At 59.0% G+C, this 55,929-nt stretch carries 54 protein-coding genes and 1 pseudogene (1 of these 55 running past the window's edge); 31 read left to right on the top strand and 24 right to left on the bottom strand.

From position 1 onward, the window contains the following. Nucleotides 1–496: the 5' portion of an NAD(+)/NADH kinase gene (locus GSQ94_RS03575; RefSeq protein ID WP_158941942.1), read on the bottom strand. It extends 362 nt beyond the left edge of the window; 496 of the gene's 858 nt are visible here — the first part of the coding sequence; the start codon lies at nucleotides 494–496; the stop codon falls past the left edge of the window. A gap of 184 nt (nucleotides 497–680) precedes the next feature. Between GSQ94_RS03575 and GSQ94_RS03570 the strand changes: the two genes are divergently transcribed. Beyond that, nucleotides 681–2,918, top strand: coding sequence for an AsmA family protein (locus tag GSQ94_RS03570; protein WP_158941941.1), 2,238 nt, complete (start codon nucleotides 681–683; stop codon nucleotides 2,916–2,918). Between the two features lie 39 nt (nucleotides 2,919–2,957). Here the strand turns inward: GSQ94_RS03570 and GSQ94_RS03565 are convergent, their stop codons facing one another. Next, nucleotides 2,958–3,752 carry a TlyA family RNA methyltransferase gene (locus GSQ94_RS03565; protein ID WP_158941940.1) on the bottom strand — a complete coding sequence of 265 codons (795 nt, stop codon included), beginning with the start codon at nucleotides 3,750–3,752 and terminating at the stop codon, nucleotides 2,958–2,960. Between the two features lie 234 nt (nucleotides 3,753–3,986). Here GSQ94_RS03565 and GSQ94_RS03560 point away from each other — a divergent pair, with 234 nt between their 5' ends. Both GSQ94_RS03560 and GSQ94_RS03555 read left to right on the top strand, forming a co-directional pair. Then, complete coding sequence (locus GSQ94_RS03560) at nucleotides 3,987–4,553, top strand: RNA polymerase sigma factor (RefSeq protein ID WP_158941939.1); 567 nt, start codon at nucleotides 3,987–3,989, stop codon at nucleotides 4,551–4,553. Further along, entirely contained in the window at nucleotides 4,550–5,452 is a 903-nt protein-coding gene (locus GSQ94_RS03555) for an anti-sigma factor (protein WP_158941938.1), read from the top strand. The genes GSQ94_RS03560 and GSQ94_RS03555 overlap by 4 nt, the downstream gene beginning before the upstream one ends. 89 nt (nucleotides 5,453–5,541) lie before the next feature. Here the strand turns inward: GSQ94_RS03555 and GSQ94_RS03550 are convergent, their stop codons facing one another. Then, a complete protein-coding gene (locus GSQ94_RS03550; protein WP_158941937.1) occupies nucleotides 5,542–6,918 on the bottom strand; it encodes a YncE family protein in 1,377 nt (458 codons plus the stop codon). A gap of 180 nt (nucleotides 6,919–7,098) precedes the next feature. Between GSQ94_RS03550 and GSQ94_RS03545 the strand changes: the two genes are divergently transcribed. Then, complete coding sequence (locus GSQ94_RS03545) at nucleotides 7,099–7,983, top strand: DUF92 domain-containing protein (RefSeq protein ID WP_158941936.1); 885 nt, start codon at nucleotides 7,099–7,101, stop codon at nucleotides 7,981–7,983. 4 nt (nucleotides 7,984–7,987) lie between these two features. Here GSQ94_RS03545 and GSQ94_RS03540 read toward each other — a convergent pair whose 3' ends face one another. Together GSQ94_RS03540 and GSQ94_RS03535 are read right to left on the bottom strand one after the other, a co-directional pair. Continuing rightward, on the bottom strand, nucleotides 7,988–8,659 hold the full coding sequence (locus GSQ94_RS03540) for a YdcF family protein (RefSeq protein WP_158941935.1): 672 nt from the start codon (nucleotides 8,657–8,659) through the stop codon (nucleotides 7,988–7,990). A gap of 133 nt (nucleotides 8,660–8,792) precedes the next feature. Beyond that, nucleotides 8,793–9,437: an L-threonylcarbamoyladenylate synthase gene (locus GSQ94_RS03535; RefSeq protein WP_158941934.1), complete on the bottom strand. Its 645-nt coding sequence runs from the start codon at nucleotides 9,435–9,437 to the stop codon at nucleotides 8,793–8,795. A gap of 144 nt (nucleotides 9,438–9,581) precedes the next feature. Here GSQ94_RS03535 and GSQ94_RS03530 point away from each other — a divergent pair, with 144 nt between their 5' ends. Both GSQ94_RS03530 and GSQ94_RS03525 read left to right on the top strand, forming a co-directional pair. Next, nucleotides 9,582–10,391 (top strand): RNA methyltransferase, encoded by an 810-nt coding sequence (locus GSQ94_RS03530; RefSeq protein ID WP_254063613.1) that lies wholly within the window; start codon nucleotides 9,582–9,584, stop codon nucleotides 10,389–10,391. Next, the gene (locus GSQ94_RS03525; RefSeq protein ID WP_158941933.1) at nucleotides 10,388–11,725 is read left to right on the top strand and encodes a replication-associated recombination protein A; all 1,338 of its coding nucleotides are present in this window, start codon (nucleotides 10,388–10,390) and stop codon (nucleotides 11,723–11,725) included. Before GSQ94_RS03530 ends, GSQ94_RS03525 begins: the two co-directional genes overlap by 4 nt. A 1-nt stretch (nucleotide 11,726) precedes the next feature. On the opposite strand, the gene GSQ94_RS03520 is transcribed toward GSQ94_RS03525, so the two are convergent. From GSQ94_RS03520 to lnt, 7 genes are all read right to left on the bottom strand, one after another. Next, nucleotides 11,727–12,092, bottom strand: a complete 366-nt coding sequence (locus tag GSQ94_RS03520) for an SgcJ/EcaC family oxidoreductase (protein WP_256369959.1) — start codon at nucleotides 12,090–12,092, stop codon at nucleotides 11,727–11,729. A 32-nt stretch (nucleotides 12,093–12,124) separates the two neighbouring features. Beyond that, entirely contained in the window at nucleotides 12,125–14,230 is a 2,106-nt protein-coding gene (locus GSQ94_RS03515; RefSeq protein WP_158941932.1) for a protein-disulfide reductase DsbD, read from the bottom strand. Nucleotides 14,231–14,266: 36 nt separating this feature from the next. After that, on the bottom strand, nucleotides 14,267–14,689 hold the full coding sequence (locus tag GSQ94_RS03510) for a CoA-binding protein (protein ID WP_158941931.1): 423 nt from the start codon (nucleotides 14,687–14,689) through the stop codon (nucleotides 14,267–14,269). 22 nt (nucleotides 14,690–14,711) lie between these two features. Beyond that, nucleotides 14,712–15,230 carry a DinB family protein gene (locus tag GSQ94_RS03505; protein ID WP_158941930.1) on the bottom strand — a complete coding sequence of 173 codons (519 nt, stop codon included), beginning with the start codon at nucleotides 15,228–15,230 and terminating at the stop codon, nucleotides 14,712–14,714. Nucleotides 15,231–15,285: 55 nt separating this feature from the next. After that, entirely contained in the window at nucleotides 15,286–16,029 is a 744-nt protein-coding gene (locus GSQ94_RS03500) for a class I SAM-dependent methyltransferase (protein ID WP_158941929.1), read from the bottom strand. 468 nt (nucleotides 16,030–16,497) lie between these two features. Next, nucleotides 16,498–17,629 (bottom strand): peptide chain release factor 2 gene (gene prfB, locus GSQ94_RS03495; RefSeq protein ID WP_216843006.1). Its coding sequence is split into 2 segments (ribosomal slippage): nucleotides 16,498–17,559 and nucleotides 17,561–17,629, totalling 1,131 coding nucleotides; the frame shifts between segments, so codons are not numbered across the junction. A 226-nt stretch (nucleotides 17,630–17,855) separates the two neighbouring features. Continuing rightward, nucleotides 17,856–19,520: an apolipoprotein N-acyltransferase gene (gene lnt / locus GSQ94_RS03490; RefSeq protein ID WP_254063611.1), complete on the bottom strand. Its 1,665-nt coding sequence runs from the start codon at nucleotides 19,518–19,520 to the stop codon at nucleotides 17,856–17,858. Nucleotides 19,521–19,585: 65 nt separating this feature from the next. Between lnt and GSQ94_RS03485 the strand changes: the two genes are divergently transcribed. The 3 genes from GSQ94_RS03485 to GSQ94_RS03475 all read left to right on the top strand — a co-directional run bounded on the left by GSQ94_RS03485 (nucleotide 19,586) and on the right by GSQ94_RS03475 (nucleotide 22,653). Beyond that, entirely contained in the window at nucleotides 19,586–19,723 is a 138-nt protein-coding gene (locus GSQ94_RS03485; protein ID WP_158941928.1) for a hypothetical protein, read from the top strand. A 141-nt stretch (nucleotides 19,724–19,864) separates the two neighbouring features. After that, the gene (locus GSQ94_RS03480; RefSeq protein ID WP_158941927.1) at nucleotides 19,865–22,264 is read left to right on the top strand and encodes an APC family permease; all 2,400 of its coding nucleotides are present in this window, start codon (nucleotides 19,865–19,867) and stop codon (nucleotides 22,262–22,264) included. 131 nt (nucleotides 22,265–22,395) lie between these two features. Then, nucleotides 22,396–22,653, top strand: a complete 258-nt coding sequence (locus tag GSQ94_RS03475) for a hypothetical protein (RefSeq protein WP_158941926.1) — start codon at nucleotides 22,396–22,398, stop codon at nucleotides 22,651–22,653. 93 nt (nucleotides 22,654–22,746) lie between these two features. On the opposite strand, the gene GSQ94_RS03470 is transcribed toward GSQ94_RS03475, so the two are convergent. Both GSQ94_RS03470 and GSQ94_RS03465 read right to left on the bottom strand, forming a co-directional pair. Continuing rightward, nucleotides 22,747–23,289, bottom strand: coding sequence for a class I SAM-dependent methyltransferase (locus tag GSQ94_RS03470; protein ID WP_158941992.1), 543 nt, complete (start codon nucleotides 23,287–23,289; stop codon nucleotides 22,747–22,749). 117 nt (nucleotides 23,290–23,406) lie between these two features. After that, nucleotides 23,407–23,826, bottom strand: a complete 420-nt coding sequence (locus tag GSQ94_RS03465; protein WP_158941925.1) for a polymer-forming cytoskeletal protein — start codon at nucleotides 23,824–23,826, stop codon at nucleotides 23,407–23,409. A gap of 344 nt (nucleotides 23,827–24,170) precedes the next feature. On the opposite strand from GSQ94_RS03465, the gene GSQ94_RS03460 reads away from it, so the two are divergent. Continuing rightward, nucleotides 24,171–24,947 carry a hypothetical protein gene (locus GSQ94_RS03460; RefSeq protein ID WP_158941924.1) on the top strand — a complete coding sequence of 259 codons (777 nt, stop codon included), beginning with the start codon at nucleotides 24,171–24,173 and terminating at the stop codon, nucleotides 24,945–24,947. A gap of 8 nt (nucleotides 24,948–24,955) precedes the next feature. On the opposite strand, the gene menC is transcribed toward GSQ94_RS03460, so the two are convergent. The 3 genes from menC to mazG all read right to left on the bottom strand — a co-directional run bounded on the left by menC (nucleotide 24,956) and on the right by mazG (nucleotide 27,831). Further along, nucleotides 24,956–26,086, bottom strand: coding sequence for an o-succinylbenzoate synthase (menC, locus tag GSQ94_RS03455; RefSeq protein ID WP_158941923.1), 1,131 nt, complete (start codon nucleotides 26,084–26,086; stop codon nucleotides 24,956–24,958). Nucleotides 26,087–26,175: 89 nt separating this feature from the next. Then, nucleotides 26,176–26,943 carry a GNAT family N-acetyltransferase gene (locus GSQ94_RS03450; protein WP_158941922.1) on the bottom strand — a complete coding sequence of 256 codons (768 nt, stop codon included), beginning with the start codon at nucleotides 26,941–26,943 and terminating at the stop codon, nucleotides 26,176–26,178. Between the two features lie 36 nt (nucleotides 26,944–26,979). After that, nucleotides 26,980–27,831, bottom strand: coding sequence for a nucleoside triphosphate pyrophosphohydrolase (gene mazG / locus GSQ94_RS03445; protein WP_158941921.1), 852 nt, complete (start codon nucleotides 27,829–27,831; stop codon nucleotides 26,980–26,982). Nucleotides 27,832–27,885: 54 nt separating this feature from the next. Here mazG and GSQ94_RS03440 point away from each other — a divergent pair, with 54 nt between their 5' ends. Then, the gene (locus GSQ94_RS03440; RefSeq protein WP_371417434.1) at nucleotides 27,886–28,125 is read left to right on the top strand and encodes a DUF3311 domain-containing protein; all 240 of its coding nucleotides are present in this window, start codon (nucleotides 27,886–27,888) and stop codon (nucleotides 28,123–28,125) included. Between the two features lie 83 nt (nucleotides 28,126–28,208). On the opposite strand, the gene GSQ94_RS03435 is transcribed toward GSQ94_RS03440, so the two are convergent. Beyond that, nucleotides 28,209–28,967 (bottom strand): OmpA family protein, encoded by a 759-nt coding sequence (locus tag GSQ94_RS03435; RefSeq protein ID WP_158941920.1) that lies wholly within the window; start codon nucleotides 28,965–28,967, stop codon nucleotides 28,209–28,211. Nucleotides 28,968–29,228: 261 nt separating this feature from the next. Between GSQ94_RS03435 and uvrC the strand changes: the two genes are divergently transcribed. Further along, entirely contained in the window at nucleotides 29,229–31,211 is a 1,983-nt protein-coding gene (gene uvrC, locus GSQ94_RS03430) for an excinuclease ABC subunit UvrC (RefSeq protein WP_158941919.1), read from the top strand. Nucleotides 31,212–31,236: 25 nt separating this feature from the next. On the opposite strand, the gene GSQ94_RS03425 is transcribed toward uvrC, so the two are convergent. Continuing rightward, on the bottom strand, nucleotides 31,237–32,148 hold the full coding sequence (locus GSQ94_RS03425) for a neutral zinc metallopeptidase (RefSeq protein WP_158941918.1): 912 nt from the start codon (nucleotides 32,146–32,148) through the stop codon (nucleotides 31,237–31,239). Between the two features lie 181 nt (nucleotides 32,149–32,329). Between GSQ94_RS03425 and GSQ94_RS03420 the strand changes: the two genes are divergently transcribed. After that, the gene (locus GSQ94_RS03420; RefSeq protein ID WP_158941917.1) at nucleotides 32,330–33,685 is read left to right on the top strand and encodes an APC family permease; all 1,356 of its coding nucleotides are present in this window, start codon (nucleotides 32,330–32,332) and stop codon (nucleotides 33,683–33,685) included. Here GSQ94_RS03420 and glgA read toward each other — a convergent pair. Next, entirely contained in the window at nucleotides 33,682–35,130 is a 1,449-nt protein-coding gene (glgA, locus tag GSQ94_RS03415; RefSeq protein WP_158941916.1) for a glycogen synthase GlgA, read from the bottom strand. The genes GSQ94_RS03420 and glgA overlap by 4 nt on opposite strands. 75 nt (nucleotides 35,131–35,205) lie before the next feature. Here glgA and rsmA point away from each other — a divergent pair, with 75 nt between their 5' ends. Further along, the gene (gene rsmA, locus GSQ94_RS03410) at nucleotides 35,206–36,015 is read left to right on the top strand and encodes a 16S rRNA (adenine(1518)-N(6)/adenine(1519)-N(6))-dimethyltransferase RsmA (protein ID WP_158941915.1); all 810 of its coding nucleotides are present in this window, start codon (nucleotides 35,206–35,208) and stop codon (nucleotides 36,013–36,015) included. A 45-nt stretch (nucleotides 36,016–36,060) separates the two neighbouring features. Here the strand turns inward: rsmA and GSQ94_RS03405 are convergent, their stop codons facing one another. The 3 genes from GSQ94_RS03405 to GSQ94_RS03395 form a co-directional block, all read right to left on the bottom strand. Then, nucleotides 36,061–36,768, bottom strand: coding sequence for a hypothetical protein (locus tag GSQ94_RS03405; RefSeq protein WP_158941914.1), 708 nt, complete (start codon nucleotides 36,766–36,768; stop codon nucleotides 36,061–36,063). Next, entirely contained in the window at nucleotides 36,765–37,274 is a 510-nt protein-coding gene (gene ruvC, locus GSQ94_RS03400) for a crossover junction endodeoxyribonuclease RuvC (protein ID WP_158941913.1), read from the bottom strand. The genes GSQ94_RS03405 and ruvC overlap by 4 nt, the downstream gene beginning before the upstream one ends. A gap of 69 nt (nucleotides 37,275–37,343) precedes the next feature. Beyond that, the gene (locus GSQ94_RS03395) at nucleotides 37,344–38,114 is read right to left on the bottom strand and encodes a thiazole synthase (RefSeq protein WP_158941912.1); all 771 of its coding nucleotides are present in this window, start codon (nucleotides 38,112–38,114) and stop codon (nucleotides 37,344–37,346) included. 392 nt (nucleotides 38,115–38,506) lie between these two features. Between GSQ94_RS03395 and GSQ94_RS03390 the strand changes: the two genes are divergently transcribed. Beyond that, complete coding sequence (locus tag GSQ94_RS03390) at nucleotides 38,507–38,725, top strand: DUF3185 domain-containing protein (RefSeq protein WP_158941911.1); 219 nt, start codon at nucleotides 38,507–38,509, stop codon at nucleotides 38,723–38,725. Nucleotides 38,726–38,747: 22 nt separating this feature from the next. On the opposite strand, the gene GSQ94_RS03385 is transcribed toward GSQ94_RS03390, so the two are convergent. Then, nucleotides 38,748–39,023: a metal/formaldehyde-sensitive transcriptional repressor gene (locus GSQ94_RS03385; protein ID WP_158941910.1), complete on the bottom strand. Its 276-nt coding sequence runs from the start codon at nucleotides 39,021–39,023 to the stop codon at nucleotides 38,748–38,750. Between the two features lie 149 nt (nucleotides 39,024–39,172). On the opposite strand from GSQ94_RS03385, the gene GSQ94_RS03380 reads away from it, so the two are divergent. The 16 genes and pseudogenes from GSQ94_RS03380 to GSQ94_RS03310 all read left to right on the top strand — a co-directional run bounded on the left by GSQ94_RS03380 (nucleotide 39,173) and on the right by GSQ94_RS03310 (nucleotide 55,823). Then, the gene (locus GSQ94_RS03380; RefSeq protein WP_174240877.1) at nucleotides 39,173–40,630 is read left to right on the top strand and encodes a carbohydrate porin; all 1,458 of its coding nucleotides are present in this window, start codon (nucleotides 39,173–39,175) and stop codon (nucleotides 40,628–40,630) included. Between the two features lie 47 nt (nucleotides 40,631–40,677). After that, nucleotides 40,678–41,001 (top strand): annotated as a pseudogene (locus GSQ94_RS21260) (A24 family peptidase); the annotation flags it as partial. An 84-nt stretch (nucleotides 41,002–41,085) separates the two neighbouring features. Then, nucleotides 41,086–41,676, top strand: coding sequence for an A24 family peptidase (locus GSQ94_RS21255; protein WP_254063629.1), 591 nt, complete (start codon nucleotides 41,086–41,088; stop codon nucleotides 41,674–41,676). Between the two features lie 63 nt (nucleotides 41,677–41,739). Beyond that, nucleotides 41,740–42,147 carry an NADH-quinone oxidoreductase subunit A gene (locus GSQ94_RS03370; RefSeq protein WP_158941989.1) on the top strand — a complete coding sequence of 136 codons (408 nt, stop codon included), beginning with the start codon at nucleotides 41,740–41,742 and terminating at the stop codon, nucleotides 42,145–42,147. Beyond that, complete coding sequence (locus GSQ94_RS03365; RefSeq protein WP_158941908.1) at nucleotides 42,147–42,638, top strand: NADH-quinone oxidoreductase subunit C; 492 nt, start codon at nucleotides 42,147–42,149, stop codon at nucleotides 42,636–42,638. The genes GSQ94_RS03370 and GSQ94_RS03365 overlap by 1 nt, the downstream gene beginning before the upstream one ends. Further along, nucleotides 42,638–43,906, top strand: coding sequence for an NADH dehydrogenase (quinone) subunit D (nuoD, locus tag GSQ94_RS03360; protein WP_158941907.1), 1,269 nt, complete (start codon nucleotides 42,638–42,640; stop codon nucleotides 43,904–43,906). The genes GSQ94_RS03365 and nuoD overlap by 1 nt, the downstream gene beginning before the upstream one ends. Before the next feature lie 6 nt (nucleotides 43,907–43,912). Beyond that, a complete protein-coding gene (locus GSQ94_RS03355) occupies nucleotides 43,913–44,215 on the top strand; it encodes a transcriptional regulator (RefSeq protein WP_158941906.1) in 303 nt (100 codons plus the stop codon). 69 nt (nucleotides 44,216–44,284) lie between these two features. Continuing rightward, on the top strand, nucleotides 44,285–44,794 hold the full coding sequence (gene nuoE / locus GSQ94_RS03350; RefSeq protein ID WP_158941905.1) for an NAD(P)H-dependent oxidoreductase subunit E: 510 nt from the start codon (nucleotides 44,285–44,287) through the stop codon (nucleotides 44,792–44,794). Beyond that, nucleotides 44,795–46,111 (top strand): NADH-quinone oxidoreductase subunit NuoF, encoded by a 1,317-nt coding sequence (nuoF, locus tag GSQ94_RS03345; protein WP_158941904.1) that lies wholly within the window; start codon nucleotides 44,795–44,797, stop codon nucleotides 46,109–46,111. It begins immediately after the preceding gene. After that, complete coding sequence (locus GSQ94_RS03340) at nucleotides 46,111–48,531, top strand: molybdopterin-dependent oxidoreductase (RefSeq protein ID WP_158941903.1); 2,421 nt, start codon at nucleotides 46,111–46,113, stop codon at nucleotides 48,529–48,531. The genes nuoF and GSQ94_RS03340 overlap by 1 nt, the downstream gene beginning before the upstream one ends. Before the next feature lie 48 nt (nucleotides 48,532–48,579). Next, entirely contained in the window at nucleotides 48,580–49,641 is a 1,062-nt protein-coding gene (gene nuoH, locus GSQ94_RS03335; protein ID WP_158941902.1) for an NADH-quinone oxidoreductase subunit NuoH, read from the top strand. A gap of 117 nt (nucleotides 49,642–49,758) precedes the next feature. Next, nucleotides 49,759–50,265: an NADH-quinone oxidoreductase subunit J gene (locus GSQ94_RS03330; RefSeq protein ID WP_158941901.1), complete on the top strand. Its 507-nt coding sequence runs from the start codon at nucleotides 49,759–49,761 to the stop codon at nucleotides 50,263–50,265. 2 nt (nucleotides 50,266–50,267) lie between these two features. Continuing rightward, on the top strand, nucleotides 50,268–50,579 hold the full coding sequence (gene nuoK, locus GSQ94_RS03325; protein ID WP_158941900.1) for an NADH-quinone oxidoreductase subunit NuoK: 312 nt from the start codon (nucleotides 50,268–50,270) through the stop codon (nucleotides 50,577–50,579). Between the two features lie 5 nt (nucleotides 50,580–50,584). Next, a complete protein-coding gene (gene nuoL, locus GSQ94_RS03320; RefSeq protein WP_158941899.1) occupies nucleotides 50,585–52,621 on the top strand; it encodes an NADH-quinone oxidoreductase subunit L in 2,037 nt (678 codons plus the stop codon). Nucleotides 52,622–52,730: 109 nt separating this feature from the next. Then, a complete protein-coding gene (locus GSQ94_RS03315; protein WP_158941898.1) occupies nucleotides 52,731–54,302 on the top strand; it encodes a NuoM family protein in 1,572 nt (523 codons plus the stop codon). Further along, nucleotides 54,303–55,823 (top strand): NADH-quinone oxidoreductase subunit N, encoded by a 1,521-nt coding sequence (locus tag GSQ94_RS03310; protein ID WP_158941897.1) that lies wholly within the window; start codon nucleotides 54,303–54,305, stop codon nucleotides 55,821–55,823. The last annotated feature ends 106 nt before the right edge of the window (nucleotides 55,824–55,929 follow it).

Here is a 55,929-nt window from a genome sequence, read left to right as displayed (position 1 = left end):
CAGGCTGCTGATCGATTTCAACCGAAAAATCACCCATCCGCGCGATGGTCCCTTTCGCGACCACCACGTCATTAAGCGCGTCCCAGGCCTGGACGAGCTTGCCGTCGCGGATGATCTCGGCCCGCATCATGCTGCGCACCTCGATCTCAGCGCAGTTGTCGCACCATGCCTCCAGCGTGGGGTAAAGCTCAGAGAGAGGGATCTCGGTGAGGAAGCCAAGAGAGCCTAGATTGACGCTGAGGATTGGCGTCGTCGTGCGGGCAAAGGCGCGGGCTGCTGCGAGAAGGGTCCCGTCACCCCCGAGGACAATGACGAGGTTAGGCTTGTGTTTCGGGAGATCGATGCGCGGTATAGGGTCTGCACCCGAGACGTATGCAGCACTATCAGGGTCCAGGAGATAGTGATAGTGGCGGGCTTCGAGCCACGTGATGAGATCGCGGAGAATGCCGGCAAGTTCCGGCTTCTGGGGCTTGGAGATGATGGCAGCCTGGAGCATGGATCTTTAGTGTAACGGGTGGGATGACGTAGGGAGAACCAGGCCTTCCGTACACCTTCCTCGTCGGAACGGCAGCCTTCGCGTATATCGAACAGACTTCGGCTGGATTGATGAAATTCACTTGGTGCAACGTGTATTTCAAGACCCGCATCTTATGGTGACGCTTGATCTTTGAGGTGACATCATGGCAAAACCGGCCCGGTTGGTCCTGATTGCGTTAGGCGCTATTGTAGCGCTGATCGTGCTTGCGGCTGTGTGCGTGCCGCTGTTCCTCAACACTGACAGCTTCAAAGCAAAGATTGAGTCCACCCTCACAAAGTCGCTTGGAAGAACGGTGACGATTGGGAAAGTGGATCTCTCCGTGCTCACCGGCAGCCTGGTGGCGGAGAATACCGTGGTCGCCGATGATCCGCGGTTCAGCACGCAGCCGTTCATTCAGGCGGACACGGTGAAGATCGGAGTGGAGTTGTTTCCTTTGATCCTTAGTAAACAGGTGATCATTCGCGGGTTTTCGATGCAGTCGCCAAAGATACAACTGCTGCGGGCCGCGAATGGGACGTGGAACTACTCGACGATAGGAACAGGCAACCAGCAGGCCGCGCAGAGCGACGAGACGAAGCAGGCGTTTCCGAATCTAACGGTGGGTGAGGTAAAAGTCGAAAACGGAAGCATCACGGTGGGAGCTGGTCCGGGAACCTCTGGTGCCGTGAGCGCAACGAAACGTGTGTATGAGAATGTGAACTTGAAGGTGAAAGATTTTGCATTCACGAAGGCGTTTCCGTTTGAGGCTTCAGCTGGTCTGCCGGCAGGAGGAACGGTGGAGTTGAATGGTTCGGCGGGGCCGTTCAATCAGCAGGATGCTTCTGCGACACCCTTCTCGGGTCATCTTGAGATAAAGCATCTTGATCCGCTCGCAGCAGGGTTTGTGGATGCGTCCGATGGCGTTACCGGCACGATCGACAGCCTGGTGCTGGATGCAGCGTGGAGTGGGACGCAGATGCATGTAACCAAGCTGCTGGTGGACACTCCCAAGCTGACGTTAGTGCAGAGTAACGGGCCGAAACAGCCGAAGCCGAAGGATCCAAATGCAGAGGGGACGTCGATGCTTGATAGCCTCTCTGTAGACGACGCTCAGATAAAGAATGGAACGATTACGCTAGCTACGTCAGGGAAGCAAGGGAGCGCGGTGTACAGCCAGGTGAATGCGCAAGTGACGAATCTCACCCCCAAGAGCACTTCACCGTTCAGCTTGAGCGGACAATTGCCGAATGGCGGAAGTGTGAGCGCGAATGGAACGGCGGGGCCGTTCAACCAGGCAAATAACGCGAGCACTCCGTTGAATGCTGTGGTGAATCTGAAGCATGTGGAGATTGGCACGGCTGGCGTAGTGCCTCCCGATGCGGGGATTAGCGGCGTTGCGGACGTGCAGGCGAAGATCCAGTCGAATGGACAGACGTTAAACGCGCAGGGCGCGGCGACTGTTGCAGGAATCAAACTGGCGAAGGATGGCGTGCCTTCTGCCAAACCCGTGCAGTTGCAGTTCACGCTGGCGCAGAATGAGCAGGCGATGAGCGGCGAGGTTCAGCAGGCTGTGATTACGATCGGCAGCGCTGCGATTAATCTCTCGGGGACGTATCAGTCGAGTGGTCCTTCAACGGCGCTGAATATGAAGGTCGCTGCAAATAGTGTTTCGATTAACGAGTTAGAAGCATTTTTGCCTGCGTTGGGAGTGCATCTACCGCAGGGCTCGCGGCTGCAGGGCGGAACGTTGACGACAGCACTGGCTGTGACTGGAACCACAGCTACCCCTGTGATCAGTGGGCCGGTGAAGATTAATAACACGCAGTTGGCGGGGTTTGATCTTGGTTCGAAGCTGCAGGCGCTTTCGACGTTTACGGGAGGAAAAATTACCTCTGCTACTGGATCGGGGACGACGATTCGATCTTTGAGCATGAATGTGCGGGAGGAGGGCGGCAACATTCGAACGGATAATGTCGCGCTGGATGTAGCTGGAGTAGGGACAGCCACGGGGGCAGGAAGTGTAAGTGCCGGAGGAGCGCTGAACTACAACGTCGTGCTGAAGCTGACGGGACTGTCGGTTGGTGGAGGAACTCAGCAGGCTAGCTCTGGAGGCGGCACATCGGGACTTGTGGGAGCCCTATCGGGATTTATTCCGGGCGGTGGTGCTGGAGGCGGCGCGCTGGGAGGTCTTGCAGGTGGAGTTCTGAAAGCTGGCATTCCTGTAGCTATTGGCGGTACTACGAGCAACCCTACTTTTAGCCCGAATGTGGCGGGGCTTGCGGCTGGCGTAGGAGCCAATGCGGCGAAGGGCCTTCTAGGCGGTCAAGGCCAAACGAAAGGCGCGAAGACTCCGCCGAATCCACTTGGTAATGCGCTGGGCGGACTGTTTGGGAAACACTGACCTTTGTTCAAGCCGAGGCATTGTCGTGTGGCAGTAACTCTAGAGGAAGCGTGCGTGCAGAAGATACTCATGGTTGCCTTCCATACCGAGAATAGGGGAATCGATAAGGTCGATGCTGGTGCCCTGCTGGTCAACGACACAGTCGCGCACGCGCTCGATGGCGGCTTGACGGGCGTCGGGATCGCGGACGATGCCGCCTTTACCGACGTTGACGCGACCTGCTTCAAACTGTGGCTTCACAAGGATGACCGCGGTTCCCTGCCAACTTTGAGAAGGTGTGCTGAGCGCTGCAAGTACAGCGGGAAGAACGAGAGTCGCGGAGATGAACGAGACGTCCATCGCAAGGAAGGCTGGGGTGGTTTGGCCTGGGATAAGGAGTTCGCCTTGAGTGAGGAGTCTAGCGTTGGTTCGCTCGCGGAGGGTGACGCGAGTGTCGTCGCGAAGCTTATGGGCGATCTGGCCATATCCTGTATCGACAGCAAGGACGGTGGAGGCGCCGGATTGGAGCATGCAGTCGGTGAAGCCTCCGGTAGAGGCGCCGATGTCGACACAAGCGAGGCGGCTGAGGTCGATGGCCCAGTGAGAGAGGGCGCGTTCAAGCTTGAGTCCGCCACGACTGACGTATTTCAGATCCGCTCCCAGAAGGCGGATGACCGCATTGGATTGGATAAGGGTACCTGCTTTATCAATACGCTGCTCGTCAACGAGGACGCGACCAGCGAGGATTAAGGCTTGTGCGCGTTCTCGGGAGGCAGCATGACCTTGCTCTACGAGAAGCTTGTCAATACGGTACTTTGGTGACTTTCCGCGCTGAAGTTGTACGGGATTACTCATTCGTTCGGATCTTTCCTATGTATTCTTGTGCACAACTTATGCAGAATTAATCCGCGTGAATGAAATTGCATCTACCTAAGCAGAGGAGTATGAAATCTATGCGGCGACGATTTTTCGGGTAAAGTTACTCTTGCTGGTTCAGAAAAGTAACTCTCTTTAGGTTACATGGGGTTGCCTGAGGCACCCTAAATTGTTAATGTTTTCGGGAATCTGCGATAGTAGTAGGTGCGTTGTATGTACAGAGAAACGGGACTCGTGAATTCACCACCACCCTCAGGGCAGGACGACATCGTCCTACTTGGACTTGTGCAGAGGGGGGACGAGTACGCCATGGCGGCGCTATTTGATCGCTATTCAAAGGTTGTGTACTCGGTGGCCCTACGGGTCCTTCGAGACCCCTCCTCGGCTGAGGACGTCCTCCAGGAAATATTCATGCAGATCTGGCGTAACCCTGATGGTTTTGTAGCGACTCGCGGTAGCCTGGGCGGATGGCTCGCTGTAGTCTCCAGAAATCGATCCATTGACGCGCTTCGCAGGAAGCGGCCGATGGAGTCGGTCGATGACATGGCATTGGCCTCAAACTACAACCTTGCCAATGAAGCCGAACGCAACAGTTTGATGGAGAAGGCACGCGCCGTCATCCACCTGCTGCCGGTAGAACAGCGGAAGACGCTGGAGATGGCGTTTTTCGATGGGTTGACACACTCCGAGATCGCGGAGATGACAGGCGACCCGCTAGGTACTGTCAAGACAAGAATCCGCAGCGCTCTGACTTCGCTGAGAAAGGCGTTCCCAGCATGAGCGAACCGCGGCGTATCACATCCGAAGATCTGGCGTTGTTTGCCATGCAGCTTCTTCCACAGAAAGAGATGGCAGAGATTGCTGCCTATGTGGAGCAGTCACCGGACGCTCTCCGTGAGTTGGCGGAGATTCAAGGAGATCTTGCAATCTATGCCCACACGGTGGAGTTGCAATCGCCCTCAGTACAGTCTCGCGAACGCCTGATGAAGCAGGTAGGACGCGAAAAGAAAGCGATTCCGATCGATCGTACGGCAGACGCAGTCGTTTCCAGTCGAGCCGATTCGACCTCAACCCCTGCTGGGGATGGATTAGGACGCGGCTCGGGTAGCATCTACTCGACCGAAGAAGAGTTGCCGAAGCGGGGAGCTGCGAGCAAGGTATTGCCATGGATCGGCTGGGCGGTTGCTGCCGGTTTGGCTGTCACTACCGGCGACCTCTATAGAGAGCGCGAGATGTTGCGTGGAGCGGTCACCGACCAGGTTAGCAAGATTGACCACCTGACGGCAGATGCAGCAGCAGCGCACCAGATTGTGGATGCAATAACTGATAGTTCAGCGACTCGCGTGACCCTGAACGTGAAGGGAGCGCCACCTGCCGTTCCGCAAGGTAGAGCGACCTACGTAGCGAGCAAAGGGACGTTGATCTTCCTGGCAACCAACTTAGAACCGCTGCAGCCATCCAAAACCTATGAGCTTTGGTTGATTCCGGCAGCTACCGGACAGAATCCGATCCCGGCTGGTACGTTCCGTCCGGACAGCCGCGGAAACGCGAGCGTGATCCTGCCACCGTTGCCAAAAGGTGTCGAAGCAAAGGCGTTTGGTGTGACAGTAGAGGATGAAGGCGGCGCAACGACACCTACCCTGCCGATCATCCTGGTAGGAGCTTCAGCAGGAGAGTAAACCGGGCCCTATATGCAAATAAAGAAGCCATCCTTTCAGGATGGCTTTCTTATTTGAATTTGGAACAATCGCCGATCACGCTATTTTACTTAGGGTTGAGTTACGCGGACTGACACGCCTGCACCCTGTAACGGAGCGGTAGTGTCTACGGCATCTGTATCGGTTCGGATAATGGTCATGAAATTGGTATCCCCTGAGGTGACGTATACCTTGCCGGTGGGAGTGCCGCTGGTGACTGCGATGTAGTTCGGGTGGCCGTTTGCGAACGGTGTTGCTGCATCGACGTTGATGCTGAGAGGAAGGGGAATAGTTGCGATGACGGTGTTGCTGTCCAGGTTGATTACCGAGACCGTGCAAGTAGTGGTACTGGCTGTGACGGCTACACCCGGAGCTGCGCAAGGCAGGCTTATGTCGCCCTTATTAACCACGTATGCACGGCTGTTAGTGGTGTCTTGAAGCACGCCAACCATGATGGGGTTTACTCCAACTGGAATATTGGCTATGACATTGCCGAAGCCGAGAGCGTCGACTGGGTTATTGAGATCGCAGTTTGGATTTCCGACCTGGGTTGTAGCCGAGCAGAGGGGAATGCTGATAACGCTGAGAGACCCTGGAGTCACGCCATCGCCTGAGTTGACGACAACCATCTCATTGCGAAGTGGCGCGAAGTCCGCCCACAGCGGCGACGTCCCGACCTTGATGGGATTCGTGGATCCCGCGGGAACCGTATCCAGCGTATTGGTCTGGGCGTTAATCACCGAGACGGTACCATCTCCTTGATTCAGGATGAAGGCACGTTTGCCGTCGGCAGTCATGACGCCGTAGACAGGGTTGACGCCAACCGGAATGGCCGTGGGATCGAGCGTGTTGCTGGTCGTTTCGATGGTATTGACCCGGCCGGGAGAACCAACTGGGTTGCTTTGACTGATCGCGTAGACGCGAGGGGCGTTGGGGACGCCGACGGTATAAATGGGTTTGAACGTCGGATCGATTCCAAACTGCTGCTGAAGGACCAGCGGAGAACCGGTGAACTGCGAGACAACATTCAAGCCGGGATCTGTGACGTAGGTGTTGATTCCTTCGGGAAAGATCGCGACGGGATTAGCATTTGGGAGAAGTGTGGTCTGGAGAATCTGGCTGGTAAGCAAGCCGGTAAAGATGCTGAAGGTGGTAAGGGTGTGATCGCTGTTGAGCGTGAAGCCAGTACTGGCGGCGGTGGTGGTACTGCCGTTCAGGATGAGGTAGTAAGGATTCACGCCCACGTTAGCCGTAATCAGAACCGTATCTCCGCCGAAGTCCACAAAGGTCAGCAAGCCTGGGGTTGCATTTGCAGCCGTGCCGGTGCTTGAGATCGCTACAGCAAACTTCTGCGGCTGCGCAGCCGGACCAACAGGATTGATAGCGCTGATGACAGGGCGGTAGTTGTTACCGCAACCGCTGATCGCTGCGACAACGACCGCTACCATTGCGAGGCTAAGTGTTGACCGGAGGGTCTGAACTGCAGACCGAACGGGGCGCCGATGCGGCCGCAACTGAGTGGTTCTTTTTACTTCGATACTTGCTAAGTGCAAAACTGCTCCCGCGCTGGTGCTGGTGTTGGCTATGCTCAAGGTTCGATTGTAAATCACGGAGAGGTGAGAGGCTGAATGGAAGGGGAAATACAAGTGGTGGAGGGTTACAGAGGCTCGAAGAAGTCCATCCCGGAGGTGCGAGACCGGTTGCAGTCAAGAGTATTAGTTCTTGTGCTGGTGCCGTTCTTGTTATTTGGTGCGGTTTCGGTCACGATCCGGAGTGCTGCCGCCTCGGCATCTCCTTTTCAGCCACTCGTGTTGCCTGTGCTGTTTAGCTTCGGCCTGGCGGCGCTGGCCTGGCGGACACGCTCGTCGACCCTCGCTGCCGCCGGCACCGGCCTGGCGGCATGCATGATTCTGTCTCAGGCTCCGATGGGCTTGACTGGGCTCGGCGGTACGCCGTTAGCAAGGCCCGCGCTTATGCCTTTGATTGCTTTGTCGTTGCTTGCATTCGGAGCGACACGGTTTGGGCGTACCGCAAAGGAAAGACGTGGACTTGCGGAGCATCGAAGTGGGAGGCAAGCTTCGCAGATCCTCGCGAACATCGGGGTAGCTGCGTTTTGCGCCTGGATGGGCTGGTATGCCGGGTGCATTGCAGCACTAGCGGAGGCCGCGGCGGACACAGTGTCATCGGAGATCGGACAGGCCGTTGGTGGCAAGGCATGGCTTATCACGACATTTCGTCGTGTGCTGCCGGGAAAAGACGGTGGAGTCAGCTTGGCCGGGAGTGTTGCTGGAGTCGCGGCAGTGGGCGTAGTGGTCGGCGCGGGTTCTCTGCATCACGCACTCGGGTCAGATCCGGCCCTAGTGTTTACTGCAGCCTGCGTTGGACTTTTGTTCGATAGTTTCCTGGGGGCAACAGTAGAGGAGCGCGGTTGGCTGGGAAACGACCTGGTCAACTTTAGTTCGACATTGTTGGCGGCGACGTTGCCGTATGTGTGGATTGCGCGGAGCAGATGACTACCTAGACGTCGGACTTACCCTCAAGCCAACTGTGCAGGAAGCTGACGTTTACGTTGAGGCGAAGGGCTGTGTAGCTAATGATCTCGTGTACGTAGCGCATCGTGAGATCGTAGTTGCTGATATGGCCAAGGGCGGGTCGTGGCGAGGTGTATACGTCGAGACCGGCGTCTACGCAGAGCTGGCGAATGCGAAAGAGATGGGTGCCGTCGGAGACGACGACGATGTGGTGGAGATTGTTCTCGCGGGCAATGGCGGCGAGCCGGTGAACCTGCTGCTCAGTATCGATGGAGCGGGTCTCGGCGATGATGTTAGCGAAGGGAATGCCGTTGGCGAGGAGATAGTCGCGACCTACTCCACCCTCGGTGTTGCCGGAGTCCTTGTCGCTGCCGCCGCCGAGGGTGATGACGAGCGGGGCGATCTGTTTGCGGTAGAGCTCGACGGCGTGGTCGAGGCGGGCGTGAAGGACGGGGGATGGGTGGCCGGAGTATTCGGCTGCTCCGAAGACGGCAATGGCGTCGGCGGGCTGTGCGTTGTCCTGACTGGCGATGGTGTCGATCTGCACGTAGACCCAGATGCACCAACCAGTGACGAGGATGAGAAGCAGAGCGAGCAGGCGGCGTAGGAGGCCACCGCTGCTGGTGCTTCGGCTGCGCAGATTGGATTGAGCGATCATGTTTTTCCAGAGAGCGAGCGAAGACCCAAGACTATGCCAGATGGTTCAACTTTTGCATCGAGCTAGTCTACAGGGTCAGACCTGAGATGCTCGACGCAAAAGTTGTAGGCGGGTTTGGGCTGAAGGCAGACCGCTAGTGCTGAAGGGCGAGGGCTATCTCGTGGGTGGGGATGGCACCTTCTCGGAGGATCATCCAGGAGTTCCCGCCACCGGAGAGATCGACGATGGTGGTCGCGGTAGTGCGAGCTGTGGGGCCTCCGTCGACGATGAGGGGAATCTTGTCGCCGAGTTGCTCGCGGACACCGGTGGCATAGGCGCACTCGGGGTGGCCGGCGAGGTTTGCGGAGGTGGCAGTGATGGGCAAGCCCAGGCGTGAGACGACGGCGCGAGGAATTGCTGCTTCAGGGACGCGGAGGGCAAGATTCCCGGTGTTGGCGGTGACACGAAGGGGTAGCTTGGAGCCGGCTTTGACGACGATTGTCAGGGGGCCTGGCCAGAACTTTTCGGCGAGGCGGTCGAAGGCTGAGTCGAGCTGGCGGGCAAGCTCATACGCCTGGGCTACCTCGGCGATGAGCAGCGAGAGCGGTTTGTGGCGAGCGCGGGCCTTAAGGTCGTAGATGCGATCGACGGCCTGTAGATTAACCGGGTCGACGGCGAGTCCGTAGAAGGTGTCCGTGGGCAGAGCGACGACGTTGCCGCTGTTCAAACTGGCAACAACGTAGTCAATGAGTGCTGGTTCGGGCTCGTCGGGATGAATACGAAGTGTTTCGGCCGTCAAATCTTGCTCCTGTGCCGCTGAGTCGGTCCCGCATGGCCCGGACACTGCGCGGGATGCATCAGTCTCGCTCCTTAGCATACCGCCTCTTTGGGTTGAATGACAGCAGGGGCCGGCCGATAGGGGGACGGCGTAAGATTTGGGGAGATGCAGACTTCGGATACAGTGGTTTCGAGTAGGGCAAATGCGCGAGTAAAGCAGCTGCGGGCTGCTTTTCAGGGCCATGCGCGGTTGAGTGGGGGAATGGTTGCGATCGAAGGCGATCACCTGCTGGAAGAGGCGCTGCGCAGCGGGATGGTTTTGAAGAGCGTCTTTGTGAGCGAGCGACGGCCAGTGCCACGCATGGTCCCAAGAGGCGTGGAAATCCTGCATCTCACCGATGAGGTCTTTGCGAGTGTGGTGGAGACGCAGTCGCCCCAGGGAGTGGCTGCGCTGATGGTGCCTCCGGTGAGAACGCTGGAGGATGTGTTTGAGACGGTAGCTGCTCCCTTGATTTTAATTGCGGCGGGTTTGCAGGATCCGGGGAATCTGGGCACGCTGGTTCGGTCGGCGGAGGCATTTGGGGCTGCTGGCGTGCTGACGACGCAGGGCACTGTGAGCGCCTGGAACCAGAAGGTTCTGCGGGCCAGTGCGGGAAGCGTGTTTCGCGTACCGGTGGTTGGTGGTACAGCTACTGAAATCGAGGGATTGAAGAGGCGTGGAGTTCGTTTGATTGCTGCTGTCGGAGCAGATGATTTTGGTGTCGTGCTGGCGCAGGAGATGGATTTTACGGTGGGCTGCGCGGTGATGATTGGGAACGAAGGAAGTGGGCTGACAGCAGAGTGGATGGAGATGTGCGATGCGCGGGTGACGATTCCCTGCCCTGGGCCGGTGGAGAGTTTGAATGCGGCTGTGGCGGGGTCTTTGTTGTTGTATGAGGCCAGTCGGCAACGAGCAAATGCGGCGGTGGCGCGATGAGTTTGTTTGACACTAGTCCGATCAGTGCTGCTGCGTCTCATGGCAGACAGGCTCCGCTAGCGGAGAGAATGCGGCCGCACACGCTCGCGGAGTATGTCGGACAAGAGCATCTGCTGGGGCCGGGTAAACCGCTGCGGTTGGCGATTGAGGGAGATGATCCGACTTCGATGATCTTCTGGGGACCGCCGGGGACTGGGAAGACTACACTCGCGAAGATTATTGCGCAGATGACGCAGGCTAGCTTTATCGAGTTTTCCGCTGTGATGAGCGGGATCAAAGAGATCAAGAATGTGATGGTGGAGGCGGAGAAGGCTGCGAGTTTCGGTTCGCGGACGATTCTGTTTGTGGATGAGATTCACCGGTTCAATAAGGCACAGCAGGATGCGTTTCTGCCTTATGTAGAGCGTGGGACGATCCGGTTGATAGGGGCTACGACGGAGAATCCTTCGTTTGAGATTAATGCTGCGCTGCTGTCGCGATGCAGAGTGTATACGCTGGTGGCGTTGACGGAAGAGCAGGTGGTTGGGCTGCTGCAGCGAGCGTTGACGGATGTTGAGCGTGGGTTGGGAACGAGCGGCGTTGAGGCGGATGAGGAGGCGTTGGCTACGATTGCTTCGTACTCGAGCGGGGATGCTCGGAATGCGTTAAATGCGCTGGATGTAGCGGCGAAGCTTGCGGAGGGTCGTGGGGAGAAGCTGATTACGAAGCCGCTCGCCGCGGAGGCGATGCAGCGGCGAGTGTTGCTATATGACAAAAAGGGGGAGCAGCACTACGACATCATCTCTGCGCTGCATAAAAGTGTGAGGAACTCTGATCCGGATGCGGCGATGTACTGGCTCGGACGGATGCTGGAGGCTGGCGAAGATCCGATGTACTGTGCACGGAGGATCGTTCGGATGGCGATAGAAGATATTGGGCTGGCTGCACCGGAGGCTTTGAATCTCTGTTTGAGTGCTCGGGATGCGATGCACTTTCTGGGGCATCCGGAGGGTGAACTGGCGCTGGCGCAGGCGGTGGTTTATCTTGCGCTGGCCCCTAAGTCGAATGCAGTTTATACTGCATACGGTGCGGTGAAGGCGGATATTGAAGCGACGGCCGCGGAGCCGGTGCCGTTGCATCTGCGGAATGCGCCGACGAAGCTGATGAAGTCGCTGGACTACGGCAAGGAGTATCAGTACGCGCATGATGTAGAGGGGCGCGTGGCGGATATGGAATGTCTGCCGAAGGGATTGGCGGGGCGGCAGTACTACCATCCAACGAATGAGGGACGGGAGAAGCTGCTGGCCCAGCGGATGGAAGAGATTGCCCGGATCAAGGCAGAAAAACGGAAGTAGCCTAAACGAGGGTGAGTAGGTTAGCGTCGCGCCAGATGCGCCACTGGCCGTCGGGGCCGCGGCGAAGTGCAGTGAGAACGTTGCCGGCGTGTTTGCGGGTTTCGCCATCCTCTACGCGGGTGATGGAGACTTCGAGGAGATTCCAGCAGAGGGCGAGGTCGCCGCTGACGGTGATCTCCTGAACATTGGAGCGGCAGGTGAGGTCCATGATTACAGCCATGGCGGAGAAGGCTTCGGCGAACTGCTTGCGGCGCATGGGCGCGTTGCCGGAGGTGAGGAAGACGACGTCCTCGGTCATGAGTTGCATTAGGGCGGTGAGGTCTCCGGCTTCGGAGGCTTCGCCCCAGGCGCTGATGAGGTCGCGGATCTTTTGTTCTTCGGATTTTGCAGGATCAGACGTCAGGGCTTTACGTCCTTTTCGAGGGCAGTGAGGACGATGTCCTTGGTGAGGAGCTCCGGGAGAACGTCGGCAGATGAGTTTTTCGTCGCAGGATAGATGACGTAGGTGGGAACGCCGCTGCGATTGACCGAGGCGAGCTGCTTGGTGATCTCTGAATCGTACTGAGTCCAGTCCGCTTTGAGCAGGGTGACGTTGTTTTTGCTGAACTGATGCTGGACGTCGGCGGACTTGAGGACTGCGCGCTCATTCACCTGGCAGCTGAGGCACCAGGCGGCGGTGAAGTCGATGAAGACTGGATGGCCTGCGGCGCGGGCCTGGTCGAGAGCTTGCTGCGAGTAAGGAGCCCAGACAAGACTTGTGTCTTTAGGTTGGTAGAGCGGAATCGCTATGCCAAGGGCGGCGATGACCAGCGCGGCGATGGCGCTCTTCCAGCTTGCAGGCCATTTGCCCAGTGCCCATCCTGCGATGGCGAGAGCGAGGAAGCACCAGAGGAGACGAGTGAGGTTATCGACGCCCTGGCCGTTGCCGCCGTGGAGGTTTCCATAGACCCACGCAAGCCAGATGGCGGTGCCGAAGAGAGGCACAGCGGTGAGCTGCTTGAGGATCTCCATCCAGGCTCCGGGACGGGGAAGGATGCGGGTCCATGCTGGTTGGAAGCTGAGGAGAAGATACGGAGTCGCAAGGCCTAGTCCCAGAGCAGTGAACACCGCGAAGGTGACCCCTGCGGGCTGGGCGAGGGCGAAGCCGATGGCAGCACCCATGAGCGGTGCGGTGCAGGGGGTGGCGACGATAGTTGCAAGAACGCCGGTGAAGAAGCTGCCAGCGTAACCCTGCTTCTGCGCGAGTCCACCGCCTACGCTGGTGAGCGAAAGGCCAAGGTCAAACTGACCTGCCAGCGAAAGCGCAAAGAAGAACAGGCCTGCGGCGAGAATCGCGATGAAGGTTGGAGACTGAAGCTGGAAGCCCCATCCAGCCTGGCTGCCAGTGGCGCGAAGACCTAGAAGGACCCCTACGATGATCCAGAAGGAGACCAGGATGCCGAGAGTGTAGACGAGGCCGTGGCTGCGAAGGCGGCTGCGCTCTTCGCCCGAGGACTGCACGAGCGCCAAACCCTTGAGGAATAGAACCGGGAAGACACACGGCATCAGGTTGAGGATGATGCCTCCGACGAAGGCCAGGCCGATGGCACCGAGCGTCGTCACGCTGCTGGTAGCAGGAGCGCCGGGGACTTTGCTGCCGGGTGCTGCTGCGACTTCGCCGGGCGTGACTGGAGCGGTCACGTCATAGGCTTCGGTGTCGGAGAGCTTGAGGACTCCGTGGAGTTGCGTCGGGAGGGTCTTGAGATCTTCGGAGCGTCGGACACGGAGGCGAACACCGTCAGAGGTTGGCTCGATCTGCTGCGGCGCAGCGTTGGCGATCTGGTCCTGGTCCGACGGATAGAACTCGGCGTTGGTCTCGCGGCCGCCGGTGATGAGGTTGAGGACGAAATCGGCCTTGCCGCCCGTGACGGTGAGTTTAGCGTCGGCGGGAAGCGGCTTGGGAATGAGGGTGAGGGCTTCGCCGATGGCACCGACTGGCTGTGCCGGTGCGGCTCCGGGGACAACGTTGAGGTTGAGACCGAGATGAGCCTTGCCAGGAATGCAGACTTCGCGGCAGACGAGCCAGCTTACTTTGGCATCGAGGTGGATGGGACCGGGCTTCAGAGAGCTGGCAGCCGTGATCTGAACGGGGAATGCGACTTCGTCTTCATAGCCGAAGTCCATGAGCGGACCGAGAGGGAGACGGCTCGGGATGGGGAATAACATGGGACCGGCGGTAACGCCTTCGGGCAAGGTCCAGGTTATTTTTGGCGGCTCACCGGAGTCGCCGGCGTTGATCCAGTAGACATGCCAGTGCTCTTCGAGGGTGAGAACGAGACCAACCTGCAGGGTTCCCCCGGGGGCAATGCTCGGTGAGAGGGAGACGAGCTCTGCGGTGAGGTGCTGAGCTTTGACGGGACCGGGGCCACCGTCGCCGACGACCTGAAGCTGGGCGTGCGCGGGCGTAAGAAGCAAGGAGGCGCAAGCGAGGAGCAGGAAGGCGGAGAGTTTTCGAACGTTATTCATTCAGTCTCAATTGTAGGTCTTGCGGAGAGGTGTTTGTCATTGGGGCGTAAGGTTGCGGTGTTCGACCATGATGCAGCGATCCATCACGACGTTGATTCCGGCAGCCTCAGCGCGAGCGGCGGCTTCAAGATTGACGATTCCCTGCTGAACCCAGAGGTTGGGGTGACCGAGTTGAATCATCTCCTCCACAATGGCGGGGATGAACTTCGGAAGACGGAAGACGTCGACAATGTCGGGCTTGATCGGAAGCTCTGAGAGTGACGCGTATGACTTTTCGCCAAGGACCTCTGGGAGGGAGGGGTTGACGGGGTAGAGTTTATAGCCGTGCTGTTGCATGTATGCCGAAACATAATGGCTTGGCTTGGCTGGATCGTCGGAGAGACCAATGACAGCGATGGTGCGTGGGCTTTCTTTGGTCGTGACGCCTAACATATTGCGGATGATCTCAGGTCCGTGCATTGGTTCAGAGGCCTCAGGAAACCTACTTGTGCCATGCGTCTAAGAGGCGGCGAAGGATGACGAGTTCGCCGAGATGATAGGCGTTGTGGTCGGCGACTAGAAGAGCTTCGCGGAGGAGGTTTTGCCCGTCGCCCCAGCGAAAGGGTTTGAAGAGGTCGGAGTCTGGGTTTGCGATGAGGGCTTCGATGTGTTCTGCATCCGAGCGAATAGCGGCAATGCACTGCTCCCAGGAGTCGGAGGAGGGAGGCTGAGGAGACTTGGGCCAGTAGTCATCGGGCCACTTGATGCCGTGGTAACCGCCGGTGGGAGGCGCGGAGAAGTTGAGAATGTCGCGCTGAGTAATGCGGAGATGCTCGAGGATCTGCCACGCGGAGTAGGGGAGATTGGAGGGAACGGCGCTGCGGTGTTCTGGGGCGAAATCTCTGACGGCTTCGTCGAAGGTGACGTGGGCTTGCCCGCCACGCAGAAGGGCTATCAGCTGCTTGCGCAGAGGTGCTTGTTCGTCAGTTGTCTGCTTCTTGTCTGCGGACTTGGCGCTCATATTTTGGTTATGCCTCCATAGTTCCACTTGTTTGGATGCGATGGAAGCCGCAGGGTTACATTGACTTGCGGGCGATTACTACTTTGAGTGGTGGAAAGGTGGTGACGAGGCTGCCGCGCTTCATTTCGACTGCCAGGCCAGCTTCGCTGAACGCTTTGGCGTACTCGCCTGTGAGTTTGTAGTCGGAGATCAGGGCGATGCCGCCGGGCTTGAGGATACGGATGATCTGCTGAAGGGCCTGGCGGCGCGTGGGTTGGTCGTAGATGTTGTGGATGCAGAGGTTGGAGACGACGACGTCAAAGCTCGCGTCGAGAAAGGGCATGGTTTGGGCTGGTTGGCTGAGCAGGGTGCAGTAGTCGGAGATGCCTTCGAGGTCCAGATTGCGCTGGGTCGCGGCGGCGGAGTTGCCGCCCATGTCGACGTTGGACCAGACGTCGATGCCGGTGGCGTGGCCGGTGCCTGAGAGCGCAGCGATACGTTTGGCTGCGCCTGCGAGCAGAAGGCCGCGCCCGCAGCCTACGTCGAGAACCTGCTCATCACCGCGCCAGTTGCGGAGATTCAGCATGAAGTCGCGATGGCGGAACTTGCCGACTTTGACGTAGAGAAGGAAGAGGAAACCTTCGCCGATGAGGAATGCTGCGGGCCAGTAGAAGCTGCGGGCGTTGAGTTCGACGGGGCCGAGGTGAAGGATGTGCCGGGAGAAGATGGCCAGGAGCAGGCAGGCGGAGCCGATGAGAAAGAAGTTGCGCATGACGGCGGGTGCGTCGACGCCGTAGTCGGGGTTGGGAGTTGGTTTCATCGTCAGGTTGCTCCTGTGCAGTGCGTATGAGAGTACTGCATTCAGGATGCTCGTTTGGAATGGCTGGTAGTAGTGGCTGACGTCAGGTGGAATGGGTGATATTTGTCATAGTTTTTTATTTTGCGATGGATTTGCAGTTTTGCAGGGGTTTTTAGTGAAAAGGCGTGTTTTGTCGTGGTGTTTTGGTGGTGTGGGTGTGGTGGTTTGTGTGGCTGAGCGTGGCGGTTAGCAACGTATTTTTGAGGCGCAAAAAATACGCCACGGTTTTCGTATTTATTTTCCGAGGCGGTTTTTTCGTGTCCCTGTGAGACAGAAGACGAACAACAGCAAAAGCAACGGCAATATTTAGTCGCTCCGGCTTCGCCTTTGCTCCGGCCTTCGGCAGAGAGGTGGCCGCTTTGCGGCGTCTTTTAGACGCGGGGCGTGGCCTAACTGACAATTGAGAACTGACAACTAACGGCCGACTACTTAGGTTAGATCGTCTTCGGCTGCTTCGGCGGGGAAGTTGCCCTCGCGGCGCATGCGGAGGTAGCCACGGATGAAGGGTTCGAGGTCGCCGTCGAGGACCTTGTCGACATCGCCAACTTCGACTCGGGTGCGGAGGTCTTTGGCCATGCGGTAGGGCTGGAGGACATAGCTGCGGATCTGGGAGCCGAACTTGATGTCGAGCTTGGAGTCTTCGAGCTTGCGGGCCGTCGCCTTCTTCTTGTCGAGCTCGTACTCGTAGAGCTTGGAGCGCATCATCTTCATGGCCCGCTCCTTGTTCTTGTGCTGGGAGCGCTCGTTCTGGCAGCCGGTGACGAGACCTGTCGGGATGTGGGTGATGCGGACTGCGGAGTCCGTGGTGTTGACGTGCTGGCCGCCCTTGCCGCCGGAGCGGTAGGTGTCGATGCGGAGGTCTTCGGTCTTGATGTCGATGACGATGGTGTCGTCAATCTCGGGGGAGACGAAGACGCTGGCGAAGCTGGTGTGGCGACGCTTGGCGGAGTCGAAGGGGGAGATGCGAACGAGGCGGTGGACGCCGGTTTCTCCGGAGAGGAGACCGAAGGCGAAGTCGCCGGAGATGGTGAAGGTGGCGGATTTGATGCCGGCTTCGTCGCCGTCCTGGACTTCGTTGATCTCGACCTTGAAGTTCTGGCGCTCGCCCCATCGGATGTACATGCGCATGAGCATCTCGGCCCAGTCCTGGGACTCGGTGCCGCCTGCGCCCGGGTGCACGGTGACGATGGCGTTGAGCGGATCGGTCTCGCCGGAGAGCATGGTCTTGGATTCGAGCTTGTCGGCAAAGTCGATCAGCGCGGGAATCTCGCGGACGAGATCGGGTTCGGTGTTCTCGCCCTCCTTGGCGAGTTCGAAGTAGGCCTCGATGTCGTCGGAGCGGCGGGCGAGTTCGGCGTCGTCGGCGAGGAGAGTTTCGAGGCGCTTGCGTTCGCGCATAAGCGGCTGCGAACGCGAGGCGTCGGCCCAGACGGTGGGGTCAGATATCTTCTCTTCGATGACGGCTAGTTCACGGCGGAGTCGGGGAGAGTCAAAGATACTCCCGCAGATCGCGTACTTTGTCGCGGACCGGGGAGTAGGAGTATTCGAGATCGCTAAGCATAAGTTTTTAGTTTAGTGCATGAGTGGTCAGGTGTGCAGCGAAGAGCGGTTTGCGCGGGTGGTGAGGCCCACCTTAGCGACGATAAAACCGTCGCGAAGATGGGGCACCCGGTCATAAAGCAAAGGCGAAAGACAAAGATCCTTCGACTGCGTGTCTCACAAAGTGCCGTGAGACAGTCCGCTCAGGATAACGGCTTCTTCCTCATATTTACCTCTACGGGATACATTTACTGCTTTGCAATGCGGCTGCGGAGGCTGAAGAGGAGACCAAGGGTGGTGAGGAGGGCGCAGGCGTAGGCGAAGAGATCGCCGTGGGCGGCGTAGAAGGTGAGGTCGTGCTCGTAGGCGAAGTGGACGCGGAGGCTGGAGCGCAGATGCCTCGGCAGGGCGGCGGTGACGTGGCCGAAGGGGTTGATGGCGACGGTTACGCCGGTGTTGGTGGCGCGGAGGACCCAACGGTGATTTTCGATGGCGCGCATGCGGACCATGTTGAGGTGCTGCCATGCCGCGCTGGTGTCGCCGTACCAGCCGTCGTTGGAGATATTGATGAGGACATCCGCACCCTGCTTGCTGAGCAAGCGAATCTCGTTGCCGAAGATGGACTCGTAGCAGATGAAGACGCCGTAGGTGTGGCCTCCGGTGGAGAAGACAGTGCGGTGAGTGCCGGGCTCGAAGGTGCCTACTTCGTTGAGGAGATTTTTGGCGAAGAAGAAGAACTCTTTGAACGGGACGTACTCGCCGAAGGGGACGAGGTGCATCTTGTCGTAGTGGCCGACGAAGGCGCCGTCGGGGTTGATAAACGAGGCGCGGTTGTAGGGGGTGTACCCGGATTTTTTCGACGGGTCCAGCTCGAATCCGGTGTTGCCGACGATGATGGGCGCGTGCGCGGAGCGGGCCAGAGCCGACATGGCGGAGCGAAACTGCGCGTCTACGTCTTCGAACGGTGCGGGAGACTCGGGCCAGACGATGAGATTGGTGGGAGCGGGTGCCGCGATGGCCTCGTCGGAGGCGGACTGTGAGTGGATGAGATAGACGGTCTGGGTGTCGCGCAGCTCGGGGATTCCGAGCAGGAACTTTTGGGAGGGGTAGCGGCTGAGGTAAGAGAAGGAGTCGAGGAACTGCTGGATGGTTGGCTGCGGACCGGTGCTGGCCGCTCCTACCTCGAGGTTCTCCTGGACGAGGGTTGCGGCGGCGGTAGTGGGGGATGACTTCGGGTTGGCGACGAGGCGCAGGACAACGGTGTAGGCGACGACGATGACGACTCCCGCGATGGTGAGCGCGAGTCGGGTGTAACGGCGCTCGCGGAGACGGATGCGGACAAGCCATAGAGCGTTGACGGCGGCGATGACGAAGGAGAGCCCGTAGGCTCCGGTGATGGGAGCGAGGCGGGTGAGCATGGGGTTGTCGACCTGGGTGATGCCGAGGAGATCCCATGGCAGGCCGGTGATGCGCGCGCGGGCGAGCTCTACGGCGACCCATGCGAAGGGGACGAAGAGGAGGACAGACTGGCGGCTGAAGCGGCTGCGGAGGGCGGCGAGCAGAGCTCCGAAGAGCGCGTGATAGAGGCCAAGGTAGAGGCAGAAGAGGACGAGGATGCCTGCGGCGATGGGTTTGGCGAGACCACCGTAGAGAAACATCGTCTGGTAGATCCAGTAGCAGTTGCCCAGATACCAGATAAAACCGCAGAGGTAGCCGAGGATGGCTGCCTGGGAGAGAGTAAGTGGCTTGTCGGTCTTGCTGTTACCGAGGAGAGCCCAGAGGAGGGGCAGGAGGGCGATCCAGCAGAAGGTGGTTCGCCAGACGGGAACCGGCCCTGCGGTGGGAAAGGGTAGGACTTGGAGGATGCCGGAGAGCACGGCCATGGCCCAGAGTCGCAGGGGGATAAGTCGCATCGCATGCAGTCTAACATTGAGGCGGTGATTTCCCGTTGGGTTGCGGTGGTTGGGAGATACAATAGATGGGCATGGATTTTGTCGTTCATCTCGTTGCCAAGGTTGTTGTGCCACTGTTTTTTATTGGCATGGCGGGATCCGCAGTCGTGATTGTGGTGAGTTTTGCAGAAGATTTGAAGGAGTTGCTGGGGGATGAAGAATAGCTGCCAACGGCGGAAGCGGGACATCATTCTGCTCTTGCCGATGGGTCTTGGCAGTGTTACCACCTAAGGTGGGAGGGCCGTGTACTGTGCTGACGTTACTCAGTATTGCCGGCTGCTCTTGTTCTCGGACAGCAAACCATAATGGGATCTAAAGAGACGATTACTAAGCCGCAATCGAACCGCGTCCGCCTGGTCGTGGCGTCGTCGGTGATGCTTACCTTTATCTCCTTCTGGCGAGCGGCTGCGATCGTGTTGAACGACCTTGGGTCTTCCGCGTTCTATGCGGGCGGCATCGCGGAAGAGGCAGTGGGCAAAGCTGCGCCGTGGTTCATCCTGGGCGTGATGCTGTTCAGCTTTGCGGTGCGCGCCGTGTATGTCGAGAGCTGCAGCATGTTCACGCGCGGCGGCGTCTACCGGATCGTAAAAGAGGCGCTGGGCGGGACGTTCGCGAAGTTGAGCGTGTCGGCGCTGATGTTCGACTATATTCTGACGGGGCCGATCTCGGGTGTGTCGGCGGGTCAGTACATTGTGGGGCTGCTGAATGAGGTACTGCGGCTCTTCGCGGCGCATCACTGGGCGAGCAAGGTGGTAATGCATGCGGGCGGCGTGGCGCGGCAGTTGCCTGTGGATGGGACCTCGGCTGTGATCGCGGGGTTGGTGACGATCTACTTCTGGTGGCAGAACACCAAGGGGATTGAGGAGTCGAGCGACAAGGCTCTGAAGGTGATGAAGATTACCACCGTGATGGTGGTGATTCTGCTGTCGTGGGGGATCTTTTCGGCGATCCATGTGGGAGCACATCTTCCGCCGTGGCCTACGCCGGACAATCTTCACTTCAGCAATGATGCGCTTGGATTTCTGAAGCACACCGGCTTCATGAAGTCGCTGGGCTTGTTCGGCGTGCTGATGGCGTTTGGGCACTCGGTGCTGGCGATGAGCGGCGAAGAGTCGCTGGCGCAGGTGAACCGGGAGATCGAACATCCGAAGCTGAAGAACCTGAAGCGCGCAGCGATTGTGATTGCGATCTACAGCTTCATCTTTACCGGCGTCGGAACGCTGCTGGCGGTGATGCTGATTCCGGATACGGTGCGGGTTCCGGTGTATCGCGACAACCTGATCGCCGGGATGGCGATGTACATGGTGGGGCCACTGGCGTTGCGGATCGGCTTCCGTGTCTTCGTGGTGATCGTCGGATTTTTGATTCTTGGGGGAGCCGTCAATACGGCGATCGTAGGCTCGACCGGCGTGTTGATGCGGGTGGCTGAAGATGGAGTGCTGTCGGACTGGTTTCGCAAGCCACAACGTAAGTACGGGACCAGTTATCGCATTGTGAATCTAGTTGCAGGGCTGCAGATGTTTACGATCCTTGTGACTCGCGGCAACGTGATCATGCTGGGTGAGGCTTATGCGTTCGGCGTGATCTGGAGCTTCACCTTCAACGCGCTGGCGATGCTGGTGCTGCGGTGGAAGTACAAGGGCGAGCGCGGCTGGAAGGTTCCACTTAATATTCGGATTGGCAAGACAGAGATTCCGCTGGGACTACTCTCTGTGTTCCTGGTTCTTCTAACTACCGCTATCGTCAATTTATTTACGAAGTCGGTAGCTACAGTAAGTGGAGTTATCTTTGCTGCGGCATTTTTTGTGATCTTTTCGCTTTCAGAGAGAGATAACAAACGCCGCCACGATCTTACGACGCTGCAGATGAAAGAACACTTTCAACTGGAGCACCAGGATACTGTGGGACGTGAGGCGTTGGAGATTCGTCCCGGCGCGGTAGTGGTGACGATGCGTGATTCGGCTGCGCCGTTTGCGCTGAAGTGGGCCTTGACGCATACGAATACGGACGATCAGGACCTGGTGGTGCTGGCTGCTCGCATGATGGGTGCAGGCGGACCAGAGTATGTGGATGCGTCGGAGCAGTTATTCAGCGAGCACGAGCAGATGCTGTTTACGAAGGCTGTCTCGGTCGCTGAGAGCTTCGGGAAACATATCTCGCTGCTGGTAGTTCCCGCGGGAGATATCTTCTCTGCGCTGGTGCAGACGGCTAACTCGCTGGATGCGGCGGCGGTAGTGTCTGGACTTTCGACGAAGCTCACTGCGGAGGAGCAGGCTTACCATGTGGGTCAGGCATGGGAGGCATTACCTGAGCCGAAGCGTCAATTTACTTTCTATGTCGTTAAACCGGATGGGCAGTCACTTAGTTTCCATATTGGTCCTCATGCCCCGACGATTGAGCCGCACGAGGTTCAACTGGTGCATCGGTTGTGGCTCAATATCCGGCGCTCTCCGGACATGCAGGATCTACACCACAGCGACATCCTTGCCTATGCGCTGACCCGCATGGCTACTGAGTTTGCGCGAGATAAGCAGGGAACCCTGCAAGATCTGCAAAGGTGCATCGATGAGTCGCATCATCGCCGTGGACTGGGTGGCTCGCGGCATGAAGAGTTGGATGAAGCGGGTCCGGGTTATGCGATTCGTACTCCCCACACAACGCATAAAAATGAAGATCGTGAAGCTAACACGGCGAATACAAAGTAGCTCGCTCGAGTTACTCCACGTTTGCATCGAGTTACGTCCTTCTGTATCTTCTACAAGTGGCAATAAGAAATTGGATCGAGGCCGATAGGACAGAGGGCTGCTCGACCTATAGATGCCACTGGAGGTACCACGTGGAAGTTAGCCGTATTATTGCCGAGATCGATGCGCAGATTTTGAAGCTCCAGCAGGCGCGTACGCTGCTGGCTGGAACGACGACGGGAGCTTCCACACGCCCAGGTCGTGGCCGTCCCAAAGGCAGCAAAAACGTAGCCGCACCGGCATCTCCCGCTCCACGCAAACGCAAACTGAGTCCAGAAGGCCGCAAGAGAATTGCCGATGCTATGAAGAAGCGCTGGGCCGAGCGACGGAAGCAGAATGCGAAGAGTTAATTTCCTGAAAATATTTTAAGAAGAGAAAGGCGCCTCTTATCGAGACGCCTTTTTCCTGCTCTCGCCTAATTGTGTCTAAGCTATCTCGCCGACTTACCGGGTAATAATGACCTCGCGAAGACTATCTTTAGCGAGAAAGAACCGGTAGTTACTGAACTCACTGAACAGGTTTTCAATCTTGCGGTTATTGAAGACGTTCAGCAGCGGATAGTTCCCTGCGCGCTGCATCTCCACTACATCGGTATCGGTAAGATGATACCGGCAGAAGAAGGTCTCCGGACTGGTTGTCTGGTGAAAGAAGGCCAGCATGAGACCTCCCGGTTGCAATACCTTGTGAATACGAGAGAGTACAGGCGCTATGAGAGGCTCGGGCAGATAGTCCGCAGTGTCCCAGAAGATCACAACGTCGAAGACGCGACCGGAGAAGTTAAGATTGCTCTCCAGAAAGCGGTCGACATCAAAGATGGGCTCCTCACCCTCTTTAGCAGGGGTGAGCCACTCCGGCTTTGAGGCTTCGTCTACGACACTTGCCATGTAGATGCTATGGCCAAGACTGGTGATGTAGTTGATGTTGGTGGACGAGGTGGGTCCAATGTCGAGGATGCGCAGTGATTCCTGCGTCTGCAGGTGCTTCAACAACTCTTTCCACCCGCTGGAATGACGAGGGATGCGACCTGAGTCGCCACCTCTCGGAGTGCTTGTGCTTTCGCTACCGCCAAAAAGGCTGCGCATGAGCCCGCTTCCCTTCTGCTGTTATGCCTGCGGTTGAGAGAAGAGTGGAGCGCTCGTCTCGCCTGTCGCAGGGGCTGCGGCAGAGGTTGAAGACTTGGACTGCGCCTCCGGGGACAACTTCAACTCGACGCTTCCTTTCAATACCGCACTCTCTTCGATGCTGAGGCGACCAGCAAGTATGTCTCCGCTGACGATGGCGGACTGGCGGAGCTCTACACGGCCGGTGGCCTGAACGTTGCCGGTGAGATGTCCGAAGACGGTGACGTCGCGGACGCTGATATCGGCACGGACGTGCGCATTAGGTCCAATGGTCAAGCGGCTATCCTTGAGACTGATGGTTCCTTCGATATCTCCGTCGATGTACAGGTCTTCATCTCCGGAGAGTTCTCCTCGAATGACGACCGACTTTCCGATGACGGTGGAACCCTCTGCTGGTTTCATAAGCGTTTTGTTCTCCCTTGAGGTCCTGCCTTGCGTATATGCACCTTGCCCGAACTATACCCAAGCTCATGCTGAGAGGCAAACCGCGAATCCGTTGCGGCGCTCCACGAGTCTTACCAAAGACCCTTAGAATGGGAGACGAGAGGTGCAGGTTGGCAGCAGCTTCAGAGGCAGCGCTCCAGAGAGCTTTCGCGGACAGATGCCCATTCCGCAAAGTTTTCGAGCAGATGAGGTTTGGGAGGCACATTTTCCTGGGGGTTCTACTCCTGTCGATTGCCGTGTCCGGCGGACGTGCTGAGGCGCAGGGCTCCCCTACGACAAAAGATGTAGAGGAGAGCTCTCTCGTGTCGGTGCCGCCTCGCACCTGGATCGTCGATGCGGCAGCCAATGAGTTGACCGCGCTTCACCATAACGACTCCTACCTTCGTTACCGTACTCACACCGTTAGCGAGAAGGGCAACCTGGTTCGCGACGTGGCTGAGAGTAAAGATGGGACCGTGGCACGTCTGGTCAAGAAGGATGAGAAGCCGCTGTCAGAGGACGTCGATACGGCAGAGCGGCAGAGACTGAACGACCTGATCACTTCCCCCTCCAACTATTTTCGACACGTACGAAATGGTGAGTCCGACCGCAAGATGGCAGATAAGCTCATACCCCTGATGGCGGACGCGATGATCTACACCTACACGCCGGGACAGCCGCAGACCGGCAAGAACGGTGGCGCGACGGAGGTGGTGCTTGACTACAGGCCTGACCCGAAGTTCAATCCGCCGAACACCGAGGCACAGGCGTTGACCGGGCTGGAGGGAAGGATCTGGATAGACGCCAAGTCCCACTATCTGGTGCGGATGGAAGGGACGATCTCGCACGGGGTCAACTTTGGCTGGGGCATGCTCGCGCATATCTATCCGGGAGGAAAGCTGGTGCTGGATCAGACCAGCGCCGGAGATGGGCGCTGGATCTATACCTACTTTTCCATGAAGCTGAGCGTGCGTGCGCTGATGCTGAAGACGGTGAACGTGGAGACAGAGTCAACTTCAAGCGACGTGCAGAAGATCGGGCCGATGAGTTATCAGAACGCCATACGGATGTTGCTGGATACGCCACTTCCGGGCCGGTGAGACGCTTGTCAGGCAGTTACGCGAGCCCGGGCCTGAAGTGTCTGGCGGCGAACGGTCAACGACTCGATGCGATCGGGCTGTACTTCGAAGCCTCTGCCGACCGCCGTGGGAACTACGATCTCTCCCTTGGCACTCACAGTGACCGGCGGTTCGATGATGTCCTGTGCCCAGTAGCGGCTTGAGGCCGAGACGTCTCCTGGAAGCGAGAAGTTAGAGAGCGAGGAGAGCGCGATGTTGTGAGAGCGACCGATGCCGGTTTCGAGCATGCCGCCACACCAGACAGGGATGCCACGCTCTTCTGCGGCGTTGTGCACGGCGATAGCCTCGCTGAATCCGCCGACCCGGCCTACTTTGATGTTGATGATGCGGCAGGACTCCATGTCGATGGCGGCGAGAGCGTCGCGGCGATTATGAATGGACTCATCGAGGCAGATAGACGTTTCGAGACGTTTCTGCAGCATGGAGTGGAAGTAGAAGTCGTCGTGCCAGAGAGGCTGTTCGATCATCAGGAGATTGAAGCGATCCCATTCGGCAATGTCTTCAAGATCCTTCATGCGATAGGCTGAGTTCGCATCGCAGCTGAGCGTGATGTCGGGCCAGCGGTTGCGGATGGCTTCGAAGATGTTGGTGTCCCAGCCGGGCTTGCACTTCACCTTGATGCGCTGGTATCCGGCGTCGAGCTCCGTTGCGATCTTGTCCATGAGATGAGCGGGTGAGGGCTGGATGCCGATGGAGACTCCGCAGGGGATGATCTCGCGCGTTCCGCCAAGGAGCTGCGCAAGCGGGACCCGCTTGACCTGGGCTTCGAGATCCCACACGGCATTTTCAAGAGCTGCCTTGGCCATGCGATGGCCGCGGACCTGGCGGAAGATATTCGGACAACTGCCGCCGCGTTCTATGTCGGCTTCGAGGAGCCGGGGAGCGAGCTCCGATTCGGTGATGATCCAGGCAGTGTCAACGGTCTCTTCGCTGAAGTAGGGATGCTCGCCTGCGACGCACTCGCCCCATGCGGTGAGGCCTTCGGATTCGAGCTCTACCAGGAGGATGCGGCGGCTGGTGGTGAGACCGAAGCTGGTCTCGAAGGGATGAGCCAGTGGCAGGTTGATCTCGCGGAGGTGAATCGCGTCGATGTTGAGCATGTGCAGTCCTGTCTTTCCGAGGTGCTGGATCGTGGCGGATCTGTGGGCGGGGCTCAGAGAAATTGTACTGCGACCTTCCCTCTGATATATCAGATCTCCGAGGGATTCTTCCAGGGGCCGAGGAGAAAGCTGCCATTGCCTTGAGCGTCCCGCTCGTAGCCTACAACGGCGAGGCCGCGTTGAAACGCCGATTCCAGTGCCATTCGGTTATCGCTTTGCAGTGCTCTGGCGAGACTTCGCTGTTGAGCGTCCTGCTTCCATTGATAGATGGTGTGCGGGACGGTGATGCGTTCCAGAGTTTGCCGGGGCTGGGCCTCGCCGCGCAGCACGTCGGCAACATGGGTGGAGCGCAGCCACCACTCGGCGTAGAGCCGGTCGGTGGGGAGGCCTCCCTGTAACGGAGAGGACGAGGGGCCGTAGAAGTCGGGCTGGTAGCGCCGGACGATGGCGCCCAGCCGATGGATGTTGAGATGGGAGTTTCGAATCTCCAGGGGGTCGAAGGTCCACTCCATCAGGTCGAAGCCGCGGGCGAGGGCGTCGTCGCGCTGGGCAAGCTTGAGGCGGCGGCCGATGCCGGAGTTGCGGTACTGCGGGAGCACGGCGAGCATGTGGGAGTGGAGGTAAGACTTGCCTTCGCGGTAGCCGGGCAGGGACATGGCGAAGCCGACGAGGGTGTCGCCGTCGAAGGCGCCCAGGACCTGTCCGCCGATGCGCTGGGCGACGACGAAGACGCGGCGAGGGATGACGTCGCCGTCGCTGTAGCCCCAGACTTCGAGCTGGAGGACGACGCAGCGCTCAAAGTGCTCGAGGCTGGTGAGGGACTGGAGGTGGATTGCTGTCTCGGAGGCTGTGTTCATGACTGTGAGTTAGCGTTCACGACTGCGGGTTGGCGTTCACGACTGTGACGGCGCGTTGGTGGCGCTCTTCGCTTGATTCCATAGTACGTCGAGCTGCGCGGGGGTTGAGGCGGCCAGGGCTTCACTGTTGCCTGCGGCGGACTCCATTGCGGCGAAGCGGCGACGGAACTTTGCGTTGGTGGCGCGCAGGGCGGACTCGGGATCGACTTTGAGATGGCGGGCGAGGTTGACTGCGGTGAAGAGGATATCTCCCAGCTCTGCTTCGATTGCCGCTGTGGGGGCTGCGGGAGCGAGTTCGGCTTTGAGCTCGCCGATCTCCTCCTGAAGCTTGTCGAAGAGGCCATCGGCGCTGGGCCAATCGAAGCCTACCTTGGCCGCGAGGGAGCCGAGTTCGCCTGCTTCCATCATGGCAGGCATGGAACGGGGGATGTCGTCGAGGAGGGAGGCGTGCTGCGTCACGGAGACCTTCTTTTCCGTCTGCTTGATCTGCTCCCAGTTACGCAGGACTGCGCTGGAGTCTGTGGCTTCGGCGCCAGCGAAGATGTGAGGATGACGGCGGATGAGCTTGGCGTTCAGGTTTGCGGCTACCTCCTGAATGGTGAAGTAGCCCGCCTCTGAGGCCATCTGCGCGTAGAAGAGAACCTGGAGGAGGAGATCGCCGAGCTCATCCTTGAGATCGGGCCACGCACGGCGCTCGATGGCGTCGAAGACTTCGTAAGTCTCCTCGAGGGTGTGGCGCTTGATGGTGTCGAAGGTCTGTTCGCGATCCCACGGACAACCGTCGGGAGCACGGAGACGCGCCATGATCGCTATAGCTTCGGCGATGGGGTCTGGGGTGTCTCCCTGGGCGGCCTGCTGTGGGTGATTCTTCGGTTTAGCGTCGGGCATGTATCAAATTTACCCGATGGCGTGACGGGAAGGGGCTTTGCTGCTTCGTGGCTGATGGATTATGCTTTGCAACATATGGGTGCAGAGATCGAAGAGAACGCAAAGCCAGGACGACGCAGAAGCAAGTGGGTGCTACTGCTTTTACTTCCCTACCTTGGGCTGTGTTTCCCTATCGTGTATGCGCGCTCAGCTCCTGCGTTGTGGGGCTTTCCATTCTTCTACTGGTACCAGTTCGCCTGGGTAATCCTGGCTTCTTTGCTGCTGGCAATTGTCTATCGGAAGCTCAAAACTTAGAGATCATTCTGATAAGAAATAAACGATGGCGCTCCGAGATCTCGGAGCGCCATCGTTTGCTGCGGCTCGTTTCTTGAAGCGAGTTACTGTCCGTTCGGTTTGGTGGAAGAGGCATTGCTGGGCTGGTCAGTGCTCATATTGGTCATCAGCTTGATATCGACGCGACGGTTCTGTGCACGACCGGCAGCCGTGCTGTCACTCGCAACCTGCTGATCTTTGCCAATGCCAATCAGGTAGAACTTGTGCGGAGGGATGTTGTACTTCGACGCGAGGTAGTTGACCACCGCGTCGGCGCGATGCTGGCTGAGCTGGTAGTTGTACGCCGCGTCGCCAACGGAATCGGTTCCGCCAGTTACCTCGAGGATGTAGCCGCGGGTGCTGGAAAGAGTAGCCGCCATCTCGTCGAGCTGCTTCTTGTCCGACGCAGAAAGAACATACTTGTCGAAGGCAAAGGTAACGCTGACGTCCGAGATCTGCTTGTAGTTGTCGAGATTGGCGACGACTCCGCTTAGACTATCGACGCGGTTATACGCTTCTTTCGCAGACTGGTTCGCCGTGTCGGCAGACTGTCCCGCAGCGAGGGCATGCTGGTCTGCGGTGTCGGCAGCAGACTGGGCACCTGAGATTCCGCTCTTGGCGCGCTCATCGGTGTCGACGATGTTACGGTGATCGGCTGCGGTCTTGGTATCCAGGTCATTGGTCTGCTGGATGATAGGGGCCGTCTGAGAACGAACATAATTTTTCGTTGAGCAGCCGACGGTAAGGGTAAGCGCGAGAGCACTGGCAAAGGCAGCGATGCAGGCAGATTTGATCTTGTTTTCCGTATAGCTATTGGAGCTCATTCTTTCTACTCTCCTGGTAATAATTACGAAACAGTCCATCCCACGACAGTGTTACTGGTGCAATCTTCGTGCCAAACGCCAATTCCCCGTAAATCTAATATTTTCAACATTATAAGCCGATACAACCCTCCGGGAGTCCCGGGGTTGCACGCGCTCCTTGGAACTTTTGATGCGCCGTCGCGTCAAATCTACTCAGCAAACATGTGCACAGGCCGGCTGTATACGCTGCGTCTACACTGAGATGCGGGCTGCGATACAGGCATGGATCTACTTCAGAAAATACGAACTCTCCCCACCCAACCGGGCTGCTACCTGTACAAAAACGCCGAAGGGGAGGTGATCTACGTTGGCAAGGCCAAGAACCTGCGTGCGCGGGTACGCTCGTATTTTCTCGATGCCTCGCAGGCCAACGCGAAGACCGGAACCTTGATGCGCGAGGCCGTGGACGTGGAGTACATCACGGTCGCGAATGAGCATGAAGCCTTGGCGCTGGAGAACAATCTCATCAAGCAGAAGAAGCCGCGCTTCAACATTCTTCTGCGGGATGACAAGACGTATCCCTACATCAAGCTGACGATGAACGATCGCTACCCCAAGGTCTTCGTGACGCGCAGGTTGCGGAAGGATGGCGGAGCCTACTACGGCCCCTATTTTCCGGGTAATCTTGCGTACCGTCTAGTCGATCTGATTCACCGGAGCTTCCTGATTCCGAGTTGCAAGGTCGATCTGTCGCGGTACCATCCGCGGGCATGCCTGCAGTACTACATCAAGCGCTGCCTGGGTCCGTGCCTGGAAGGATTGACGACGCTGGAGGCTTATCGCGAGACCATCCGCGACGTGCAGCTGTTCCTTGAGGGACGGCCAAACGAGCTGGAGCAGGTGTTGACAAAACGCATGGCGGCGGCGGCGGAGGCGGAGCAGTTCGAGACGGCTGCGCGTCTGCGAGACCAGATCGTTACCGTGCACCAGATGCAGGACAAGCAGCGGATGGCGAGCGCCGACAATGAAGACGCCGATGTTTTTGGTTATCACTTTGAGAACGAGATGCTGGCGGTGAACCTGTTCCACATGCGGAGCGGAAAGATTGTGGACCGGCGCGACTTCTTCTGGGAGGACCTGCCCGAGTCTCTGCTGGATGCAGTTACGGAGGCAGTCGCCGAGGTTGAGGAGTTGGAGGCGCTGCCTCGCATGGAGCCGGACCCTGCCGCTCCCGCGCCGGAGATTGAGGAGGGGATCGCCGTCGTGCAGCATACGGCGGTGTCGGAGCCAGGAGCCGCGTTCAGCCCGGCGGCGTTTTTCTCTGCCTTGCTCAAGCAGCTCTATCTCGATCAGAGCTACGTGCCGCGATCGATTCTTGTGCCCGTCGAATTTCCTGATCGTGCGCTGCTGGCTGAGGCGTTGACGGAGAGGATTGGAAGACGAATCGAGATTCTTGCGCCGCAGCGTGGCGAAAAGCGTTCTCTTGTCGATCTGGTATGTCAGAACGCGAAGCAGTCGTATGACCAGCGGTTTCGCGTCTTGCAGCCCGGCATGAAGGCGATCCAGGAGGCGCTTCAGGATGCGCTCACGCTGGAGGAGCTGCCGCGACGGATTGAGTGCTTCGATATCTCTCATATTCAAGGAGCCGAGACCGTGGCCTCCATGGTGGTGTGGGAGGACGGCGCGATGAAGAAGTCCGACTACAGGAAGTTTCAGGTGAAGACCGTTACGGGCGTGGACGATTTTGCCAGTATGCGCGAGGTGATTCAACGTCGTTATAAGAGGCTGCAGGAGGATAAGAAACCCTTCCCGTCGCTGATCCTGATCGATGGTGGACTCGGCCAGTTGCATGCGGCCTACTCGGCTCTTGAGGAGATTGGTATTACGTTGCAGCCCCTGGCGTCGATCGCGAAGCGCGAGGAGATTATCTATGTGTACGGGCAGGAGAATGAGCCGGTGGTTCTGGACCGGCGTTCTCCTGTGCTGCACCTGATGCAGAAGATTCGCGATGAGAGCCATCGATTTGCCGTGACCTACCATCGCAAGCGACGCCAGATGCGTGATCGCGATAGTGAGTTGCTGTCGATTCCCGGGGTTGGTCCGAGGACGCGGCAGCGATTGATCGAGCACTTCGGCAGCGTGCGCGGGATCAAGCAGGCTGGGCCGGATGCGCTGACAGCGGTGGTGAATACAGCGGTGGCAGAGAAGATTCGCAGCCACTTTGCCAGCGAGAATGAACCTGCGGTGTTGCCGGTTTTGAACTAGAGAACCGGCAGCCTAACATGCAAGCTTAGTTGTTGGTTGGGACTGCGCCCCCGACCTTGAAGGTGTTGCAGGCTGCGATAGTTCCCTGTTGGAATCCCTGTTTGAACCAGCCGACGCGCTGCGCAGAGGTGCCATGGGTGAAAGTTTCAGGGCTGACTGTTCCGCGTTCGAGACGCTGGATGTGATCGTCGCCAACCGCGGTTGCGGCTTGAAGACCGGCTGCGATATCGGAGTCGTTTACGATCTTGCGCTGCGCTGTGCTGTGCGCCCAGACACCGGCTAGACAGTCGGCCTGCAGCTCAAGATCGACGGAGAGATGATTCCGCTGCGATGGGTTTTGACTGGAGAGCTGACGCACCTTCGCTTCGACCCCGAGAAGATCCTGCACGTGATGACCTAACTCGTGGGCAACTACGTAGGCCTGCGCGAAGTCTGCGTTGCTGCCGCCGAGACGCCGCAGCTCGTCCCAGAAGCTAAGGTCGATGTAGACCTTTTCGTCCGCCGGACAGTAGAACGGACCGCTCTGCGATTGCGCGGTGCCGCAGCCGGAGTAAGTGCGGCCGCGAAAGAGTACGAGGGTGGAGCGCCGATAGGCTCTGCCGGTTTGCTCGGGGAGAAGCTTTGCCCAGGTCTTCTGTACATCGTCCAGCGTCCAGGAGACGAGCTGCGCCGAACGCTGCTCCTGCGGCGATGCAGTGACGGGTCGGTTGCCCGCTGAGGGAGCGGCCTGCTGCGTGTACGAGGGCGATGGTGACCCGGCGTGCCCCGAGAGATAGCTGCCGATATAGTTGCGTCCGGTGACCAGACTGACGACCAGCAGGATGAGAAAGCCGACGATGCCGATTCCGCCGCCGCCGAAGTTACCGCCACCTCCGCCCGAGGAGCCACGTCTGTCTTCAATGTCGCTGCTGAGTCCGCCGCCGGGTGTCCAGTCCATAGTCGCTCCAGTTTGTGCGTCTTCATCTTATAAGTAAGATGTTTTGTTCTGTCGCAGGCGAGTTACATTTCTGGTTATTTTGCATGAGGCAACAGGCCTTGCTAACTGGGTAAGGCGAGAGGCATGACCCCATTTATTCCTTGCGGCTCTGCGGTGTGGGTATGCTACTCTCCGGGAACCGATGCCGAAAAGTCAGTCTGAACTGCCTCGCGTTCTGAACGCATCCCACGCCACTTCTATCGTGGTGGGCATCATTATTGGGAGCGGCATTTTTCTGGTGCCGCGAGAGATGATGGCGGCGGTGGGCTCGTCCCGCATGGTGTACGTGGTGTGGATCGTGGGCGGCCTGCTCTCGCTCTTTGGGGCTATGACTTACGCGGAGATCGCCGCCGCGCGGCCTAAGTATGGCGGCGAGTATGCCTTTCTGCGTGAGGCCTATGGAGACCTTACCGGCTTTCTCTATATGTGGACGCAGATCACGGTGGCCAAGCCTGCGTCGCTGGCGACAGTCGCTTCAGGCCTGGCGCGGGTGCTTGGCACTTTTGCGGTCTTCAGCTTCTTCGCGCGGCCTGCGTTTTTTCACCTGTTTTGGGGACAGATCTTCTCCATTACGGTGACGTGGCTCATCACCATTCTGAACATCATCGGGACAAGACGATCGGCCAACGTGCAGCTTCTGTTGACCTGGCTGAAGGGCGCGCTGATTTTAGTGATCGCGGGCTTTTGCTTTGGCGCGGCCGGCCAACATGGATCGTGGCACAACTTCAGCACAGATTTTACGGGAGCGCGGGGAGGATTCACCGGATTCATGATCGCGCTAGTCGCGGCGCTGTGGGCCTACGACGGATGGAGCGACGTCGTGACGATGGCTGGCGAGGTACAGAGGCCGCAGCGCAGCATGCCGCTGGCTTTGGTCGGCGGCGTTGCCATCGTTGGTGCGCTTTATATGCTGACCAATGCAGCGATTCAGTATGTCCTGCCGGCCGCGGCGATCGCCATAGCGGATCGGCCCGCAGCCGACGCGATGCGGCTGGTCGCCGGACCGTGGGGAGCGATCCTGGTGTCGATTGGCATGGCAGTGAGCATATGCGCAACCTTTGTGGGGTCGTCGCTCTCAGGGGCACGTGTGCCGTTCGCCGCTGCGCGCGATGGACTCTTCTTCAAACAACTGGCGCATGTCAATTCGCGGTTTCAGACGCCTTCGACTGCACTGATTCTTCAGGCTGTGCTGAGTTCCCTGCTTCTGCTCGCGATCGGCAAGTTTCAGGCGCTCTTTTCCCTCGCGATCTTTGGCGAGTGGCTCTTCTACATGCTGACGGCGAGCACAATCTTTGTGTTTCGACGGCGCGAACCGGAGGTGCCTCGGCCTTACAGTGTCTGGGGATACCCCGTGCTTCCTGCGCTTTTCATTCTGGCGGCCGCGGTGCTTTTGGTCTTTTCCTTCGCCGATCAGCCACGCAACTCGCTGATCGGCACCGGGATTATTCTGCTTGGCGTTCCGCTTCATTATGTGCTGCAACGACGGCGGACCAGCTAGCTGCGATTCTGGATGACTCGCTCGTAGAGTCGCAGGTACTCTGCGGCAGGCTTGTCCCACGAGAAGTCCTCCGCCATCCCTCGCCGCATCATCTTCGCCCACTGCTCTTTGTTGCGGAAGGTTTCGAGGGCGCGCTGAATCGCATCGAAGAGCTCCCACGCGTTGTACCCCCAGAACTTGAAGCCGTTGCCTTCGCCATCCGGCTGCTCGTCGATGGTGTCGTCGAGGCCGCCTGTGGCGCGGACGACGGGAACCGTGCCGTACTTGAGGCTGTAGAGCTGGTTTAGCCCGCCAGGCTCATAGCGGGAGGGCATCAGGAAGATGTCGGCGCCTGCTTCAATCTTGTGCGCCATCACGATGTCGAACTTTACCTGCACACGAACTTTGGCGGGATACCTTTCGGCCATCTCAACCAGGAGGCGCTCGTAGTACTCTTCGCCGCTGCCAAGGATGACTAAAACCATGTCCTCCTGCGCCAGCCGGTCCATGATCTCGACGATGAAGTCGAAGCCCTTCTGCGTGGTGAAGCGAGAGACGACTCCAATGACGGCAGTGTCGTCGCTGACACCTTCGAGTCCGTAGGCGTGGAGCAGATCGCGTCGGCACTCCTTCTTGCCGGCAAGATTTTCAGCAGTGTAGTGCGCTGCAATGTGCGAGTCCGTCGCCGGATTCCACTCCTCGGAGTCGATACCGTTGGTGATTCCCAGCAGATCGCCACTGCGTTTGCGCAGAACTCCATCGAGCCCATTGCCGAACTCACTGGTCTGAATCTCTTCCGCGTATTTGCGGCTTACCGTGGTGATGGCGTCTGCGTAGACGATTCCGCCCTTCAGGAAGTCGACCTTGTCGTAGTGCTCCAGCTTGTCGACGGTGTACATATCCCACGGCAGAAGCAGTTTTTCGATCGTCTGCGGGGGAAACCAGCCCTGATAGCCGGCGTTGTGAATCGTCAGCACGGCCGGGACGTTGCGTAGAACGGGATCGAAGTAATAGACAGAGCGCAGCATGACGGGAAGCATCGCTGCCTGCCAATCGTGCACGTGGAAGAGATCCGGGACGCCGAGAATCTTTGAAGCTTCGATGACCGCGCGGCAGAGGAGGCCAAAGCGCTCTGCGTTGTCGGCGTATTCGCCGGAGGGAGTGCCGTAGAAGGCCTCGCGGTCGAAGAGCTCGTTGCAGTCGATGAAGTAGGTCTGGACTCCACCGGCTATTCCACCGTTCAGGATGCGGACGAAGCGACTATAGGTCGGGAATGGAATCGTGATGCTGGGAACAACCACCGGAGCTTTCGGCTCTGCCTTTGCGACCTGCCGATAGTAAGGGAAAAATACGCTTACCCGATGGCCGTGTTTAGCGAGCGCGCGCGGGAGCGAGCTGACCACATCTGCCATACCGCCTGATTTGGCCCAGGGAGAGCACTCGGATGCTGCGAAAACAATATGCATATACCTTCGTCCTTTATCTTTTCAACCAAACCGTTAGTCTATAGAAGAGCACACAGACTGAGCAGCAAACATTGGATGCAGATGAAACATAAACCGAAGCTGGGGCAGAATTTTCTTGTGGACGATGCAGCCCGTCACGCCATCGTCGATGCCCTTGGTGATCTTAGCAAGCGCACAGTCATTGAGATCGGTCCCGGCCATGGGGCCATTACTGACATCCTGGCGGGGCGCTGCCAGAGGTTGATCGCGCTGGAGCTCGACCGCGCTCTCGCCGCCGAGCTGACCTTCCGTTTTCGCGATCAGCCACAGGTACAGATTCTCGAAGGCGACGTTTTGAAAACGGACCTGCGAACGCTTGTGGCCGAGGGCGAGACGGCAGACGTCATCGGAAACCTGCCCTACTACATCACCTCGGATATCCTGCTGCAGTTGTTAGCGGCTGGCAGCGCAGGTACCCTGGCGCGCGCCGTCCTGATGATGCAGCGCGAGGTCGCCGACCGCGTCTCTGCCGCGCCCGGGGTGCGCGACTATGGCCTGCTCTCTGCCACGGCGCAGATGAACGCGCAGGTCGACCATCTCTTCACGCTGCCTCCCTCTGCGTTTTCACCGCCGCCCGAGGTCTATTCGACCGTTTTGCGATTGCACTTTGCCCCGCGGTTTACAGAGCTTGGAGTGGCCCCTGAGGGGTTCAACAGTTTTTTGAAGCTGTGCTTCGCGCAGAAGCGTAAGACGCTGCAGAATAACCTTCGCGCTGCAGGTATTGCCGTGGAGCGGCTCTCCGCAGCGTGGCCGTCGAGCATTCCTGCAAAGGCTCGTGCAGAGTCGCTGGGCCTGGAGGCGATGGCCGAGCTCTATCGTTCGCTCAAGAGCGCCGCTCACGAATAAGAGGCTCGCCTGCTCGCAGCTTCGACTAGCTGTTCATTGGAAACTTCAGTGGCGGTCAGCTTCTATCTGCTCCAGCATCTTGGTTGCGCGCAACCGAACGCGCTGTATCACGGCAGTGTCATCGGCAATCGCAGCCAGGGTGGCAGAGATCGTTCCCAACTCCAACGCCCGTCCCTCCTGGGCCTGTTGCGCAAGCGTACTCATCTCGGCATCCAGGCCTAGCCTGTCATAACGATGCAAAAACTCCAGCATGCGGCCCTCGTCGAGCGTGTTGGCGATCCCCAAAAAGATGTCGGTCACGGCTTCGACGGTCTTGTTCTCGGAGTAGTGATAGACGCAGGATCCCGATCCATCCGCTCCCGTGTAAGTCAGCGTCTTGGCACCCGTGTCGGCTATGTTCTTCGCCCTGGACGCGCACTCCACGTTGAAGCGATCGAGAGAGCGCGCTGCCTTGAAGATCTTTGCCACGGTACCCGCTGTCAGATCGATGGGACGGTCGATGTGCTGCGCAGCCTGGCCACGCATCGACGTTTGGGTGGCCGGCATCTCAGCCTGCTCAGCCTGATACGTGCCTTTGCCGTCCTCGTGCACGCGCAGGTCGAAGTGAGGGACCGGCAGCCCAACGCGGTCGAACTGAAAACGAACCTCAGCCGGAGTCGTTGCCGAAGCTGGAGTGGGAGCTTGCGCTTGAGCGGCGAAGACAGAAGATAATAGGAGGACGGAGCCTAACACCACACTCGTACCAGCTCTCATCGCTGCGCGCCCTGCAGATCCAGCGTCTGCGCGGTGTGGATGTGGCAGATCGCTATCGCTAATGCATCGGCTGCATCTGGTGAGTCGAAGGCGTTCTCGTTGTTCAGCAGACGTCTCACCATGAACTGCACCTGCTCCTTTGCGGCTAGTCCGTAGCCAACCACTGAACTCTTTATCGATAACGGCGCATACTCTGCAATCGGGAGACCACAGGTCGCAGCGGCAAGCATGGCAACGCCGCGAACCTGCCCGAGCTTGAGCGCGGACTTCACATTCGCGGAGAAGAAGACCTCTTCAATCGCGACGATCTCTGGCCGATGCAGAGCGATGAGAGCAGTCAGCTCGCTGTAGACCTGGACGAGCCGTAGCGGTGTCTTCTCTCTTTTGTTGAGGCGGATGGTGCCGGCGGCAAGGTGAACGAGGCGAGGCATGCGGGCGTCGCAATCCACCTCCACCACGCCATAGCCGGTGAACTCGGTTCCGCAGTCGATGCCGAAGACTCGCATGGGCGAAGTTTACTGCATCCCGGTGCAGCTATGGACTATCGAGGTTGAGTCCCCGCACCCGCCCGGACGCTAGCGGGAGATTCCTTCAAGCGGCGAGCTGGCGGTGGCGTAGAGTTTCCGCGGCATTCTGCCTGAGAGGTAAGCCTGACGCCCTGCAAGGACTGCATGCTGCATCGCCTCCGCCATCAGGATAGGATCGTTCGCCCCGGCAATGGCAGTATTCAGCAGCACCGCGTCAAAGCCCATCTCCATGGCAATGGCCGCGTCGCTCGCCGTGCCTAAGCCCGCGTCGACTATCAGTGGAACCTCCGTGATCAGCTCTCGCATCATGCGCAGGTTGTGAAGATTTGCTATCCCGGCGCCGGTTCCTATCGGGGCGCCAAGCGGCATTACCGCAGCCGCGCCAGCGTCGATCAGCCGCTTCGCGAAGACGATGTCGTCCGAGGTGTAAGGCAGTACCGTGAAACCTTCTTTGACCAGAACTTGGGTCGCTTCCAGGGTCGCCTGCACGTCCGGATAGAGTGTTTGCTGATCGCCGATAACCTCGATCTTGACCCAGTCAGAGAGCCCGACCTCACGGCCCAGCCGTGCGGCGCGAATCGCCTCCTCCGCCGTGTAGCAGCCTGCAGTATTGGGGAGCAGAAAATAGCGCAGCGGATCGATGAAATCAAGCAGCGACTCGCTGGTGCGGTCGAGGTTTACCCGGCGCACCGCGACCGTCACCATCTCCGCGCCGGAGGCCTCGATGGCAGCCTGCGTCTCCGGACCATCCTTGTACTTTCCCGTGCCAACGATGAGCCGCGATTGGAAGGCTCGTCCTGCGATTACCAGAGGGTTCATGGTTAATATCCTACCGTTAGGATGCGGGTGAAACGCAAACGGCTCGCACTCTCGAGAGAGCAGCGAGCCGTCTGGCGGTGAACTGATGAGATTGACCAGAGGCGTCCATACTCGGACTTGGCCTCGGCGTGGACTTTGCTACTACTAAAGACCGCCAGGACTAGAGCTATGGACGCTCTAAGCCTCAGTCACCTCACGTTGCGTTGAACTACAGTAACTATCAATTTTCATAGGCTGGACCATCCTCCTTTCCCGTGTAACAGCAGATTACTCCTGAGGCCGTTTGCAGGCAAGTGCTCCCACAGATGAGGGCCTCCGTGCATCTGTACGCGCTGCGAACCGCATCACAACTCTGGTCACGACACTTCCCTGAATCAGAAAGGCTCGACTTCATGAAGCCGGCAACCATCATCGGAATACTTCTCATCCTCCTTGGCATCATCGGTTACGCCACGGGCGGCCTCTCCTTCACGCACGAGAAGAAGGTGGTCGATGCGGGACCGATCCAGATCTCGCATAAGACCCAGGACACTCTGCCACTCTCACCGATTCTGAGCACAGTCGCGTTGATTGCCGGAGTTGGGCTGGTAGTCGTCGGCGCGAAATCGTAGCTGGTCTTTTCCTGCCGCGTTGCTACTTGAGATAGGCGCGCACCAGATCGATCAGGTCCTCGCCCAACTCCGGAGTGAGAGGAGCATGTCCGTCCTGCAGAAGATGCAGACGGATGTGATCCTCGAGTACCTCAGCCATCAGGCCGTTGATCCCGCCCCGCGCCGCAGCGAGCAACATCAGCACCTCCGCGCACTCATGATCCTCTGACGACAGGGTGCGCTCCACGCGGTCGATCTGGCCTCGAATCTTTTTGACCCTATTAAGCAGTTTTAGCTGTGCTGTGCTTGTGTAAGCCATGTGCTCCCCTTGTACCCTACCGGGGTATACTACCTTCACCAGCGAGACGAAGCAATTACCTCTTCCCAGTCAGTTACAGCTTTCGAAAGGGTTCAATCTGTCTGAAAGTTTGCACTCTGTTCACTTTCAGGCCTGAAGATAACAGTTCAATGATGCAAAAACTCAAGTGGGGTCACCTCCTGACAGGGATGTGCCTGACGCTGCTCTCAGCCTCTTCTCTTTCTGTTGCGCAGACGCAGAACGCCACGGACGCTGCACACCCTTCGCAGATCGATGCACCTCCCCCGGCGCCGGACAAATCCGAGACGCTCAACATGTTCCCGCATTGGGAGCATTCGCGATTCTTTATCGGTGGTCAGACGAACATCATCTTCCAGGCGCATGGCCCGTTTCATTCCCCTTATGAGGGAGTAAACAGCCTCCTGGGCCGTGGAGAATATAAGACCTCGCTGCTGGGCACGCTCTATCTTGCGGCGCAGGCGATCCGCAATCCGCGCTATGCGCTGGACGGACTCTTCGATCTTGAATCCGCTGGTGGCCGCGGCGACAGCGAGGCGCTGGGACTGGCCGGCTTTACCAACCTCGATGTCGTTCGCAACCCGAACCTGGGTGCGACGCCTTATATGGCCCGCGTGCAGCTTCACCAGACGATCGGCTTCACCGACAAGCTGGTGCCCAACAACCGCACGCAGTTCTCCCTTGGCGATGAGGTGCCGGAGCGCCGCCTGGAGTTTCACGTCGGCAAGATGAGCCTGCCCGACTTTCTGGACATTAACAACATCGGCAGCGACAGTCATCTGCAGTTCATGAACTGGACCGTAGACAACAATGGCGCGTGGGACTACGCAGCCGATACGCGAGGCTACACCTACGGCATCGTTAGCGAGTATGACGACAAGAGTTGGTCGGCTCGCTACGCTTTAGCCTTGATGCCAACCGTGGCTAACGGCATTGACCTCGATTGGGATCTCCGTCGCGCCAGTGGGCAGAACTGGGAGTTCGAGCTGCGCAAGCCGCTGCTGGGCAGTCTGCTATCGCCCGATCGCAAAGGCATCGTTCGACTCATGAGCTATGTGAATCATGCGCACATGGGTCTCTATCGTGACGCGAACAAGGCTTTCCTCGATGGCGAAGATCCTGTGCCGGAGATCAAGCTGCACGAAAAATTCAGCGCGGTGAAGTACGGCTTTGCCCTGAATGCGGAGCAGGAGCTGGCCGAAAATCTGCGTGTGTTTGGCCGCTTCGGATGGAACGAGGGCCAGCACGAGTCTTTTGCGTATACCGAGGTCGATCAGACAGTCGAAGCCGGCGGAGACTACTCTGGCCGGGCCTGGTCACGCCCGAACGATAAGGTGGGCCTGACCTTTGTCACGAACGCTATAAAGAAAGACCACCAGGACTATCTGAAGCTGGGCGGGCTTGGCTTCCTCCTTGGCGACGGCAAGCTGAACTATGCGCGTGAGGACATCCTGGAGAGCTACTACAACCTGCACACCTGGCGCGGAGTCTACTATGCGCTCGATCTACAGTTCATCGACCATCCCGGCTACAACCAGGATCGCGGTCCGGTGCTGGTGGAGTCGGTCCGCATGCACGTGGATTTCTAGGCACCACCATCTGAAACTGCATACAAAAAGGCCATATACTCAGCACAATGCTGCCGTCCACGCTCTCCGATCTTCCTATACCTGTTTACACACTATTTCAGCGGTCCTCGACGCTTGAGTTAATGGCCATAGGTCTTTTAATCGGATTGCTTCTAGGTAGTTTTCTCAACGTTTGTATCTCTCGAATACCTCGGGGCGAAAGTGTCATACGCCCTCGCTCACATTGTCCTGAGTGTCGTGTCGCAATCCGTTGGTATGACAACATCCCAATTGTCAGTTGGATCATCCTTCGGGGCCGTTGCCGTGCCTGCCGTCAATCAATTCCCTGGCGATATCTGCTAGTAGAGCTAGCGGTTGGCGCATGGTTTCTTCACATTGCCATGTTTTTGGTGGCTGCTCTTGGTCTGGGCATAGCTGGCAGCTACCACAATGTAATCCGTTGGTGGACGCAAGTCATGTTTATTCAAATTGATATAGCCATCCTCGGCTTTCTGCTCATCGGACTCATGGTGATGGACTGGCAGACGATGATCTTGCCCGACTCCTTTACCCTTGGCGGCATAGCTATCGCGTTCTTCCTCATCTTCACGCAGGCGCTCTTCCTCGGCCCTACCGAGGATCAGGTGATGCTGACCAAGCACCACATCCAGCTCACCAGCCCCGGCGGAGTGGTGGACCACGGCAATCTCTTCTTCACCGGTCCCGAGAGCCTGATCTTTGGGCGCATCGCTGCGATCTGTGGAGCGGCTCTGCTCCTGCTGCTTATCCGATGGATCTATCGAGCCGTTCGACACCGGGATGGAATGGGCCTGGGCGACGTGAAGCTGCTCGCGATGATCGCAGCGTTTCTCGGCTTCTGGCCAGCGATCCTTTCGCTCTTTCTCGGAACTTTGGCCGCCGCCGCCTATGGAGTTGTGCTTCTGGCGCGCAATAAGGCCGGCGCAACCTCCCGGCTCGCCTTCGGCAGCTTTCTTTGCGTTGGCGGACTGGTCTCCGCGTTGTTCGGTAATCATCTGATCAATATGTACATAGCATTGCTTCGATAGCCGCACACCTTCCCGACAATCGCTTGACACTTGCCAGCCGCAATCTTAGAGTCGAAGATGGCCATGCACAGTTACCCCTACATTTGGAACTACCTTCCACTCGTGCTTCAGGTCCTGGTCGCCCTCGGACTAGCTGTGGGCATGGTGGGCGCCTCCTTTCTCATCGGCAAACATAAAAACTCACGCACCAAGGCAGGAGCCTATGAGTGCGGGATGGATCCCGTTGGCGACGCTCGAGGCCGGTTTACTGTCCGCTTCTATATGGTCGCGATGCTGTTCATCCTGTTCGATGTCGAAGCTGTCTTCATGCTTCCCTGGGCAGTGATCTTCCGTCGACTACCAGCCATAACCGGCTCGCGCATGTTCGGCTTCTACGAGATGCTCGTCTACCTCGGCTTCGTCGCCGTTGGTCTCTTTTACGTCTGGAAGAAGGGCATTCTGGACTGGGCAAACGACAAGGGAGACCTCTAATGTACGATCCAGCCTCTGCCATCAAGGGCAAACAGGCCGTCTTCGAAGCGCACCCTGAAAACGCGTCTGTCAAGGCTCTCACCGATCTCGCGACAGATGCAAAATACGACCGCGCCGAACTGACCATCACTGTCGCGCGAGAGAGTATCGTTGCCGCAGCCATGGCCGTCCAGCAGGCTGGCTACAACTTTCTCGAGGATGTCACCGCAGTAGACTGGTACCCCTCTGAGCCGCGCTTCCAGATCACGTATCACATCCTCTCGCACTCCCTGAAGGAGCGCATCCGCCTGGCTGTTCGCCTCGATGGAGATGCCGCCGCGCTCGACAGCATCACCTCGGTCTGGCCCTCCGCCAACTTCTACGAGCGTGAAGTCTTCGACCTCTTCGGCGTCCACTTCGGCGGCCATCCTAACCTTCGACGAATCATGATGCCGGAAGACTGGAACGGGCATCCATTACGCAAGGACTACCCTGTGGAGGGCTACCGCTAATGACTCCCCCTGTTGAAGAGATCACCGGCCCGACAGCGATCGACCCAGGTGTAGACGACGTCTTCGCGAACTCTGCACGCAATCGCCAGAATACTCCGCCGCAGGACCAGACCATGGTCATCAACATGGGTCCACAGCATCCTTCGACCCATGGCGTCCTTCGCCTGGTCGTCGAGATCGACGGAGAGACCGTAGTCTCCCTCGCCCCGGATATTGGATATCTGCACACTGGCATCGAGAAGACATGCGAGGCCAAGTTCTACCAGCAGGTTGTCCCGCTCACCGATCGCATCGACTATCTCTGTCCCATGACCAACAACCTAGCCTACTGCCTTGCGGTAGAGAAGTTGCTGGGCCTTGAGATTCCCGAGCGTGCCATCTATCTTCGCGTCCTCTTCAACGAACTCACCCGCATCCAGTCGCATCTTGTCTGGCTCGGCACGCATGCCATGGACATCGGCGCGCTCACCGTCTTCCTTTACTGCTTCCGCGAGCGCGAAGAGTTGCTGCGCATCTTTGAAGCAGTCGCGGGCCAGCGCATGATGACGAGCTACGTCCGCGTCGGGGGCCTCAGCCTCGAACCGCCACGGGATATCTACGAGAAGATCCGCACCTTCCTCAAAGGCTTCCCCGCGCACGTCGATGAGTACGAAGGCCTGCTGCAGACCAACCCCATCTGGATGAACCGCCTCAAGGGTGTGGGTTACCTGTCGCCTGAGGACGCGATTGCGCTCGGCGTAACCGGGCCGCCGCTGCGCGCCTCCGGAGTCGACTTCGACGTCCGCCGCGATATGCCCTACTCCGGCTACGAGAAGTTTCAGTTCAACGTCCCCGCCTCCAAGGTCGGCGACGTCTGGGCGAGATACATCGTTCGCATGCAGGAGTTTCGCGAGTCGGTGAAGATCTGCCTGCAGGCGCTCGATGGCCTGCCCGAAGGCAACATCGTCGCCGATGCGCCGAAGATCATCCTGCCGAATCGCGAGCAGATGAAGACGCAGATGGAGTCCCTCATCCATCACTTCAAGATTGTTACCGAAGGCTTTGCTGTTCCGGCGGGCGAGGTCTGCAGCTCGGTTGAAGCGCCGCACGGAATGATGAACTACTACGTCGTCTCGGATGGAACCGCCAAGCCCTACCGCGTTCATATGCGCAATCCGGGATTTGCCACCCTGCAGGCGCTTGAAACCATGTGCAAAGGCCGCCTCCTCGCCGACGTCGTCGCCGTCATCGGATCGATCGATATCGTCCTCGGCGAGATCGACCGCTAACCTCTGATGCTCGATGCACGCCTCAGAGCTGAACTTTGGACCTCGTGGGCTTCGCTGCTTCGTTCTTACGCCGCTGCCCACGGATTGAACAGCAAGCATCATGCAGTCGTTGAAGTAGGAGCAGACGAGATTACGCTTCGCGTTGCAGGCAACTGGCTTCGCTTTACGCACGAGAGTATGGAACGAAGTGATGGAAGCCGCTCCTCCTTCAACATGGAAGAAGATGGAACGGTTAAACTGAATGGCATTGCCGAAGAGATGGACCTTGCCGCCGAAAGGCTGGCGCGGGAGATGATGCACAGTGAGTAAGTTTTTTTGTTGTCCTTCCGTAGCGCAGCGGAGGAATCTGCTTCATCTTGCCGCCAAGGATTCGACTGAATGAGTACAGTAGCCAATACGATCTTTTCGCCGGAGACGGCAGCACGCTTCGACAAACTCGTCACCATCTATCCGCTCAAGCGCTCCGCGCTCGTTCCCATGCTGCTCTACGCGCAGGATGAGATCGGCTACATCTCCGACGCCGTTGTCACCGAGATCGCCCAGCGCATCGACCTCCTCGAGTTGGACGTACACAATGTGCTTTCGTACTACTCCATGCTGCGCACCAAGCCAGCCGGAAAGTACAACGTGCAGGTCTGCACCAACATCTCCTGCATGCTGCGCGGCGGCTACGAGATCCTCGACCACTGCAAGCACAAGCTCGGTATCGGCCACAAAGAGACCACCAAGGACGGCGTCTTCTCTCTGGAAGAGGTCGAGTGCATCGGAGCCTGCTGCTGGGCGCCGGCCATCCAGATCAACTACGACTTCCACGATGACCTCACCCCCGATAAGGTCGATGTCCTATTCCAGATGTACCGTGACGGCCAGGGAAAGGACGTGAAGTAGATGCCAGCACTCGTCTCGCACCCCGATGAAGTAAAGGTCGTCTCCCGCCGCTTCGGCATGGGCGCCACCGACATCGACAAGTACGTCGAGCTCGACGGTTACAAAGCTGTCCAACAAGCCATCGCCAAGGGTCCAGAGTGGATCATCACTGAGATGAAGGCCAGCGGCCTTCGCGGTCGTGGCGGCGCCGGCTTCCCCACCGGTATGAAGTGGTCTTTCGTTCCCAAGCAGTCCGAGAAGCCGAAGTATGTTCTGGTCAACGGCGATGAGTCCGAACCCGGTACCTGCAAGGACCACGTCCTCTTCCTGCATGATCCGCATGCCGTCATCGAAGGCACCATGATCGCCGGCCTCGCCATCGGCTCCAAGCTCGGCTTTATCTATCTTCGCGGCGAGTACCGCTATCTGCTCAAGATCGTCGAAAAAGCTGTCGCTGATGCCTACGCAAAAGGCTTCCTCGGCAAGAACATCTTCGGTACGGGTGTTGACTTCGACATCATCACGCAGACCGGAGCAGGAGCGTACGAGGTAGGCGAAGAGTCTGCCCTCATGGAGTCGCTCGAAGGCAAACGCGGCGTCCCCCGCATCAAACCGCCCTTCCCTGCTGTCGTCGGCCTCTACGGTGGCCCTACTGTCATCAATAACGCCGAAACCATCGCGAATGCACCGCACATCCTGCTGATGGGTGGCGAGGCATACGCCAAGCTCGGCAGCGAGCGCAACGGCGGCACGCGCCTCTTCGGCATCAGCGGCCACGTCGAGCGCCCCGGCGTCTACGAGCTTCCGATGGGCTACAACCTCAAGCGCGCCATCTACGAGGTAGCTGGCGGCATCAAAGACGGCAAAACACTGAAGGCTGTCGTTCCCGGTGGCTCAAGCTGCCCGGTTATGCTGCCCGAAGAGATCGACATCGGTCTCGACTTCGACCAGATGGGCAAAGCTGGCACGATGCTTGGTTCAGGCGGCATCGTTGTGCTCGACGAGACCGTCTCCATCGTCGAATTCGCCCTTCGCACCATCGCCTTCTATCAACACGAGTCCTGCGGCTGGTGCATTCCCTGCCGCGAGGGCACGGACTGGATCAAGAAGACTCTCACCCGCGTCTACAACGGAGGCGGCAACAAGAAGGACGTCGCGAACGTGCAATACCTCGCCGAAAACATGCTGGGCCGCACCTTCTGCCCGCTCGGCGACGCAGCGGCCATGCCCACCATCGCCTTCGTCAAAAAGTTCCGCAAGGAGTTTGAAGACTACATCGAAGGCAACAAGGCCGGAACCCCCATCATCACTGTTGAACAGTTGGTCGGAGCACATTAATGCCAGACGTAAAATTCACCGTAGACGGCAAACAACTGACCGCACCCGCAGGCACTCTTCTCCTTGAGGCCTGTAAGACCGCCGGCATCGAGATCCCCGCCTTCTGTTATTACCCTGGCCTCTCGCTGCAGGCAGCTTGCCGCATGTGCGTCGTCCGCATCGAGAAGATGCCGAAGCTCCAGACCGCCTGCACTACGCCGGTCGCCGAAGGCATGGTCGTCACTAGCGAGTCGCCCGAGATCGCACAAGCCCGCAAGGCTACCCTGCAGCTTCTGCTCGGCAACCACCCGCTCGACTGCCCCGTCTGCGACGCAGGCGGCGAGTGCGAGCTGCAGGACATGACCTTCAAATATGGCGCCGCCGACAGCTTCTACGCCGAACCCAAGAACCACCGCGAAGAGCAGAAGTGGTCCCCCGTCGTCTACTTCGACCGGCCACGCTGCATCCTTTGCTACCGCTGCGTGCGCATGTGCGGCGAAGGCATGGACGTCTTCGCGCTCGGCATCCAGAACCGCGGCAGCTCCTCCGTCATCGCTCCGAACGTCCCCGCGCAGATGTCTCCTGACGACCTCGCCCATGTGGACTGCGAGCAGTGCGGCATGTGCATCGATGCTTGCCCCGTCGGCGCTCTGACCTCCGGTACCTACCGTTACAAGACGCGCCCATGGGAGATGAACCACGTCTCCACCATCTGCACCCACTGCGGCGACGGTTGCAAGACCACGCTCGGTGTCCGCAGCACATCGGACGGCAGTGAGATCGTTCGCGGCGATAACCGCGACAAATCCGGCATCAACAACGACTTTCTCTGCAACAAGGGACGCTACGCCTTCGACTTCGCCAACAACGAAGACCGCATCACCCAGCCCCTGGTTCGCCAGCCCAGCGGCGAGATGAAGCCTGTGAGCTGGGAGGTCGCCTTCGATCATGTCGGCAAAAAGTTCCGCGAGCTCCGCGACACGCGCGGAGGCAAATCCATCGGCGTCATCGGCAGCAACCGCACCACCAACGAAGAAGCCTACCTTCTCCAGAAGTTTGCCCGCACCGTTCTCGGCACCAACAATATCGATCACCACCGCACTGCGGACTACGCTACCTTCGCCCACTCGCTGGCCGGAATGACCGACCGTGCAGCCAGCCTGAAAGACACGTTGACGGCTCCGGCAATCATGATCCTGGGCGGCGACCCCACCATTCAGGCTCCAGCCACCGCGTGGAACATCCGCACCAACGTCCGCAACAATCGGGCTCGTCTTTATATCGCCAACGCCTCCGAGATCAAGCTGCGCCGCCAGGCCAAAGCCTTCGCGCACATCGCTCCCTTCAGCTATGGCGCACTCGCCAGCTTTATCGCCGGAGACGATTCTGCGGTCGATTCGCTCACGCACCCCGGTGCTGACGCGGCCTCCTTTCACAACTTCCGCAACGCCGTTCGTGCCGAGGAGCAACTGCTTGTCCTCATCGGCTCCGATATTCGTGGCGGCGACCTCAAGCGGCTGCTCGCCTTCGGCACCACCATGCCAAATCGCAAGTTCGCTCTGCTCTCTGACTACGTCAACTCTCGCGGCGCCGCCGATATGGGTCTTCTTCCCGATCTGCTCCCGGGCCACACCACCCTCGCCGGCAACACCACCTTCGCGGAATACAACGCACCGTCCGAGCCTGGTCTCGACATGCTGGAGATCTTCGAAGCAGCAGGCCGCGGCGATCTCTCCGCGCTCTACGTCGTGGGCTCAAACCCGGTCTCCCGCTACGGAGTCGATCCCTCCTCTCTGAAGAACACGTTCCTCGTGGTTCAGGATATGTTCCTCACCGAGACCGCCGCGCTCGCCGATGTCATCCTCCCAGCCGCGAACCTCTACGAGAAGTCCGGCTCCGTCACCAACAGCTACGGCGACCTTCAGCTCGTCTCTAAAGCAGGCGACCGCGCAGGCGTCCGTACCGACTTCGAGATGATCGTCCGCATCGCCGACAAGATGGGAGCCAACATGCGCGAGCTGATCCCCTTTGGCAAAGGCCCACGCGGAGCCGGGACGCATGGAGACATGGGTCAGTCCCGCGGCGCACACTCCGGCGAAGCAGACCAGCATGCAGTATGGCTTGCGGCCAACAACATGGAGCCAAAACTCAGCCCCTTCGATCCGTTCGCTATCCTCGACGAGATTCAGCGCCTCGTCCCAGGGTACAATCTGCTGCGCCTTCAGCTGCTCAGCGGCAACGATCAACACTTGCAGCCGGCTGTCTCCACCGCCAACCTCGTTCAAATCAGCAACCGCCGCGACCTCGTCCTCCCGGCGAACGATACACTGTTCACGTCGGGCACTCTGGGCCGCTACTCCACCATGCTCTCCGATCTGCAACACAACGAGAGCCTCCGTCCTCCAACCGGCCTCACACAGATCCAAACCGCAGCTGACTAACTAGACTCGATCGCATTCGAAACGAACACAGGAGCCTAACCCACCGCCGTGAGCCACCTCAGCCCATTTCAGACATTCCTGCTGCTCAGCATCCTCAAGGTTGTGGTCGTTCTCGTCATCACCCTGACGGCGGTCGCCTACACGGTTCTGCTGGAGCGCAAGGTCCTGGGCCGCATCCAGAACCGCTGGGGACCCTCCCGGACGGGCCCCTTCGGCTTGTTACAGCCGCTCGCAGACGGCATCAAGCTCTTCCTTAAAGAAGATCTGCTGCCGATTGCCGCCGAGCGCCCTCTCTTCATCATTGCGCCCATCATCGCTCTCTCCTGCGCGCTCATCTCGATCGCGGTCGTACCCTTCGGTGGTATGCAGACCGTCAAGGGCGTCGAGATGTTCAATATCGCCGACCTCAACATCGGCCTCCTGGTCATACTGGGCATTACCTCGATCGGCGTCTACGGCATCGCTCTCTCGGGCTGGTCTTCGAATAACAAGTTCGCCCTGCTGGGCAGTCTTCGCGCCACCTCGCAGATGATCAGCTACGAGCTCGCGCTTGGCCTTTCGCTGGTCGGCGTTGTCCTTCGCGCTCAATCCCTCAGCCTGCGCGACATCGTCAACAGCCAGGGCGCACACGGTCTGCTCTCGTGGAACTTCTTCGGCGGCTTCCAGTTCGTCGGCTTCTTCATCTACATCATGGCTGCCTACGCCGAGACCAACCGCGCTCCCTTCGACCTTCCCGAAGCCGAGTCCGAGCTCGTCGCCGGCTATCACACCGAGTACTCCTCCATGAAGTTCGCCATGTTCTTCATGGCCGAGTACGCCAACATGATCACCGTAAGCTGCGTCGCCTCGCTGCTGTTCTTCGGCGGAGCCTCCAGCCCCCTTGGCCATCTCCTACCCGCCGACTTCGGCGGCCCGATCCTCTCGGCAATTTTCCCCATTCTCTGGTTCGTCGGCAAGGTACTCGGTTTCCTTCTCCTCTTTATCTGGGTGCGTGGCACGCTGCCTCGCTTCCGTTACGACCAGCTCATGAGCTTCGGCTGGAAGTTTCTCCTGCCGCTCGCCATGGTCAACATCATCATTACCAGCCTCGTGATCGCCTTACGCAGCTAACACTCACGAGAAACGCAGCAAGCTGTTTTACAATCAGCAGATAGCCCAGAAAGCCTTCTGCTCCGTCTCAAGCGTCTCGAACGATTCAAGAGATTCAAAAAGGAATCGCGGAACCTCATGCAACTGGCACTCTTTCTCATCTTTGGCGGACTGGCCGTAGCGGGAGCACTCAACCTCTTGTTCCAGCGCCATCCCATCAACAGCGCTCTCTCGCTGGTCGTCGTCATGATGTCGCTCGCCGTCCTCTACTGGTCGCTGGGGGCCGAGTTTCTCGCCGCGTCGCAGGTCATCGTCTACTCCGGCGCCATCATGGTCTTCTTCGTCTTCGTCATCATGCTGCTGAACGCTGGAGAAGAGGAGCGCACCACTGGCAGCCGCGCCGCCTACCTCGTCGGATTCCCCGGCGCGGCGGCTATCTTCTGTCTCCTTAGCTTTGTCTTCCTCTCGGAGCGCAAGGCGCTCGGCTACACCAACATCGGCGGCTATCTCAACCACGTCACCAGCAACATCTCCGAGATCAGCACCCTCCTCTTCACCAAGCTTCTGCTTCCCTTCGAAGTCACCTCCATCCTCATCCTCGTTGCTATTCTTGGAGCCGTCGTGCTCGCACGAAAGGAGCAGTAGACATGTCTTTGCAAGTGCCCATCGCCGCTTATCTCATCCTCGCCGCCGTGCTCTTCTCCACCGGCGTCGCAGCCTTTCTCATCAAGCGCAACCTCATCACCATCTTCATGTCGATTGAGCTCATGCTCAACGCCGTCAACCTCACCTTCGTCGCCTTCGCGCACATGTGGCACCAGGTCTCCGGGCAAATCTTCGTCTTCTTCGTGATGGTTGTCGCCGCAGCCGAGGCCGCCGTCGGCCTTGCCATCATTATCGCCATCTTCCGCACGCGCCAGACGCTGAACGTCGATCAGATCGACCTGATGAAATCGTGACCTCTATGCCCTCTGTCTCCATGATCACCGACTACCTCTGGCTCATCCCGATCCTTCCCTTCGTTGGATTCCTCATCAACGGAACCCTCGGCCGCAAGTTTCCGCGCGCGCTCGTCACTGCCGTCGCGCTTCTATGCACCGCCATCCCGGCCGCTATCGTCGCCTGGCTCTGGATCGTCATGAAGGCCGAAGGCGCGCCCGAGATCCTGCGCGTCGTCAGCCAGCCCTGGATCGCCATCACCGGCCTGCAGATTGACTTTGCCTTCACCGTCGACCACCTCACCCTCATCATGCTCGGCGTCGTCACCGGCGTCGGCTTCCTAATCCACCTCTACTCCGCCGGTTACATGGCGCACGAAGAGGGGTACTGGCGCTTCTTCGCCTACCTCAACCTCTTCATGTTTTTCATGTCGGTTCTGGTCCTGGCAGAGAGCTTCCTTCTGCTCTTCGTCGGCTGGGAGGGCGTCGGTCTCGCCTCCTACCTGCTCGTCGGCTTTTACTTCAAGCGTGACTCCGCCGCCAATGCCGGCAAAAAAGCCTTCATCGTCAATCGCGTCGGCGACTTCGGCTTCCTTCTCGCGATGTTTCTAATCGTCCGCGAGTTCGGCTCGCTCGACTTCACCCACGTCTTCCAGGCCCTCACCGTCAATCCGGAGTGGCACGGAGGCGTCCTCACCGCAATCGCTCTGCTGCTTGTCCTCGGCGCTGCAGGCAAGTCCGCGCAGATCCCGCTCTACATCTGGCTCCCCGACGCGATGGAAGGCCCCACTCCCGTCTCTGCCCTCATCCACGCGGCCACCATGGTCACAGCCGGCATCTACATGGTCGCGCGCTGCCACGTCCTCTTCGACCGCAGCCCCTATGCTCTGGGCGTCGTAGCCATCATCGGAGCGGCAACCGCCATCTTCGCCGCCTGCATCGGCATGGTGCAGCACGACATCAAGCGCGTCCTCGCCTACTCCACCGTCTCTCAGCTCGGCTACATGTTCCTGGCCTGCGGAGTAGGAGCTTACACCGCCGGCATCTTCCATCTGCTCACCCACGCGTTCTTCAAAGCTCTGCTCTTCCTCGCCGCTGGCTCTGTTATCCACGCGCTTGGTGGCGAGCAGGATATGCGTAAGATGGGCGGCCTCCGCATGCGCATTCCTGTCACCTTTTGGACCATGACGATGGGTGTCTTCGCTATCTCCGGCATCCCGCCGCTCGCGGGCTTCTTCTCAAAGGACGAGATCCTCTACCAGGCCTTCGTCTCGAATAATCCGATCGGCAAACTTCTCTGGCTCGTCGGACTCATCACCGCTGGCATGACCTCCTTCTATATGTTCCGCCTGTGGTTCAAGACCTTCTTTGGACCGGAGCACTTCGAGGCTCCCGCCGACCTGCATGACCATGGAGCTGCGGTTCACGTCGCTTCCAGTTCCCACGCCGTCATGGTGGCGGACCCCGAAGACACCCACGCGCACGGGGTCCACGAATCTCCTGCGATCATGTCTGTCCCACTCGCCATCCTCGCTCTGCTGTCAATCATCGGCGGATGGGTCGGCGTCCCAGCAGCCTTGGGCGGTCATAACGAGATCGAACACTTCCTCGATCCCGTCTTCAGCACCGGCGCAGTCGTCGAAGCAGCAACCAGCCACGGCACCGAACTCGGTCTTGCCGCAGTCTCTGTGCTAGTCGCGCTCTTCGGCCTCTTTATCGCCTACCTCTTCTATTACAAGAAGCCCGGCACCGCGGCTGCCCTCGCGCAGCGCGCCCCAGCTCTCTACAACCTCGTACTACACAAGTTCTACATCGACGAGGTCTATGGCGCTCTCATCATCACTCCTCTGCTGATGTTCAGCCGTCTCTTTCTCGGCGGTCTCATCGACGGAGGCATCGTCAACGGCTCGGGCGCTGCCGCTGGCGCAACCACTCGCGGTTTCAGCTCTCTGGTTCGCCGCGTTCAATCCGGAAACATTCGCTCCTACGCCGGCTGGCTCGCTCTAGGAGCAGCCGCTGTTCTGTTCGTCATGATCTTCGGCCGTTCCATCTGGATGCACTAACGTTGTACTCGTTCCTGCCTTTGACTGTTGTTTTTGCTTCTCGTCCCGTAGAGATCTGCTTCTGTACTTGTAATTCGCAAGACCAGCACCAGCTTCACCAAAGGAACCGATGAATATCGACCACACCATCCTGACCGTCATCACCTTCGTCCCGCTTGTGGGCGCGGTCCTGCTGGCCCTGCTGCCCGATAAGGGCAGGCTGATGCAGTGGGGTGCGCTCGCCGTCACTCTTCTCACTTTTCTCTGCACCCTGCATCTGCCCGCGCACTATAACTATGCCGCCGCATCCGGCACCTTCCAGTTCGAGCAGAACTCTGCGTGGATCAACTCTCCCGCCATCCGCTACCACCTCGGCGTCGATGGCCTCTCCATGTGGCTCATCGTTCTCACCGGCTTCCTGGCTCCACTCGGCGTCCTCGTCTCCTGGAACACTGTCGGCGATCGCAAGAAGCTCTTCTACACCCTCTTCCTGCTGCAGCAGGTCGCGATGCTCGGCATCTTCGTCTCGCTCGACCTCTTCCTCTACTACGCCTTCTGGGAGCTCTCGCTCGTTCCCATGACCCTGCTCATCGCCACCTTCGGCCGCACTGCCAACCGCCGCCGTGCAGCCATCAAGTACTTCCTATACGCTTTCATCCCTTCGGCTACGCTCCTGGTTGGCATGCTCTGGCTCTATGGGCGCACCGGCACCTTCCAGCTTCCTGAACTCGCCCAGCTCGCCGCCGCCCACAACATCTCGGGCAACAACGCCGCTCTCTGGCTGGCCTCGCTCTCCTTCCTGCTGGCCTTCGCCGTCAAAGTCCCGGCGTTCCCGCTGCACGGCTGGCTCACCGACGCGATCTCCGAAGCCCCCACCGCAGCCGTCATGGTCCTGGTTGGCAAACTCGGCCTGTACTCCATCCTGCGCTTCTCCTTCAGCATCTTTCCCGACCAGTCCCGCCACATCGCCCCGCTGATGATCGCGCTCGGCGCCATCGGCATCGTCTACGGCGCGCTCATTGCCCTCGTCCAGAAGGACCTCAAGCAGCTCGCCGCCTACGGTGCCCTCGGCCACGTCAGCGTCGTCATCCTGGGTATCTTCACCTTCACCATCGCCGGCCTCGACGGAGGCATCTACGCCACACTCAACGAGGGCATCGGAGCAGGAGCCTTCTTCATCCTCCTCGGCATCCTCTACGAGCGCTACGGCACCTATGACATGCGCGACTACGGCGGCCTCGCCGCCAGGCTTCCCTGGATGGTGACCCTCTTCGTCATCACCACCATGTCCGTCATCGGCCTGCCCATGCTCAACGGCTTCGTCGGCGAGTTTCTCGTACTCACCGGCGCCATGCAATCGGTCATCGCTCACCACGTCGCCTGGACTGTACTCGCCACTACCGGCGTCATCCTTACCGCCTCGTACATGCTCTGGATGATCCAGCGCGTCTTCTACGGCGACCTCAACGACAACACCGCCGACGTTCCAGTCCCCGACGTTACCGCCCGCGAGCATCTCGCTCTCTGGCCGCTCATCGCAGTTATGCTGCTGATGGGAGTTATCTCGCCGTACTGGATGCGCGCCATCGACACCGTTGGCACCTATCTCGCGCGAGAGCCTCAGTCACTCGAACCCGCTGCCTCGATACTCCCCATCGACACCCAGACGCAGATTCCCGCCGCCCAGGAGGCCACGAAGTAAATGTCCCCTAACGTCCTGGCCCTCCTTCCCGAAATCATCCTCACCCTCGCGGGCGTCTTCATCATGCTGGCAGAGCCCTGCCTCAAAGCCGGCTCCAGCCGAAAGCCACTTGGCTGGCTCGCCATCGCAGGCACCGTCGGCTCCATCGTCGCCAGCTGGTACCAGATCCAGTTCGGAACCCTCCATGCCTTCTCCGGCACCATCCAGGTCGACGCCTTCTCGGTGCTCTTCCACTTCGTCATCGCGTCAGTCGTGCTGGTCACGCTCCTGGGTTCGCTGGATTACTTTGAAGGCAACGCCAGCCATACAGGCGAGTACTTCGCCCTCTCCCTCTTCGGCGCCGTCGGCATGATGTTGATGACCTGCTCGGTCGAGCTCCTCATGGTCTTCGTCGGCCTTGAGATCTCCTCCATCTCGACCTACATCATGTGCGGCTTCCGCAAAGGCCACGCCACCGGCTCCGAGTCCTCCATCAAGTACTTCCTGCTCGGCTCCTTTGCCACAGCCTTCTTCCTCTACGGCGTCGCCCTCGCCTTCGGAGCCACGGGCTCCACCAACATCTACGCCATCGCACACGGCCTCGAAACCACCACGACGCCTGCCCTGGCCTTCACCGCCCTCGCCCTCATCCTCATCGGTCTCGGCTTCAAGGTCTCCGCGGCTCCCTTCCACGTCTGGACCCCCGACGTCTACCAGGGTGCGCCAGCCCCCGTCGTCGGCCTGATGTCGACCGCTCCCAAGGCCGCGGCCTTCGCCGTCCTGCTTCGCATCACCTTCACCGGCTTCCCCACCTACCAGCATCGCTGGGCCATCCTGCTGTGGGTCCTCGCGGCGCTGTCGATGACCATCGGCAACCTCGGCGCCCTGATGCAGCGCGACGTTAAGCGCATGCTGGCCTACTCCAGCATCGCCCACGCCGGCTATATCATGGTCGCCTTCACTGCCTTCCCCTTCGACGGAATCGCCGCCGCTTGCTTCTACACCGCCACCTACGCCGCGATGAACGTCGGCGCCTTTGCCGTCATCACCCAGATCGCGGGCTATGACGAGCGCGCCCGCAGCATCGACGACTTCACCGGCCTCGGCCAGAAGCGCCCCTACCTCGCCGCCCTGCTCAGCTTCTTCCTGCTCTCCTTGATCGGCATCCCCTTCACCGGCGGCTTCTTCGGCAAGTTCTATGTCTTCTCCGCGGCCATTCATGGCGGCAACGTATGGCTTGCGGTCATCGGCCTGCTCAACAGCGGTGTAGCCTGCTTCTACTATCTCCGCCTGCTGGCCGCCGTCTATACCCGTCCCGGCAGCGAGAGCACACGTCTCAACCAGCTTCGCCGCATCAGCGTTCCCGCAGCCATTGGCCTTGCTTTAGCGGCCGTAGCCACGGGCGTGATGGGCATTCTACCCAACGGTGCTGTGTCCTTCGCGGAGTACGCCAGCCACTCCACCCTCATCGAGCAAGGCCGGCAGGAGTGTGCTGCCTCTCCGGACAGCTGTCACCTCCAACTAGACTTCGACGTAAAGTAGCAGAGTCTGAGGCCTTGTTGATCAGAAGCGAGCATCGCGAGCACCCATGCCTTTCCTTGCCCTAGACGAGGTTATAAAAGTCACGAAGTGACCGCGCCGCGCGCAG

It is taken from the genome of Granulicella sp. S190 (assembly GCF_009766095.1).
Lineage (GTDB): Bacteria > Acidobacteriota > Terriglobia > Terriglobales > Acidobacteriaceae > Edaphobacter.
The sequence above is the reverse complement of the archived record's forward strand: the minus strand, read 5'-3'. Positions and strand labels throughout refer to the sequence as shown.

Coding starts and splice junctions, on each gene's coding strand:
- GSQ94_RS03390 (WP_158941911.1), top strand. CDS start 38,507: ATGAAGCCGGCAACCATCATCGGAATACTTCTCATCCTCCTTGGCATC.
- GSQ94_RS21255 (WP_254063629.1), top strand. CDS start 41,086: ATGTTTATTCAAATTGATATAGCCATCCTCGGCTTTCTGCTCATCGGA.
- GSQ94_RS03550 (WP_158941937.1), bottom strand. CDS start 6,918: ATGGTAGCGGTCGTTGTCGCAGCGATCAGCGGTTGCGGTAACAACTAC.
- GSQ94_RS03505 (WP_158941930.1), bottom strand. CDS start 15,230: ATGAGCGCCAAGTCCGCAGACAAGAAGCAGACAACTGACGAACAAGCA.
- GSQ94_RS03450 (WP_158941922.1), bottom strand. CDS start 26,943: ATGAACACAGCCTCCGAGACAGCAATCCACCTCCAGTCCCTCACCAGC.
- GSQ94_RS03380 (WP_174240877.1), top strand. CDS start 39,173: ATGATGCAAAAACTCAAGTGGGGTCACCTCCTGACAGGGATGTGCCTG.
- GSQ94_RS03420 (WP_158941917.1), top strand. CDS start 32,330: ATGCCGAAAAGTCAGTCTGAACTGCCTCGCGTTCTGAACGCATCCCAC.
- glgA (WP_158941916.1), bottom strand. CDS start 35,130: ATGCATATTGTTTTCGCAGCATCCGAGTGCTCTCCCTGGGCCAAATCA.
- GSQ94_RS03480 (WP_158941927.1), top strand. CDS start 19,865: ATGGGATCTAAAGAGACGATTACTAAGCCGCAATCGAACCGCGTCCGC.
- nuoL (WP_158941899.1), top strand. CDS start 50,585: ATGCCCTCTGTCTCCATGATCACCGACTACCTCTGGCTCATCCCGATC.
- GSQ94_RS03515 (WP_158941932.1), bottom strand. CDS start 14,230: ATGAATAACGTTCGAAAACTCTCCGCCTTCCTGCTCCTCGCTTGCGCC.
- rsmA (WP_158941915.1), top strand. CDS start 35,206: ATGCAGATGAAACATAAACCGAAGCTGGGGCAGAATTTTCTTGTGGAC.
- GSQ94_RS03365 (WP_158941908.1), top strand. CDS start 42,147: ATGTACGATCCAGCCTCTGCCATCAAGGGCAAACAGGCCGTCTTCGAA.
- GSQ94_RS03465 (WP_158941925.1), bottom strand. CDS start 23,826: ATGAAACCAGCAGAGGGTTCCACCGTCATCGGAAAGTCGGTCGTCATT.
- GSQ94_RS03330 (WP_158941901.1), top strand. CDS start 49,759: ATGCAACTGGCACTCTTTCTCATCTTTGGCGGACTGGCCGTAGCGGGA.
- uvrC (WP_158941919.1), top strand. CDS start 29,229: ATGGATCTACTTCAGAAAATACGAACTCTCCCCACCCAACCGGGCTGC.
- GSQ94_RS03560 (WP_158941939.1), top strand. CDS start 3,987: ATGTACAGAGAAACGGGACTCGTGAATTCACCACCACCCTCAGGGCAG.
- GSQ94_RS03485 (WP_158941928.1), top strand. CDS start 19,586: ATGGGCATGGATTTTGTCGTTCATCTCGTTGCCAAGGTTGTTGTGCCA.
- GSQ94_RS03570 (WP_158941941.1), top strand. CDS start 681: ATGGCAAAACCGGCCCGGTTGGTCCTGATTGCGTTAGGCGCTATTGTA.
- menC (WP_158941923.1), bottom strand. CDS start 26,086: ATGCTCAACATCGACGCGATTCACCTCCGCGAGATCAACCTGCCACTG.
- GSQ94_RS03530 (WP_254063613.1), top strand. CDS start 9,582: ATGCAGACTTCGGATACAGTGGTTTCGAGTAGGGCAAATGCGCGAGTA.
- GSQ94_RS03565 (WP_158941940.1), bottom strand. CDS start 3,752: ATGAGTAATCCCGTACAACTTCAGCGCGGAAAGTCACCAAAGTACCGT.
- nuoF (WP_158941904.1), top strand. CDS start 44,795: ATGCCAGCACTCGTCTCGCACCCCGATGAAGTAAAGGTCGTCTCCCGC.
- GSQ94_RS03435 (WP_158941920.1), bottom strand. CDS start 28,967: ATGAGCTCCAATAGCTATACGGAAAACAAGATCAAATCTGCCTGCATC.
- GSQ94_RS03540 (WP_158941935.1), bottom strand. CDS start 8,659: ATGATCGCTCAATCCAATCTGCGCAGCCGAAGCACCAGCAGCGGTGGC.
- GSQ94_RS03555 (WP_158941938.1), top strand. CDS start 4,550: ATGAGCGAACCGCGGCGTATCACATCCGAAGATCTGGCGTTGTTTGCC.
- lnt (WP_254063611.1), bottom strand. CDS start 19,520: ATGCGACTTATCCCCCTGCGACTCTGGGCCATGGCCGTGCTCTCCGGC.
- GSQ94_RS03425 (WP_158941918.1), bottom strand. CDS start 32,148: ATGGACTGGACACCCGGCGGCGGACTCAGCAGCGACATTGAAGACAGA.
- GSQ94_RS03340 (WP_158941903.1), top strand. CDS start 46,111: ATGCCAGACGTAAAATTCACCGTAGACGGCAAACAACTGACCGCACCC.
- GSQ94_RS03310 (WP_158941897.1), top strand. CDS start 54,303: ATGTCCCCTAACGTCCTGGCCCTCCTTCCCGAAATCATCCTCACCCTC.
- ruvC (WP_158941913.1), bottom strand. CDS start 37,274: ATGCGAGTCTTCGGCATCGACTGCGGAACCGAGTTCACCGGCTATGGC.
- GSQ94_RS03500 (WP_158941929.1), bottom strand. CDS start 16,029: ATGAAACCAACTCCCAACCCCGACTACGGCGTCGACGCACCCGCCGTC.
- GSQ94_RS03405 (WP_158941914.1), bottom strand. CDS start 36,768: ATGAGAGCTGGTACGAGTGTGGTGTTAGGCTCCGTCCTCCTATTATCT.
- GSQ94_RS03545 (WP_158941936.1), top strand. CDS start 7,099: ATGGAAGGGGAAATACAAGTGGTGGAGGGTTACAGAGGCTCGAAGAAG.
- GSQ94_RS03510 (WP_158941931.1), bottom strand. CDS start 14,689: ATGCACGGACCTGAGATCATCCGCAATATGTTAGGCGTCACGACCAAA.
- GSQ94_RS03355 (WP_158941906.1), top strand. CDS start 43,913: ATGCTCGATGCACGCCTCAGAGCTGAACTTTGGACCTCGTGGGCTTCG.
- nuoD (WP_158941907.1), top strand. CDS start 42,638: ATGACTCCCCCTGTTGAAGAGATCACCGGCCCGACAGCGATCGACCCA.
- GSQ94_RS03525 (WP_158941933.1), top strand. CDS start 10,388: ATGAGTTTGTTTGACACTAGTCCGATCAGTGCTGCTGCGTCTCATGGC.
- mazG (WP_158941921.1), bottom strand. CDS start 27,831: ATGCCCGACGCTAAACCGAAGAATCACCCACAGCAGGCCGCCCAGGGA.
- GSQ94_RS03395 (WP_158941912.1), bottom strand. CDS start 38,114: ATGAACCCTCTGGTAATCGCAGGACGAGCCTTCCAATCGCGGCTCATC.
- nuoE (WP_158941905.1), top strand. CDS start 44,285: ATGAGTACAGTAGCCAATACGATCTTTTCGCCGGAGACGGCAGCACGC.
- GSQ94_RS03370 (WP_158941989.1), top strand. CDS start 41,740: ATGCACAGTTACCCCTACATTTGGAACTACCTTCCACTCGTGCTTCAG.
- GSQ94_RS03385 (WP_158941910.1), bottom strand. CDS start 39,023: ATGGCTTACACAAGCACAGCACAGCTAAAACTGCTTAATAGGGTCAAA.
- nuoK (WP_158941900.1), top strand. CDS start 50,268: ATGTCTTTGCAAGTGCCCATCGCCGCTTATCTCATCCTCGCCGCCGTG.
- GSQ94_RS03440 (WP_371417434.1), top strand. CDS start 27,886: ATGGATTATGCTTTGCAACATATGGGTGCAGAGATCGAAGAGAACGCA.
- GSQ94_RS03315 (WP_158941898.1), top strand. CDS start 52,731: ATGAATATCGACCACACCATCCTGACCGTCATCACCTTCGTCCCGCTT.